Raw genomic sequence first — 57,671 nt, 5'->3', positions numbered from 1 at the left:
ACACGCACAAGGTGGACCTCGCCGGCTTTGTTTTTTCGTGCGTGTTCGGGGCGCTGTTTTGCTGGCTGATCACGCCGCCCGGATTCATCGCTGGTGTTTCGAGCTATTGGCAGACCCAGCTCGAGGATATCGCGCAGTATCTTTCGGGCTACAAGGCCTTCATGGCGGCGCCGTGGTCGCTGCCGCTTCTGTCCATTCCCTCGCTCAACTGGCCCCAGGGCACGACGCTGACCTTTGTGGATGCAATTCCGCTGTTCAGCCTGGGCATGAAGATGCTGGGAACGGTGTTGCCCATCCCGGACAATCCGCTGGGCCTGTGGGTGGCGCTGTGCTTCACCTTGCAGGGCGGGGCGGCCTGGATCCTCGGGCGGCACGTGGCGGGGCGCGATTACGGGCTGGTGCTGCTGGCGGTGGCGCTCTGCGTCATGATGCCATCGCTCAGTGCACGCATGGGCCATCTGAGCCTGCAGGCCCATTTCATCCTGCTGCTGGCGCTGACGCTTTATGTCCGCACGATCCGGCTCGACCGGCCATCCATCGGCTGGTGGACGCTGCTGATCCTCTTCAGCTTCTACACCAATTTCTATCTGACCGCGATGGCCCTGGCCGTCATGGCCGCGAGTGCAGGCGATCGCACGTTGCGCATGCGCAGGTGGATGCCATTGCTGGCCTATGCCATTCCGCTTGTCGCCCTCTTGCTCAGTGTACCGCTGATGCTGGGCACGGCCTTCGGGAGCGCCGTGCCCGACACCGGTTTTGGCCACTATTCCATGAATGTGCTCAGCCCGATCGGGTATGGCTGGTTCATTCGCCTGCCCTTCTTCGTCGCGGGAACCGAGGGCCAGTATGAGGGCTACAACTATCTGGGCCTGGGCCTGATCGTCCTTCTCGGGTTCGCTTTCTGGCATCGCCGGAAGAAGGGGCCGGATGGGCAGCTGCGCTTCGGCCCGTTCTTTATGACCGCTCTGGTGCTGTGTACGATCTATGCGCTGTCCAACGAGGTTTATCTGAGCGACATCCATCTTGTGCAATGGGATGTGCCCGGGTCCTTGATCCCGCTGTTTGAAGCGTTCCGTTCATCCGGACGCTTCTTCTGGGTCGTGACTTACGCAGCGATCGTTTTTGGGCTGCTCCGATTGTCTCACCTCGGGGTGAGGACGAGAACCATGATGATTGTCGCAGTGCTGGCCGTGCAGGTAGGCGATCTCGCGCCCACATATGCCAGCATCAAGCAAAGCCTTGATCGTGAGCCGAACATCCTGGCCGATCTCGGCGAGTGGAACGCCGCGCTCGAAGGTGTGACCACGATCCACGCCTTTCCCAAGTTCAAGTGCCCAGGGGGCTATGCTAGGGAGGTCCTGCCGTTGCAAATGGTGGCAGCCGAAGGGGGATATAATCTGACCACAGGTTTTATCTCCCGCTACGGTGCCGATTGCGACGCCGTCGAAAGGGAAATCGCTTCATCGGACCCTCTGACTTCGGTCTATGTCTTCGCTCATACCCACTACCTGGACGATCAAATTCAATCCTTTATGCCGGCCAATGCCCAATGCCAGAAACTCGAAATATGGACACTATGCCGGATACCGCAGTAACAGGGCAGCCCGAGCTTTCGGTGGTGGTGCCATGCTACAACGAGGAAGCAGGCATCGCGGCGTTTTGGGCCCGGCTCTGTCCTGTAATGGACGCCATTGGGCTCACATGGGAAGTGGTATTCGTGAATGACGGAAGCCGCGATGATACCGTTGGCCGCATATCCACGCTGACCCACCCCGGCGTATCCAAGCGCACTATCGACTTTAGCCGTAACTTCGGCAAAGAAGCCGCCATCACAGCCGGGCTGGACCATGCCCGGGGCAAGGCATCTGTTGTCATCGATTCAGACCTTCAGCACCCGCCGGAAACCATTCCGCTGATGGTCACGCTATGGCAGGCAGGCGCGGAAGTGGTTCTGGGAAAGAGACAGAGCCGTGAAACGGACTCGGCGCTGCGCACATGGTTCAGCAATCGGTTCTACAGTTTCGCCTCCAAGGTCTTCGAGGTCCCGATCCCCAAAGATGTCGGAGATTTCCGGCTGATGGACCATCAGGTGGTCAAAGCCTTGGGCAGTCTCCGTGAAAACCAGCGCTTCATGAAGGGCTTGTTCGCCTGGGTTGGGTTCCGCACCCAGATCGTCGAGTTCGAGGTTGCCCAGCGGGAACATGGAACATCGAGCTTCAATCTCTGGCGCCTGCTCAACTTCGCCGTCGACGGGATCACAAGCTTCACAACCGTGCCTTTGCGCCTGTGGTTTTACCTGGGGAGCCTCGTGTCGCTAGTGTCCCTGATCTACGGGACAATCATTGTCGTGGATGCACTGCTGTTCGGCAGCGAAGTGCCGGGCTATCCGTCGCTTGCTGCCCTGATGTGTTTTCTGGGCGGCATTCAACTGATCGGGATCGGCGTTCTGGGCGAATATATCGGACGCATCTACCGGGAAGTGAAATTCCGGCCGATCTATATCATCCGCGAGCTTCGGGACGAATGACCATGGTGGCGACCGTCCGGTGGCGCTTGCCCAGCAAGCAGTTTCTGACGTTTTGTGCCTTTGGCGTCGCCAACACGCTGCTCCATGCAGGGACTGTCGTATTGCTGGTGGAACTCTCGGGAGCAAACCAGGTACCGGCCAATGCGATGGCCTTTTTCGTTGCCAACGTTTTTTCATATGCGGTGAATGCCCGCTTCACCTTTCACCGCCCATTAAGCGTAACGGGTTATGTGAAGTTTCTCGGCACGTCCTTGGCTACCCTGCTCATGACGCTGTTGATCTCCAGCGCGGGTGAAGTGCTGGGACTTCACTACATGGTGACAACAGCAACGTTGATTGTGCTGACACCGCTCATAACCTTCACCATCTTAAAGAAATTTGCGTTCAAAACCTGACATGCGACAATCGCGGCACAGACCCAGCATGAAAACATCGCTTGTCGCTAAGTAGAAGAGCGCGCCGCATTTGAACCACAAAGTAACAGTTTGTGATGCCAATCTTGAGTCGGATTGGTATAAGACCCGGGGTAGAGCGTCCGTCTGACCGCGTCTGCCCTTCAGCCACTGCAACAACCGTGCGCTCTCATCGACGAAGGCCTAGTGTATAGCCAATGACCACCCAAAACCCGTTTAATTCGGCGCTCAAGACCTATCGCACGATCCTGGTGGCGACGATCACGTTTTCCGTGGCGATCAACCTTTTGATGTTCGTTTCACCCATCTACATGCTGCAGGTGTACGATCGCGTGCTTCATAGCCGCAGCGAAACCACGCTGATCATGATCACGCTGATCGCGCTTGCGCTGCTGGGCATCTACGCCATCCTTGAATGGGTGCGATCGCGGGTTCTGGTGCGGGCCGGTCTGCGCTTTGACGAGATGATCGCCAAGGCCCTCTTCAACCGTGTGGTGACCACAACCATCCGGCAGCCCAACGGCAAGTCGGAATTCATTCTCTCGGACGTAGACCGGCTGCGCGAGTTTTTGACCGGCGCAGGCCTTATCGCGCTCTGCGACGTGCCCTGGGTGCCGGTTTTCCTTTTCGTCTGCTTCATGTTCCATCCGCTCGTGGGCTATGTGGCGCTGGGTGGCGCTCTGGTGGCGCTGGCTTTGGCGCTGGCAAACGAGTTCATGACCAAGAAGACGCTCAACGAAGCTTCGGGCCTTGGCCAGACCGCACAGCATTTTGCCAATACGACGCTGCAGAATGTGGAAGCCATTCGCGCGCTGGGCATGGAAACGAGCCTGCGTGGCCGCTGGCATGACATGCATCGTGGCATGCTGGAAAAGCAGGCGCTGGCGAGCGACCGCGCCGGCGCCATCCAGTCCCTTTCCAAATTCGTCCGCATGGGCCTGCAGACTGCCATTCTCGGCGTCGGCGCCTATCTCGTGCTTGAAGGCGAAATCTCGCCCGGCTCGATGATCGCCTGTTCAATCCTGATGGGCCGCGCGCTCCAGCCGGTCGACCAGGTCGTAGGCCAGTGGAAGCAGTTTGTCGGCGCACGCCAGGCCTATGGGCGCCTCTCCCAGCTGTTCCGCCAGGTGCCCGAGGAAGAAGACAAGACCGCCCTGCCCAAGCCCACCGGCCAACTTTCGGTCAACGGCCTTGCCGTTGTGCCGCCGGGCTCGCGCAGCGCGCTTCTGCAGGGCGTCAGCTTTGAAGCCGTGCCTGGCGAAGCCGTGGCGCTCGTGGGGCCAAGCGGCGCAGGCAAATCGAGCCTGATGCGTGCTCTTGTCGGCATCTGGCCGCCAGCCGCAGGCAGCATCCGCCTTGATGGCGCCGAATTGCAGCACTGGGACCCAGACACGCTGGGCCAGCACATGGGCTATCTTCCCCAAACGGTGGAACTCTTCAACGGCACAGTGGCCGAGAACATTTCGCGCTTTGTCCCCGGCGCGCGCGACGAGGACGTGCTCGCCGCCGCCCAGCAGGCGCGTGTCCACCAGATGATCCAGAGCCTGCCCGATGGCTATAATACTCAAATCGGTGTTGGCGGGCGGTCGCTGTCCGGCGGCCAGCGCCAGCGCATCGGCTTTGCCCGCGCACTTTACGGCAATCCCTCGCTGATCATCCTGGACGAGCCCAACGCCAATCTCGACAGCGAGGGCGAAGAGGCTTTGTTCCAGACGATCAACGAGCTCAAGGCCAAGGGCAAGACCATTCTCTTTGTCAGCCATAAGATGAGCCTTGTCAGCCTTGCCGAAAAGGCGCTGATCCTGGCCGATGGGCGCATGCGCAGCTTCGGTCCGACCCAGGACGTGCTCAAGATCAAGCCCGCACTCAAGCCGGTTCAGTCCGCTGAAACGCGCAGCATTGCCTAAGGAAATCCGATGTCGCTAGTTTCCGCTTCGTCCGAAAATGCCGTTCTGCCTGCCGGCACAAAGCCCAAGGAAAAAGAGTTTTCTCCGCGCCCCTATATCCTGATGGGTTACGCGACGCTTGCCATGACTTTCGGCGTCTTTGGCGTCTGGGCTGCCACCGCGCCGCTCGCCAGCGGCGTTGTTGCCGGCGGTACGGTTTCGGTGGAATCGAGCCGCAAGACAGTTCAACATCTAGAGGGCGGGATCGTTTCGGAAATCCTCGGACGCGAAGGCGAGATTGTTGAGGCTGGGGCCATCGTGCTGCGTCTCGATCCCACCCAGGCCCAGGGCAACGCCACCTATCTTGCAGCGCGCCAGGCCATGCTCCGCGCCCAGGAGGCGCGGCTGATCGCGGAAAATTCCAACGCACCGGAAGTGTCCATTCCGCCAGAGTTGCTCGCGCATCAGGATGCCTCGGTGCAAAATGTCGTTGCGTTGCAACAGACCCTGTTTCACGACCGCAAGGCCAGCAAGGATGGGCAGGTCGCCATTTTCACATCGCGCATCGGCCAGCTCAACGAAGCCATCAATGGTCTGACGCTGCAGCAGGAAGCGGTGACCGGACAGATGTCCTCGCTTGGCGAAGAAATCGACCGGCTGACCCGCGGCCAGGCGACCGGCGTCATTGCAACCAACCAGCTCTCCTCGATCAACCGCCAGCGTCTCGAACTACAGGGCGAATTGGGCGCGATCACCTCGGAGATCGCCCGCTCGCGTCAGACCATTTCGGAAACCGAGCTGCAGATTATCCAGGTCAACCAGGAATTTGTCGAACGGGCCGGCACCGAACTGCGTGACGTGCGCGAACAGCTCAACGAGACCACCGAGCGCCTTTTCGTTGCGCGCGACGTGCTCGAGCGCACCGTGGTGCGCGCTCCGGTGCGCGGCATGCTGCAGAGCATTCGCGTGCACACGATCGGCGGCGTCATCCGCCCGGCCGAGCCGGTGATGGACATCATCCCGCTCGACGACGATCTCATCATCGCAGCCCAGATCCGCCCGATCGATATCGACAGCGTCTCGATCGGCCAGGAAGCCGAGATCCGCTTCCCCGCGTTCTCCTCCAAGACGACGCCGGCGATTTTCGGCACGATCTCGGTAGTGTCCCAGGACGTGATCCAGCCGGAAAACTCCAACCAGCCCCCCTATTACAGCGCCCGCATTCAGGTCGCCGACAGCCAGGTGCCCGCCGACATCCGCGAACGCCTGCTGCCCGGCATGCCCGTCGACGTCATCGTCTCGACCGGCGAACGCACCATGGCCGAATATTTCATCCGCCCCATGACCGACATGTTCTCCAAGGGCATGCTCGAGCGCTAGTTTTCGACATTCATTTGGCTCGGCGGACCAAGGCGGCTCCGCGCGATCATCAGGACCGGCCGGCGCGGCCGCTTTCTTGCATCCTAGCCAACACCCTCCTAAACCGCCGCTCGACATTTCAGGAGAGTCCGATGCAAGGCCTTTTACGCAGCCTCTGGGACTATCGCTTTTTCATTCTGTCCTCGATCAAGAATGATTTTCACTCAAGGTTCGTGCGCAGCAAGCTCGGCGGTTTCTGGGTCATCCTGCAACCGCTCTCGCAGGTCCTGATCTATGCCTTCATTCTCTCGAACCTGTTGTCGTCGCGCATTCAGGGGGTCGAAGGACCCTATGGCTACGCAATCTACCTGATGGCAGGCCTCCTCGCCTGGAACCTCTTCACCGAAGTTCTGGACCGCTGCATGAAGGTGTTCGTCTCGAACGCCAACACCATGAAGAAGGTGAAATTTCCGCGGATCGCCCTGCCGATCATCGCTATCGGCTCTTCGATCGTGAACAATGTCGTTCTGTTTGTGCTCATCAACGTCATATTCCTCGCTCTTGGACACGCGGTGACGCCGCTGATCGGCTTTTATTTTCTGCTCGTCCCCATCGTCGCCATCCTTGCGGCAGGAACCGGCATTGCCCTCGGAGTAATCAACGTCTTTGTTCGCGATATCGAGCAAGTCGTTCCGATCATCATCCAGGTTTTGTTCTGGTTCACCCCCATCGTCTATCCGGCTAATGTGGTGCCGGAAGCCTATACAAAGATACTCTCGCTCAGCCCGATCTATGTCCTGGTCGAATCCTATCATGCCATTTTCGTCTTCGGGACAGTGCCCAATCTTGCCCCGCTCGCTGCGGTGACGGCTTTGGGCCTGGCATTATGCGGGCTTGCTCTTTTCCTTTTCCGGCGCGCCAGCGCTGACATGGTGGATGTGCTATGAGCGCTATTCGCGTCGAAGCCATAAACAAGAGCTTTCTCACCTATCGCAGCGAGTGGCAGCGCATGCTGTCCTGGTTCGGCGTCAAGCCCAAAATCACTTCCCAGTCGGATATCCTCAAGGACATCACCTTTTCGGTGGGCAAGGGGGAAGCGGTCGGGCTGATCGGGCAAAATGGCGCGGGCAAGAGCACGCTTTTAAAGATCATCACCGGCACGATGCAGCCAACAAGTGGCTCTGTCGCAATCGATGGGCGGATCGCGGCCCTGCTCGAACTTGGCATGGGCTTCAATCCCGACATGACGGGCCGGGAGAACGTCTACAATTCTGCCGGTCTCATGGGCCTGACCCATCCGGAGATCAGCGGCGTGATCGGCGAGATCGAAGCCTTTGCCGAAATCGGCGCTTACTTCGAGCAACCCGTGCGCGTTTATTCAAGCGGCATGCAGGTGCGCCTTGCCTTTGCCGTTGCTACGGCCGTGCGCCCGGAGATCCTGATCGTCGACGAGGCCCTGTCGGTGGGCGACGCCTATTTCCAGCACAAGAGCTTTGCGCGCATCAGGGAGTTTCGCGAGGCTGGGACGACGCTTCTACTCGTTTCGCATGATCGCGCTTCAGTCATTTCGATCTGCAACCGCGCGATCCTGCTCAGTGAGGGCAAGGTGCGGATGGATGGCCCCCCCGAGCAGGTGCTTGACCTCTATAATGCCCTCGTCGCCGAAAAAGAGCATCAGGTCATCGAACAGTCCAAGACCAGCGACGGCCGGACCCGCACCCGCTCCGGGACGGGGGAAGCCTCGCTTGCCAGCGTCGTGCTGCGCGACGAGCAGGGCCGGGAAACCGATCTGATCCATGTCGGCCGGCCGACATCGCTCGAGATCGTGGCGCGCGCCAATACCGACATCACCGAACTCGTAGCGGGCTACATGATCAAGGATCGCCTGGGCCAAGTGGTCTATGGCACCAATACTCATCATCTGGGACAGAGCCTGACCGGGCTCAAGACCGGGGAAGAGGTACGTTTCACCTTTAGGTTTCCAGCCAATCTGGGCTATGGAAACTACTCGATCGCCGCGGCCCTTCATGGCGACGAAAACCACATCGATCGCAACTATGAATGGCAGGACCTGGCGGTCACCTTCAGTGTGGTCAATGCCGATCATCCCAAGTTCGTGGGCCTAGCCTGGGTTGAGCCCGAGCTCGAAGTGAGTAGATGACGCAGGACACCTTTTACCACGAATTCGAAGCCAATTTTCGCGGTAGCCGGGATGAAATCCGTGGGCGGCTGGATGCAGGCTATTCAAAGTTCCTCGCTCCGCTCACTCCCCTCATGAATGGCGCCAAGACATTGGACCTTGGCTGTGGTCGCGGTGAATGGCTTGAACTTGCCGCTTCCTTTGGCTTCAATGCCGAAGGCGTGGATCTTGACGACGGCATGCTGGCGGATTGCTTTGCCCTGGGTCTTGATGTGCATAAGGCCGACGCGATCGAATATCTGGCAAGCCTGCCCTCCGAGAGCCTTGCGATTGTTTCCGGGTTTCACATTGCCGAACACCTGCCGTTCGACGTGTTGCGCAAGCTCATCGGTGAAGCCATGCGGGCCTTGCGTCCGGGTGGTCTGTTGATCCTTGAAACACCTAATGCCGAGAACATTTCTGTAGGCACGCTCTGGTTTCACATGGACCCTACCCACGTGCGCCCCCTGCCCCCGGGTTTTCTGTCATTTCTGGCGCGCAATGCCGGATTTGCCCGTGTAGACGTTTTGCGGCTTCAGGAAGACAAAGCCTTGCGCGACAGCGCCGATGTCGGGCTGATCGACGTTCTGCGTGGCGCTAGCCCCGATTATTCGATCGTCGCCCAAAAGGCCGGGCCAGCCGAGATCATGGCCGCGCTCGATGGCGCGTTCGGGGTGACCGGCGGCTTGACGGTTGAGACGCTTTCAGAGCGTTTCGAGAAGCATCTCGAAGGTAAGGTATCAGGAACCCTTGAAGCACGTTTGCAGCATTGGCAAAACGAGATCGACCAGTGGCGACAGACGCTCGAGGAGCGGCAGGCCAACCAGGAAGCATTGATCGCGGACTATCAACGCCAGATCCTGGACCTGCGCTCGAGCACATCGTGGAAAATCACCCAGCCGCTAAGGGATGGGATGATCCTCGCCAAGAGTGCGTCACGAAAAATTAAAGCAACGACCCGCACCGCAGCGCTCCGCGTCCTCGCCAATCCGACACTGCGCAAGACGGCCAAGGCCGCGATCAAGCCATTTCCCAAACTGGAGGCGCTGGGAAAGCGCTTCCTGATCGGAGGCGCAGGCAATGCGCTGGCGCAGCCCATCGCGCTGCATCAGGACTTGTCGGCCCGCCATATTTCGCCGCGCGCCCAAAAGATCTACGAGCAGCTTTCCTCGCGCCGGAGCAAGTCATGACCAAGATTCTGATCGACTTGCAATCGTGCCAGAATGCCAGCCGGTTCCGCGGCCTGGGGCGCTATGCCAAGAACATGGCCCGCGAAATTGCAGCATTGGCGCCCGCTGGCTCGGTCCACATCCTTCTCAATTCGGCATTTCCGCATACCCTCCTCGCTATTCGACAGAATTTGGCAGATCTGGTGCCGGAGGAAAATATTCACGTCGTCAGCATGCTTGACCTGGCTGACGATATGCAACCGCGGCATCAGTGGCGCAAGCAGGCGAGTGCCCTTTTGCGCGAAGCTTATATCGACATGCTGGGGCCCGACGTCGTCTTCTGTCCAAGCTTCATCGAGGGCTATGGCGACAGCATGACGGTGTCGCTGCATCGGTTGGCCAAGGTGCCGACCATTGTCGCTATCCATGACCTCATCCCACTTGTGATGCGCGACCAGTATCTTCGCTCGGTTCCGGACTATGAGCGCTTCTACCTCGGGCGTATTGAAGAGCTGAAAACCGCTGACGGATTGATCGCGATTTCCAAGCACGCTTTCGGGGAAGCGACGAGCCTACTTGATTTCGATGCAGGCAAGATCGTTAACGCGCTTGAGGGCGCCGAGCCCGAATTCCGTGTGCTCGACCTGACCGATACGGAGCGCAGCGGCTTGCTGCGCAAATATGGCCTTGCAACCCGGTTTGTTTTTTATACGGGTGGCGCGGATCCGCGCAAAAACCTCGATCGCTTGATCACCGCCTTTGCTGCGCTATCGCCTCGGGCACGCGAAAACGTGCAATTGGTGCTTGCCGGCAGCATTTCGGAAAGCGAAGCGCAGTCCCTGCGCACGCGCGCGAGGGACAGCGGTCTCGATGAGCGCAGCATCAAACTGCTCGGGTTCGTTTCGGACGATCAGTTGGTCGAGCTCTATAATCTCTGCACGCTGTTTGTCTTTCCCTCGCTGCATGAAGGTTTTGGCCTGCCATGCCTTGAAGCCATGCAATGCGGCGCTGCCACGATCGGCTCAAATTGCTCTAGCGTGCCCGAAGTTCTGGGCAATCCGGACGCGCAATTCGATCCCAATTCGACCGCCGACATTTCCCGCATGATGGAAGAGCTGCTGACCAATGAAGTGGCGCGGCAGAATCTTATCGCCAAGGGCAAGCTGCAGGCTCAACGTTTTTCGTGGCGCGCAAGTGGGCAGAAGGCACTCGACTTCCTGGTTCACATGGCGCGCCCGAGCGAGAGCGTGGATGGGTGGCAGGCAGTCCGCGAGGGGCTGGAGCGGTCTGAGAGCCGCCTGCTCGAGGCTCTGGCAACTTTGCCCGCCATCGCAGGACACCCCAGCCCAAGCGATCTCGCCGAAGTCGCCCAAGCCATGGCTCTTAATCGACGCGCCGTCGAAAGCCGCCGCCGTCCCCTTGGCCTTGGCCAGACCTGGCGGATCGAGGGTCCCTTCGACACCAGCTACAGCCTTGCCCTGGTCAACCGGGAACTGGGCAAAGCACTCGACAAAACCGGCACGACTGTCAGCCTCTTTGCCTCGGAGGGGCCCGGGGACTACGAACCATCCAGCACGTTTCTGCGCGACACGCCTGACGTCGCTGCGCTTCATGACCGCAGCAAGAATGAGGACCACGGTGCACTCGATGTCGTGACGCGCAACATGTATCCGCCGCGTGTTCTCGACATGACGGCTCGCCTCAACGGATTGAACTGCTACGCCTGGGAAGAAACAGGGTTCCCCTTCACGTTCGCGGAAAGCTTCAACGAAAGCCTGCAGTTTATCACTGTCACCTCCGAGCATGTGAAGACGCTCCTGATCGATGCTGGCGTCGAGGTTCCGATCTCTGTGGTCGGCAATGGCGTGGACCACTGGAACGCCGTCGTCGCGGATCCGAACTACCGCATAGAGACGGCAGGACATACGTTTTTGCATGTTTCGTCCTGCTTCCCGCGCAAAGGCGCAGATGTCCTGCTCGAGAGTTATGGCAAGGCGTTTACAAAGGCCGACGATGTTATTCTGGTCATCAAGACCTTTGCCAACCCGCATAATACGATTGCCGATCAGCTCGAGACGCTGCGAAAAGCCAATCCCGATTATCCCAGGGTCACGCTTCTCTTCGACGATCTGACCTATCGGCAGATGAAGGCGCTCTACGAACAATGCGACACGCTCGTTGCGCCGAGCCGTGCCGAGGGGTTTGGCCTGCCGCTCGCAGAAGCGATGCTGAGCGGCCTTCAGGTGATCACGACGGGTTGGAGTGGGCAACTCGATTTCTGCACACCCGAAACCGCAGAGCTGATCGACTTTGATTTCGCCCAGGCCAGGACGCATCAGGATGGCAAGCCGCTCAGCGTCTGGGCGGAGCCGCGTGCTGACCATCTTGCGCAATTGTTGCAGGACGCAGCGGCGCGCGGCGTGGACAAGAACCAGGGCGACCGCGCTCGGGCCGTGCTCGAACACTTCACCTGGGATCGGGTTGCGCAGCGATCCGTCGCGGCGGCAGCTGGAGTGCAACTGCCTCACCTGATTGCCGAGCCGCGGCTCGGATGGATGAGCACATTCCGCAAGCGCTGCGGCATTGCCACTTATTCAGAGCATTTGCTCGACGTTCTCGGCATGCCTGCCGTCATTCTGGCCAATACGCAGGACGACACAGCCGGCGATGCGGAAGCCGGGATCGCCCGGTGCTGGAACGAAGGCAAGGTGGACGATCTGAGCGCTGTTGCCGAGGCAATCGAAGCCCAGCAACTCGACATGGTCGTCATTCAGTTCAATTACGGCTTCTATCACCTCCCGAGCCTCAATTCGCTGATCCATCGCCTTTGCGATAGGGGCCGGAAGGTGATCGTCACCCTTCATGCGACGGTCGACCCGGCTCACGATCAAACGAAGAAGCTGGCCGATCTGGCATCGGGACTGCGCCGGTGCTCGCGCATTCTGGTTCACTCCATTGGTGATCTGAACCGTCTCAAGGCCATGGGCCTCGTCGCCAATGTGGGACTTTTTCCCCATGGCGTCTTGGTTCCGGGGCTGGCAAAAAAGCCGATAAGCCTGGCGCGAGAGCCGTTCCGCATCGCCAGCTATGGCTTTTTCCTGCCCAATAAGGGGCTGCTCGAGTTGATCGAGGCGGTCAAGCTGCTCAAGGACCAGGGGTTCGGCATCAGGCTCGACCTGATCAATGCCGCCTTTCCGGCCGATATCTCGCATCGATTGATCGATGAAGCGCGTAATCGTATTCGCGCGCTGGGTCTGCTGGCTGACATTCGCCTCGTTACCGACTTCCTCACGGACAGCGAGAGCCTTGATCATCTCTCGCGCGCCGACCTTGTCATTTTCCCCTACCAGGAAACCGCTGAATCAGCGAGTGGCGCTGTTCGTTATGGCCTCGCGGCGGGCAAGCCGGTCGCGGTAACGCCGCTGCCCATTTTCGAGGACGTGGCGCAGAGCACGTTCAGCCTGCCCGGCACGACGCCAGCCGACATTGCCTCAGGCATTCGTCAAATCGCCGAAGACTTGCGAGCAAACAGTCAATCGGCTCAGGACACGATGGCACGGGCACAGAACTGGCAAGATAGCCACGCCTATCCAGTCCTGGGGCGTCGTCTTGCCGGGATGTTGCGCGGGCTGCATCGCGACGGGCTGGGATCGACAAACCCACAATGACTTTGGAAGGCACAAAGCCGCGCGTGCAGATCTATCATGACTATTTCGCCATTCGGGGCGGCGGGGAGCGGCTGGCTCTCGACCTGGCGCAGGCGCTATCGGCGGAGTTGATCTATGGCTATCGCACTGAGGAAAGCTACGAGGACAGCGCATTCCCGCCGCGGCACAAGGATTTGCGGATGGGTCAACTCAAGCGGATCGTCGGAGCGGCGTCAGTGGCCTTGGCGCCTGCATTCGCCGCCCAGCAAGGCTATGCGCTTGGGGCAGAGGCTCGTGTCTTCAGTGGAGTGGCCGCACCCTTTGCCGCTCCAGCGGCAGACAAGGCGGGCGTCAACATTTTCTATTGCCATACGCCACCCCGGTTTCTTTACGACCAGAAGGATTTTTTTCGCGAGCGCAGCCGGGGTGTGAAGCGCATCGGGCTTGACGTCGTCGGCCCGGTTTTTCGGCGAGCCTATGAGCATGCCGTAGGCCGCATGCACGTGATCGTCGCCAATTCAGAGAATATCCGCTCCCGGATCCGGCGCCATCTGAGACGCGATAGCGTGGTCGTATATCCCCCCGTCGACACTCATGGTTTTCGTTGGGAGCCAGCACAGGGGTACTATCTCTCGACCGCGCGGCTAACGCCGCTCAAGCGCATTGCCACCATCATCGACGCCTTTCGCGCCATGCCGGACCAGAAACTGGTCATCGCCTCGGGTGGCGATGATGAAACGAGGCTCAAGGCGCGTGCTGAGGGCGCCGGGAATATTACCTTTGTCGGCTGGACCAGCGACGACGAACTCCGGGCGTTGATCGCAGGAGCAATTGCCACGATCTATATCCCAATCGAGGAAGACTTCGGCATGTCCCCTGTCGAATCGATGGCCGCCGGCAAACCGGTTATCGGCGTAGCCGAAGGCGGCGTTCTCGAAACAGTCCAACCAGGGGAAACAGGATTGCTGCTGCCCGCTTCTCCCGGCGTATCCGACCTGATCAAGGCGGTGAAGGCGCTGCCTGCAGAGCGGGCACTGGGGATGCGCCAGGCATGCGAGGCAAGGGCGGCAGAATTCGGCGCCGCCAAATTCGCCGACAGCATGCGCGCGATCGTCAGCCAGGCCATCGAGGACCGCGCGCTACAGGTCTAACCGGCCCCTACCCCCGCTTCGGCGCGTTCCTGACTGGAATATCGTTCGAGTAGATGTTGTGGAGGCCGACGTTGAGGATGTCGCGTTCGCCGCATAGGGCCATGGTGGTGTCGAGTTCGCGGCGGATGATTTCGAGGACGCGGGTGACGCCGGCTTCGCCGCCGGCGCCTAGGCCATAGAGCATGGGGCGGCCGATGAAGGTGGATTTGGCGCCATAGGCGAGCGCCTTGATCACGTCCTGACCCGAACGGATGCCGCTGTCGAGATAGACTTCGGTGCGATGGCCGATGCGATCGACGATCTCAGGCAGGACGCGGATGGTCGAGGGGGCGCCATCGAGCTGGCGGCCGCCATGATTGGATACGACGACGGCATCGGCGCCATTGTCGACGGCAGCTTGGGCATCGTCGGCGTCAAGCACGCCCTTGACGATGACGGGACCCCCGAAGCGCTCCTTGATCCAGCGCACGTCGGCCCAGTTGAGGGTGGGGTCGAACTGGCTCGCAGTCCAGGCCGAAAGCGAGGCAAGGTCATGATCGCCCCCGACATGGCCCACGATATTGCGGAACGTGTGACGCTTGGTGCCCAGCATGCGCATGCACCAGAGCGGGTGCTGCATCATCTGCCAGACCGAATAGGGCGTGAACTTGGGCGGCGTGGACAGCCCGTTCTTGATGTCCTTGTGGCGCTGGCCGAGGATCTGCAGATCCATGGTCAGGACCAGGGCGGAACATTTGGCGGCCTTGGCACGGTCGATCAGGCGATTGATGAAATCACGGTCGCGCATGACATAGAGCTGGAACCAGAAGGGGGCGGTGGTGTTTTCGGCGATGTCCTCGATCGAGCACACGCTCATGGTCGAGAGCGAAAAGGGAATGCCGAACTTTTCGGCGGCGCGTGCCGCCTTGATCTCGCCGTCGGCGGTCTGCATGCCGCCGGTCGCTGCAGGCGCGATAGCCACGGGCATGGTGATTTCCTTGCCCAGCATGGTGGTCTTGAGATTGCGACCCTCAAGGTTCACGGCCACTTTCTGGTTGAGCAGGATCTTCTGGAAATCGCTCTCGTTGTCGCGATAGGTGCCTTCGGTGTAGGAGCCGCTATCAGCATATTCAAAGAACATCTTGGGCACACGCCGGTGGGCCACCCGCTTCATTTCGTCAACGGTGAGGATCTTGTCGATGGCGGGCATGGCCGGGCTCCAGAGCAATATGCTTTTGCCCTAGCAACTAACATGTTAGCCGTCAATGTGGCGTTGCGGCACTGGGCTATCCAAGCGGACCGGCACTGCGCCGGCCCACGACCAGCATGGAAAAGATGGCACAAAAGCCAAAGATGACCATGCCCAGGGCCAGCACATGTGCCTTCTCCCATTCGAGGCGTTCGACGAAGTCATAGATGGCAATCGAGAGCACCTTGGTCTGCCCCGGAATGTTGCCGCCGATCATCAGAACGACGCCGAATTCGCCCACCGTGTGGGCGAAAGCGAGAATGCCGCCCATGAGATAGCCGGGCCGTGCCAGCGGCAGCACGATGCGCCCGAACCGTTGGCCTGGCGACGCACCGAGCGTATCGGCGGCTTCCAGCACCTCCGGCTCGATGGCGGCAAAGGCGTTGCGCAGGGGCTGAACCATGAATGGCAGCGAAGCGACGACCCCGCCGATAACAAGACCGGCAAAGGAAAAGGCCAGGGTTCGCGCGCCCCAAAATCCGGCAAACCAGCCGCCCGGCCCATTGGGCCCCAGGGCGAGGAGCAGATAGAACCCAAGCACGGTCGGCGGCAGCACAAGCGGCAGGGTGACAAGGGCGCCGACGATCTCCCGTCCGGCCCAGCGTCCATGCGCCAGCCACCAGGCGAGTGGGGTTGCGACAAGCACAAGGATTGCCGTGACGCTGAGCGCAAGGAGGAGGGTGAGGCCGATGGGTGAGATGAGCGGGGTGAAGTCCATGACAAGCTTTGTCGGGTGAGCCCCTCCCCGGCCTATCCTGCAGGGGGGAGGCAGAGAGGGAGGCTTACGGCGTTGGCACCGAATAGCCGGCGGCCTCGATGACTGCGACGGCTTCTTCGGATTGGAGGAAATCGAGAAAGGCAAGGGCCGCCGGATTGGTCTCGCCCTCCTTGAGCAGAACCGCGCCCTGCGCGATAGGCTCGTGCAATTGCGCAGGGACGAGCCACTGATCGGGTTTGCCCAAAACTTGGCTCGCAGCGACCAAGCCCAATTCGGCGTTTCCGCTCTCGATGAACTGCAGCGTTTGGGAGATGTTTTCGCCCTGAACCAGTTTTGGCGTGAGAGCGTCGATGAGCCCCAGAGCGGTCAGCGTTTCCACCGCGGCCTTGCCGTAGGGGGCGGCCGCCGGATCGGCGATGGCAAGTTTGTTGAACTCGCCTGCGAGTGCTGCCTCGCCGTCGATCACGTCGCGGCCGGGAGCGTAGAGAACGAGGCGTCCCTCTGCATAAACAAAGAAGCTGCCATGTACGGCAAGGCCCTCCTCTATCGCCATTTGAGGACGATCCGTGTCTGCGGCAAGAAAGATGCCGAAGGGCGCAGCTTGGGTAATCTGTGTATAAAGCTGGCCCGTAGCGCCGAAACTGAGCTCCACCTTATGCTCACCCTTGGCCTCGAAGAGAGCAGCAAGGTCTTCGGCAACGGCGGTGAAATTGGCCGCGACAGCCACATTCACGGTTTCCGCAGCGGCCGGAAGCGCAGTGGCGGCGACGAGGGCAAGCGACAGCAGCAGACGGGACACGGAACGCTCCGATATGTTTTTCCGGCCATATCGATGACGGAAAGGGGCTAACATCGCAAGCGATATGTTCAACCGGACATATTTAGAATCTGGCTTCGAAGGGCGGCGACGTCATCTTCTATGGCTGCTTCCGTGGCAGCCTGCATGGCGCGATAGCGGGCGAGAACATCGGCGCCAAGAGGTGTCAGATGCGCCCCGCCCTGCCCGGCCCCACCGCGTGCAGTCTCGACCAGCGGTTGGCCGAAGCCTTCGTTTAGTGCCTGTACGAGGCTCCAGGCACGCTTGTAGCTCATGCCCATGGCTTTGCCTGCCGCGGCAATAGAGCCGGACTGGGCAATGCCCTCCAGGAGATCTGCCCGGCCGGGGCCAATATAGGCGGTATCGCTGAGAACGATGCGGAGGTGGCCAAGGGCGGAGGCTCGCGGCGTCTTCAACACGCCACCACATTGACTGCCAGCCCGCCCTGGCTCGTCTCCTTGTATTTCTCGCTCATATCGGAGCCTGTCTGGCGCATGGTTTCGACGCAAGCATCGAGCGGCACGGCATGGACACCGTCGCCCTTGAGTGCCAGCGAGGCCGCAGTGACGGCTTTGACCGCGCCGAAAGCATTACGCTCGATGCAGGGAATCTGCACGAGCCCGCCTACGGGATCGCAGGTCATGCCCAGATGATGCTCGAGCGCGATTTCGGCGGCGTTTTCCACCTGTTCGGGCGTGCCGCCCAGAACGGCGCAAAGCCCTGCTGCCGCCATGGCCGAGGCGGAGCCCACTTCGCCCTGGCAGCCGACTTCAGCCCCGGAAATCGAAGCATTGAACTTGATGATCCCGCCGATCGCCGCAGCGGTCAGCAGGAAGTCATGGACCTGCCGGCGACCGAAACCGGCGTGAAATTGCGCCCCATAGCGAAGCACCGCGGGGATGACGCCTGCCGCGCCATTGGTCGGGGCCGTCACCACGCGCCCGCCCGCCGCATTCTCTTCGTTGACGGCCATGGCAAAAAGGCTCAGCCAGTCATTGCCCATCAAAGGATCGATCTCGTTGCGCTGCCACTTCTCGACCAGCTGAGCATGGAGCGCTTTGGCGCGTCGGCGCACCTTGAGCCCGCCCGGCAGCTGGCCCTCCTGGGCGAGTCCCCGCTCGCTGCACCGGTCCATCGCGGTCCAGATGCGGTCGAGCCCGGCGTCCAGATTCCCTCGCGCAAGGCGCGCCTCTTCATTGGCCCGCTTCATGGACGCAATGGAAAGGCCCGAACGCTGCGCCATGTCGAGCATCTGTGCAGCGCTGGCAAAAGGCCAGGGCACGTCCTGCAGCTCGGGCCTGGTGCTCTTTTGCGCGGCCAGTTCCTCTTCGGAAACGACAAAGCCGCCGCCGACGGAAAAATAGACCCGCCGCAACAGCAGTTGCCCATCCGTGTCGAAAGCTTGAAAGCGCATCCCATTTGGATGGCCGGGCAGCGGCGTCGCCCGATCAAGCGTCAGGTCGACAGCGGGGCGGAAACGATAAGGAGGATGGCCCTGTGGGGCAACGCGCCCGGTGTCACGCACCCGCTCGACAATAGTGTCCATCATGTCCGGATCGACATCTTCGGGATTTTCGCCGGCAAGCCCCAGGATCACCGCCCGGTCGCTGCCATGGCCAATGCCGGTATAGGCCAGCGAACCGTGAAGGCTCGCTGTGATGGCGCTCGGCCTCGCCTGCCGCGCACGGGGCCAATTGCCATGCCTCAGATCATCGAGGAATCGTCCGGCAGCGGTCATCGGCCCCATCGTGTGGGAGCTCGATGGTCCGATGCCGATCTTGAAAACGTCGAAAACCGAAAGGAACATGCCCCATCTTAGCGCGCGGCCGGACTGTGGCAATCAGCCTCAAGCCATTGTTCTCTCTTTGGCAACAGAGCGTGGCGCAGACCCGGCGTTGCCAAGCCGCCGCCCTGCCCGATATCGGTTGAAACCAAAAGGGGAGACAGCTATGGCTTCATATCATTTCCGCGCCGAGGGCGCATCCCGGTCCGGGGCGCCGCTCCTGTTCCTGTTTCATGGCACCGGTGGCGACGAGAACCAGTTTTTCGATCTTGCCGGGGAACTTGCGCCCGGTGCCAACCGAGTTGCGCCGCGCGGCGATGTCAGCGAAGGGGGTGCCCTGCGCTATTTTCGCCGCACCGGCGAGGGCGTCTATGACATGGCCGATCTCGCCCAGCGCACCGGTGCCATGACCGCCTTCGTGCGCGAACAGGCGGCGGCCCATGGCGCAACCGAAATCTGGGGGCTCGGCTATTCCAACGGCGCCAATATCCTCGCCTCCATGCAATTTGCCGCGCCGGACCTGTTTGCCCGCAGCGTGCTCATGCACCCCCTGATCCCCTTCACGCCGCCGGAGACCGATTTTGCCGGGCGGCAGGTGTTGATTACCGCAGGCCGGCAGGATCCCATCGCTCCGGCTTCATCGAGCCAGGCGCTGGCCGATTACTTCCTTGCCCACGGCGCCAAGGCCGACCTCGTCTGGCATCCCGGCGGCCACGAACTCCGCCGCGAAGAACTGCTTGCCGCCCAGCAATTGCTGGCTCTCTAGCGCCTGCGTTTGCCTCGAAGGAGACCTCCCCTTCGCGGAGGGAGGTTTCCGCAATCCCCAGCAAACGCCGCGCGTGCCGCAAGAGCGCCTATTTCGTTAACGGAACCTATACGGTGTTTTCCTGATAGTGGAGGCGCGCAGCCGTTGCTGCATCCTCTATCCGGTCTCTTCCATGTCCCTGCTTCGCACCATCGGCAACAGCCTTCGCCTTCGCGTGCTGATTTCGGTGCTGCTCGGCTTCATGGCCTTGGCTGTGCCCGCCTTTTTTGGCTTCAACTGGGTCGTCAATTCGACCGTGGTGCAGCTGGGCACGCTCTTTGCCGAAAAGCAGGTGCTTTATGACCGGCATCGCGGTCTTGGCGCGTTAATCCGGGAAGTTTCGCTTGCGGAAACGTTGTCCGGCAGCCAGGCCATCCGCGACTGGGCGGCCGATGAGGACAATGCCGAGCGCAAGCGGCGCGGCATTGCCGAACTCGAGCATTACCGACGCTATTTTGCCGATCGCAGCTATTTCTTTATCGTTGCCGGCTCGGGCAATTACTATTTCAACAACAGCGCCAATTCCTTTGCCGGGGATCAGTTGCGCTATACGGTGAGCCGCGAGAACCCGGACGACGCGTGGTATTATTCCACCATAGAACTGGCGCAGGGCTGCCATCTCAACGTCAACAACGATGCCAATCTCGGGGTCACCAAGGTCTGGATGAACTGCGTGATCCGCGAAGGTGGGCGCGTTCTGGGAGTTTTGGGCACCGGCATTGACCTTACCGCCTTTATCCAGGAAGTGGTCAATGTGCCCCAGCGTGGCGTCACTGCCATGTTCGTCGACCGGCAGGGCATGATCCAGGCCCATCGCGACGAAACGCTGGTCAGCCTTGCCAATTTCGAGGATCGGATCGACAGCAAGCGCACTGTCTTCTCGCTCGCCTCCGGCGAGGGTGACACGGCCACGCTGCGCCATCTGATGGAGAGCGTAACGAGCAGCGACACCCTTGCCCAGTCCGATTTCATTACGGTCAACGGCAAGCGCACTCTCGTCGGCGTGGGCTATCTCGACAAGCTCGGCTGGTACAATGTCACCTTCATGGATATCGACACTGTCATAGACCGCCAGCTCTTTGTGCCCGTGGGCCTGCTGCTCGCCGTGATCATGGTGCTTGTGGCGGTGGTGCTGATGCTGGTGTTTAAGCGCCAGGTGCTCGATCGCATCGTGGGTCTCGAGCGGGTTGTGCATCAAGCGCGGAGCGGCGATTATCGCGCCGCTCTCGCCATCACACCGGGCGGCAGCGATGAGATCTGCCGCCTCACCGCCGCCCTGACGCAAATGGCCGCTAGCGTCGATGATCACACACGCGAGCTCGAGCGGCGCGTGCGCGAACGCACGCTTGATCTGGAACGCCTTGCCTATCGCGATGCCCAGACCGGCTTGCTCAACCGGCGCGGCTTTGCTGCCTTCCATGCCGAAGCGAGCGCCGAAGGACCTTTTGGCTTGATGCTGGTCGATATCGACGCCTTCAAGTCGGTCAACGACACCCATGGCCATGCGGCCGGCGACGCGGTGATCGCCGAAATCGCCGGGCGGGTCGAAGCGCTTTTGCCGCAAGGGGCGGCTGCAGCCCGCTGGGGCGGAGACGAATTCATCGTGCTGGTGCCCCGCTGCACCAGTGCCGGACTGCGCCAGCTCGCCCAGCAGGTGCAGCAGGCCGCCATAAGCCGCGCTATTTCCATCAGCTCTGATCGCTCAGTGTCCGTCAGTGTCAGCCTCGGGGCGGCGCTGGGCGAGCGCCACGACGCACTTGAAGTGGCCAATGACATGGCCGATGCAGCCCTCTATACGGCCAAACAGGCTGGCCGCGATCGGGTCGTCGTGTTCGACCGGGACATGCGTCCGGTACCCAGACGGCGTCAGTCTGTGGCCTGAACCAAGTTCCCACTTGACCGCGCGTGTTCCATGCCGCCCCATGCCCAAACCAAAACGGCAAGGGATTAGCCATGAAACTGCAGATCGTCTCGCTCGGTATTTCGCTATTGCTGCTGCTGCCGGCTGGGCAGGCGGGTGCAGCCAGTTTCGATTGCGGCAAGGCATCCAATCCCTTCGAAAGAGCCATTTGCGGGGATGAAGCACTTTCGAGCGCCGACGACCGCCTCGCGCGCACCTACGAAACCGCCATCGGCGGGTTGAGCACAGCAGCCTTGGGCGTTGTGCGGGCCGACCAGCGCCGGTGGCTGTCCTATGCCCAACGCGCCTGCACGCCCGATGCCCAGCCTCTTGCTGCGGGGGATTATGACGAAAGGGGGCTGCGCTGTCTTGCCGGCGTCTTCAACGATCGTAGTCGCGTGCTCGAGGCGAGCCGGATGATCGATGGACGACGTTTTTATCCCATTTCAAGAGAGGTCGTCCTGCCCAATCCTGACGAGGTGGACGATCCCCAGTCGAACTGGCCTGTTGCCCAGCATGAGCTGGCCTTGCTGCAGCTTGACGATGCAGCAGCCTATGCAGAGGATTTCAACGCGTTCGTCAAAAGCCAGGCAAGCGAGCTTTCTGATCTTGCCGGTGCACTCGATGGCACGGAACCCGATGCGCTCGATCCGGCCAGCGACACCAGTGTCCATGTGACGCTGCACGAGCCGGCAACAGAAAACCGCATTTCGCTCGAGGTCATCACCTATTGGTATGGACACGGTGCAGCCCATGGCCAAGGCCATATCAGCTATCTTCACTACCTCGTTGACGAAGCGCGTGCGCTTGAAGCGAACGATATCTTTACCGGCAAGCGCTGGGAAAACGCGGTGACGAAACTGGTAGCCGAGGCCCTGCGCGCCGAGCATGGCGACAACCTCTTTTTCGACAATGACGAAGATATCGCCGCCATCGTCACTGATCCCAGGAGCTGGGATCTGTCCAACGATTATCACCTGATCGTCCAGTTCAACCCCTATGAAGTGGCCGCCTACGCCTATGGCTATCCAGTAGCGCGCGTCAGCTGGAGCGATCTCGAGCCCTATCTCGCCGAAGGCGCCCAGGACGTCCGCTACGGCTTTTAAGCCGAGGGAGAGGATCAGCCCATGAACGACCTTATCCACCATATGGTCTCGGCCGGCCCCCGGCCGGTCGCGCCGTTCAGCCACGCGGTCGAAGCCGGCGGCTTTGTCTTCATCACCGGCCAGATGCCCACCGATCCGGCCAATCCCGATGCGCCGCTTCCCGAAGGGATCGAGGCGCAGACCCGGCGCGTCGTCGACAATCTGCAGATCGTCCTCGGCGGGGTCGGTCTCACGCTCGATCACGTCACCATGGCCCGCATTTACCTGACGCAGTTCGAGCGCGATTATGCCGCCCTAAACAGCCTCTGGCCGAGCTTTTTTCCGTCCGGAAAGCTGCCGGCGCGCACCACGGTTGGGGTGACGGCGCTAGCGGTCGGCGCACTCGTTGAAATCGATCTCGTCGCCCGCAAAGCCTGAGAGATTTCCCGTTCCCGCCCTTGCAGGAATGGGGGCGAGGGCCTAACCCTTGCGCCATAGTTCAGCTCCCCTTTTCTGGAAAGTGCCGCCATGCCGCAGGACGCAAACGCCATCCGCTCCATTCTTTCCCTGGCGCCGGTCGTGCCCGTCATCATCCTCGATGATGTCTCGCAGGCCCGCCCGCTGGCCGAAGCATTGGTAGCCGGTGGGCTGCCCATCCTCGAAGTCACACTGCGCACGCCCAATGCCCTCAAGGTCATGGAGGAAATGGCCAAAGTTTCGGGCGCGATTGTCGGTTCTGGCACAGTGCGCAACGCCGGGCACATGAAATCTTCGGTTGAGGCGGGCTGCCGCTTCATGGTTTCACCCGGCGCCTCGCCGCGCCTGCTCGATGCGGCCGAAGACGTCGCCATTCCGCTCCTGCCGGGCATCGGTACGCCCACCGAGGCCATGGCTGCTGCCGAGCGCGGCTATTCCTTCCTCAAATTCTTTCCCGCCGAGGCCTTGGGCGGCGCACCGGTGCTCAAGGCCTTCGCGTCCCCGCTTTCCGACATCACCTTCTGTCCCACCGGCGGTATCGACGCGGCAAAGGCCCCGACCTATCTGAGCCTTCCCAACGTCATCTGCGTCGGCGGCTCCTGGATCATGCCCAATGATGCACTCGCCAGCGGCGACTTCGCCCGCATAGAAGCTCTCGCCAAGGAAGCCAGCGCACTCCGGGGTTAATCTGCACGCCCTCTGCCGGGCCCTCCCCTATAAGGGGAGGTTTGGGCGCAACACAGCGACGTAACGTGTATTCCCCTGCCCGTCCGCACTCGGCAAGTCCGCGCCGGTGAAGGGGGCTTGAATGCAGAAGGACGGCAGAGGCTGCCAGATGGAGAGTCTGGCAGCCTCTGCTTCAGTTCCGGCCGAACTCGTCTTCGATGCGGATGATGTCGTCTTCGCCCAGATATGAGCCGGTTTGCACCTCGATCAGTTCAAGTTCGATCTTGCCCGGATTGGCGAGGCGATGGGTGCAGCCGAGAGGGAGGTAGATCGACTGGTTCTCGGTGAGCATGGTCACCTGGCCATCGACCGTGACCTCGGCCGTGCCGCGCACCACGATCCAGTGCTCGGAGCGGTGGTGGTGCTTTTGCAGGCTCAACTTCTTGCCCGGCTTGACGAAGAGCTTTTTGACCTGGAAACGGTCACCCATCAGGATCGAGGAATATCCGCCCCAAGGGCGGTAGGAAGTCTTGTGCGTCTCGGTCAGCGCGCGGGTCGAGGCGTCCGCCTTGAGCTGTTTGGCAAGGCTGCCGACATTCTGCGCCTGGCTCAGTCGCCCGACAAAGACCGCGTCTTCGGTGGCGATCACGGCAACATCGTCAAGACCATCGACGACCACATGTGCCGTTTCGCTGACGACGAGCGTATTGGTGGTGTTGGACAAAAGGGCTGGGCCGGTGACGGCATTGCCCGAGGCGTCGCGCTCCTGGCCTTTCCAGACAGCGTCCCACGCACCAAGATCGGACCAGACGAAGGAAACCGGCAGGACTGCAGCCTTGTCGGTGCGCTCGAAGATGGCGTAGTCGACCGAGATATTAGGGGAGGCGGAAAACTCGGCCTCATCGAGACGGATGAAATCGAGGTCGCGCTTGGCTCCGGCGACGCCGCCGCGGGCTGCGGCAAAGACTTCAGGCGCCAGCCTCTCGCATTCGGCAAGGAACAGTTTTGCCGGCAGCATGAACATGCCCGAATTCCAGACGAAGCCACCCTTGGTCAGCATGTCTTCGGCGCGTGGCAGATCGGGCTTCTCGATGAAGGCAGCAACCTTGTGTGCGCCATGCTTGAGCGCGTCGCCCACCGCGATATAGCCATAGCCGGTTTCGGCATGGGTCGGGGTGATCCCGAAGGTGACGAGCTGCCCCTCGCGCGCTGCGGCAGCGGCATTGTCGACGGCGCCGAAATAGTCGGCACTTGCCGGGATCAGGTGATCGGAGGCAAGCACGTGGATGACGGCATTTTCATCCTGGCTGATGGCGACCTGAGCGGCAGCGGCAATGGCGGCCGCCGTGTTGCGGGCGACCGGCTCGAGCAGAATAGCGCCAAGGGCAATGCCGCGCTCTTGGGCCTGTTCGGCGACAAGGAATCGATATTCGGCATTGGTGATGACGATGGGTGCAGCATAGCGCCCTGCGTCGCGCACGCGCTCAAGCGTCTGCTGGAACAGGCTCGACTCGCCCACCAGATCAATGAACTGCTTGGGACGCGCGGAGCGTGATTTTGGCCACAGGCGGGTACCCTGGCCCCCAGCGAGAATGACGGGAACGATGGATGACACGAGCTTGTCCTTGCACTACTTGGCGAGATTGGCAAAAGCACATAGCCCAGAGAACGCGACATTGCCACCGAGTTGACGGGATTCCGCTTGAGTGAGGGAAAAACACGTCACTGGGTGGGCCCGGTTGGCACAAGGAGACGAAAAACTTGCGCGTGCTGCACGTCTACAAAACCTATCCCCCCGACGACTTCACCGGCGTGCCGCGGGTTATCCATGCTCTGGCCGAAACCATGGCGCCGATGGGGGTGACCAGCACGGTAATGGCCTTGAGCCGGGTCCATGGCGGCACGGTGCAGCGGATCGACGGGCATGCGGTGCATTTTGCCCGCCAGGACATTAATCTGGCATCCGCTGGTTTGTCGCTGTCGGCTTTCGGCCTTTTTCGAAGGCTTGCCTGTGAGGCCGATGTGGTCAACTACCACTTTCCCTGGCCCATGGCGGACCTCCTGCAGCTCCTGGTGCGGCCCAAGACACCTGCTGTCGTGACCTATCATTCCGACATCGTCCGGCAGAAAAGCCTGCTCAAGCTCTATGCGCCGATACGAGACGTGTTTCTGGGTCAGGTAGATGCCATCGTTGCGACCTCGCCCAACTATGTCCAAACCAGCCCAGTGCTGGATCGGTTTCCCCAAAAGGTTTCGGTCGTTCCGATCGGCATTCCCGAGGTACCGCCAGCCGATGACGAAAGGCTCGCGCGCTGGCGCGCCGAGGTGGGAGAGGGCTTTTTTCTCTTTGTGGGAGCGCTGCGCTACTACAAGGGCCTGCAGTTTCTGATGCAGGCGGCGAGAGAGACGGGTCTGCCGGTTGTGGTCGCGGGCGCCGGCGACACGACGGAGTGGGCGGCAATGGGCGGGCCGAGCGTGCGCTTCGTGGGGCCGATCGATGACGCGGACAAGATCGCCTTGGTTGCGCTCTGCCGGGCCTTCGTTTTTCCCTCACATCTGCGCTCGGAAGCCTTCGGCGTGGCGCTCGCGGAGGCGACAAGAGCGGGACGCGCGATGATTTCGAGCGAAATCGGCACCGGAACGAGTTTTGTGAATATGTCGGGGGAAACGGGGATCGTCACGCCGCCGGAAGATGTCGGGGCGTTGGTGGCGGCGATGAGGGCGCTGGCGGAATCGCCGGAAAAGGCGGCGGCAATGGGGGAAGCGGCGCGAAGGCGGTATGAAGAGCTGTTCCGGGCCGAGGCGATGGCAGAGGAATATTTGCGACTCTATGGCAGGCTTTTGAGCCGCTAGATCTGGACAATGCCTCGAACCTGCCCCGCACCTCGCTCAACACCGCGTCGCGAATACATCCTTTCGCCCGGCGGACCGAGGCACTGTTGCCCCGTTTTCTGATCGACATCTGCATCCGCCTCCTGACGTAGACGAGGTAGATACGTTCTGCCGCCTGAGCGGGGTGTACCAGAGCCTTAAAAGGCAATCCCCGCTTTCACGGGGATCACGCTAGCTTCTCTAAGCCGCTTTCGTTGCCGCCTCTCGGCGCAGGCGCCGCCGTTCTTCGCGGCGTTCCATCTCGACTCGCGGGTCGGGCACGGGAACCGAGGCGATGAGGCGCTTGGTGTATTCGTGCTGGGGGTCCATGGTGACCTGTTCGCTGTCGCCGATTTCGACCACTTCGCCGAAATAGAGCACCATGATGCGCTGGGCGATGTGGCGGACGACGGCGATGTCGTGCGAGATGAAGAGGAGCGAAATCCCCAGCTCCTTCTGCAAATCCATGAGCAGGTTCACCACCTGGGCACGGATCGACACGTCTAGGGCGGACACTGCCTCGTCGCAGATAATCAGCTTTGGATTGGTGATCAGGGCCCGGGCGATGCCGATGCGCTGGCACTGGCCGCCCGAGAATTCGTGCGGATATTTGTTGATCATGGTGGGCAGGAGGCCGACCTTGGCCATCATCTCGGCGACGCGCTTGGTTCGATCGGCCTTGCTCAGTTCTGGCATGTGGATCTGGAGCGGTTCGGCGATGATGGCGCCACAGGTCATGCGCGGATTGAGGGAGGCCAGCGGATCCTGGAAGATCATCTGGATATCCTTGCGTAGACCCAACAGGTCCTTGGTATCCATCTTCTGGATGTCGCGCCCAAGCCAAACTGCCTCGCCGCCGCTTGCGGGCAGGAGACGGATGATGGCGCGCGACAGGGTCGACTTGCCGCAACCGCTTTCGCCAACGATCCCCAGCGTTTCGCCCTGATAAAGGTCGAACGACACGCCCTTGACTGCGCGCAGAATTTTCTTAGGGCCGAAAAGGCCTTCCTGACCGATGGTGAATTCGACGGCGAGGTCGCGAACTCTAAGGATGGGCTCTCGATTTCCAATCATGCTTCGCCCCTTGCTGCCATGAAGTCGTAGGAGACGGTCGACAAACGATCGACCTTCTTGTCGAGGCGCGGAATGGCGGCCAAGAGGCCCTTGGTATAGGGATGCTCGGCGCGCTCGAAGATGTCCGCGGTCTTGCCATGTTCCATCACCCGGCCATCGAACATCACGAGGGTTTCCTCGCAGGTGCCGGCGACGATCCCCAGATCATGGGTGATCAGGATAATCGAGGTGCCGAAATCTTCCTGGAGGTCGACAAGGAGATCGATGATCCCGGCTTGAACGGTCACGTCGAGGGCCGTCGTCGGCTCGTCGGCTATAAGAAGTTCGGGGCTGCAGAGGAGCGCCATGGCGATCATGACGCGCTGGCGCATGCCGCCGGAAAACTCGTGCGGATACATGTGGACACGGTTTTTCGCATCGGTGATGCGCACCGCGTCGAGCATGCGCACGCTTTCGGCCAGCGCCTCCTTGTGGCTCATGCCACGATGGAGTTCGAGCACTTCCGTCATCTGCCGCGAAATGCGCAGATAGGGATTGAGCGAGGTCATCGGATCCTGGAAGATGATGCCGATCCGCTCGGCGCGGTAGGCGTTCATCTGCTTGCGGGGGAGATTGAGGATCTCCTTGCCGTCGAAGATGACAGAACCACTTGCGCGACCGTTCTTGGGCAGGAGGCCAAGAAGCGCGAAAGCCCCTTGCGTCTTGCCCGAACCGCTCTCGCCCACGATGGCCAGCGTCTTGCCCTTTTCGAGCGTGTAGTTGAGGTCCTTGACCGCATGGACGGTGCCGTCTGCGGTTTTGAAATCGACCTTGAGGTTCTTGACTTCAAGCAAAGCCATGTCGGTCTCCTTACCGGTCCTTGGGGTCGAGCGCATCGCGCAGACCATCGCCGATATAGGTGAGGCACAAAAGAAGCGTGATGAGCACGGCCGCTGGTCCCAGAAGCATCCACGGCAGCACTTCCGCCACGGGCGCACCTGCGGAAATCAGCGTGCCGAGCGAGGTCTGCGGCTCCTGCACGCCAAGCCCGAGATAGGAGAGGAAGCTCTCTGCAATGATGATCTCGGGAATGGTAAGGGTTGCGTAGATCACAACCGGCCCGGTCAGGTTCGGCACGATGTGACGCATGATGATGGTGAAGGGCTTGGCCCCACTGGCGCGCGCCGCTTCGATGAATTCCTTCTCCTTGATGGAGAGAGTCTGGCCACGCACGATGCGCGCCATGGTCAGCCATTCGATACACCCGATACCGACAAACAGCAGGACCGGGTTGCGGCCGAACATCACCATCAGGATGATGACGAAGAGGATGTAAGGCAGCGCGTACATGACGTCGACGATGCGCATCATGATGGCGTCGACACGGCCACCAAAATAGCCGGCAACGGCGCCGTAGATGACGCCGATGGTCACAGAAACAAAAGACGCCACGACAGCCACGATCACGCTCATCTGCGTGCCTTGCAGCACGCGAGCCGCCATGTCGCGGCCATTCTGGTCGGTACCGAGGAAATGGCCGTTGTCGAAGTTGGGCGGCTTGCGGATGTTGGACCAATCGACCTGAGAATAGCCCCAGGGCAGGAGATATGGACCGATAAAGGCGACAAGCACAATCAGCAGCACGATGGCGATGGAAGCCACGGCAGCCTTGTTCTTGGCCAGGCGCCGCAAGGCATCCTGGGTCAGGGAACGGCCCTTGGGCGCATCAAGCGTTGCCAGCTTGTTTGCGTAGTCGGTGAGGACCTGATCTTTTCCAGTTAATCCGGGCATCAGTTGTACCTCACCTTGGGGTCGAGCCAGGCATAGACGAGGTCAACAAGCAGATTGAGCGCAAGAATGATGAACATGTAGAGAATCGTCGTGCCGAGCACGATGCCATAGTCGCGGTTGAGTGCGGCCTGAACGAAGTATTTGCCTATACCGGGCAGGCCGAAGATCTGCTCGACGGCGAGCGAGCCGGTCAGAAGATAGCTGAGGCCCGGTCCGAGATAGGACACAACCGGCAAAAGCGCGGGCTTGATGGCGTGCCGGGCCAGAACCAGCCGTTCACCGAGACCCTTGGCGCGCGCGGTGCGCACATAGTTGGAGCCAAGAACCTCGATCATCGAGCCGCGCATGAGCCGGCTGATACGCGCTGCATGCGGCCAAGCCAAGACGGTGATGGGCAGAACCAGATGCGCGATCGATCCCGAAACCCACCCGCCTGCAGGCAGCCAGCGCAGATGCACGCCAAAACCGAGCTGCAAGAGCGCGGCGCTCAGGAAGTTGGGAACGACCACACCGATCATCACCACCAACACCAGCACGTAGTCGGGCCACTTGTTCTGGTTCACTGCCGCGATGATACCGGCAACGATGCCGATGGCGGTGGCAATCACGAAAGCATAAAGCGCCAAGGTGAGGGTAAAGGGAAAGCCGATGCGGATGAGATCGGCGACGTTGAAGCCGTCAATGACCATGGAGGGCCCGAGATCGCCCTGCAGCAACCGCCCTACATAGATGAAATACTGCATGATCAGAGGCTGATCGAGATTGTAGTGCGCGCGCAGATTGGCGAGGACCGTTGGCGGCAGCGCTCGTTCGCCATCGAAGGGGCCACCGGGGGCCAGGCGAAGAATGAAAAAACAGACTGTAACGGCGATCAATGCAATCGGAATGGCCGAGAGCACGCGCCGGAAGGCATAGCCCAACATGTTTTAGAAACTCCTAGGCCGGAGCGCCGGGAACGGAAAGGCCGTGGGGCGCCGGGCGGCAAAAGAACCGTGGGGGCCGCATGGCCCCCACGATATCGTTTCTTCCGATTATTCTGACTTGGAGAGCCAGCGGGTGCGGAAGATATTCTTGGCGTTTTCCTCGAAGCCCGAGATCCGCGGCGACACGACGTCCTTGGACACGTACCAGTAGATCGGGATCGCGGCGAACTCGTCCATGGCGATCTTTTCGGCCTGGGCAAGCAGCTCGGCGCGAGCATCGAGATCAAGTTCGGTTGAAGCCTGAACCATGAGCGCGTCGAACTCTTCGTTCGAATAGCGGCCATAGTTATTGCCCCAGTTCATCGTGCCGTCCTGGCTGATGCCGGTCTTGAGCAGATCAAGCGTGTTGGACGGATCCGAATAATCGAGCAGCCAGCCGGCACGGCCAACCTGGAAGTCGCCGGCGCGCAGCGCGTCATAGTGCACGGCGGTTTCGGCATTGAAGAGCTCGACGCGGACACCGAGCGGCTCCCACATAGCGGCGATCGCCACGGCGATGCGCTGGTGGTTGTCATTGGTGTTGTAGCGCAACTGCAGGGTCAGCGGATTGCTTGGGCCGTAGCCGGCTTCGGTCATCAGCTCGACAGCACGCTCGACACGCTCCTCATAAGGCGTTTCGGCCCATTCGGGCATATAGGCATCGGCTTCGTCGACATAGTTATTGGTGCCCGGGGGCACCCAGCCATAGGCCGGCAATTCGCCGGTGCCCAGAATATCGGGGCCGATCACGTCGCGCACGATCGTGGTGGAAAGCGCTTCGCGGATGCGCACGTCGGAGAGGACGTTACCCTCTTCCTGGTTCATGACGTAATAGTATACGCCCAGGAATGGCACCACATGGGCTTCGCCCGGCAGGTTGTCCTGCAGCCACTGGTACTGGTCGGCGGGGAAATCGGTCAGGATGTCGAACTCACCGGCGCGATAGCGGTTGAGCGCAGCGGCCTGATCTTCGAGCACATGGTAGAAGACTTCGTCGATCTGCACATTGGCAGCATCGTAGTAGTCGGCGTTCTTTTCGGAGCGGACATAGGAGCCGGGCAGCCATTCCTTGATCAGGTAGGGGCCGTTGCCAACGATGTTTTCGACGCGCGTCCAGTTGTCACCGAACTCTTCGACCAGATGCTGCGGCACCGGGTAGGCGGTGTAGTGGGTCAGCGCATCGAGGAAGAAGGGGGTCGGCGCTTCGAGGGTGATCTCAAGCGTCTTGTCGTCAATGGCCTTGACGCCGAGTTCGTCCAGATCGGTGATTTCGCCGGCATTGATGGCGGCAGAATTGAGGATCGGGAACTGGAGATAGGCGTAGTCGGCGGCAGTGGCCGGATTGAACAGGCGCTGGAAGGCAAACACGAAATCGCCGGCGGTCACCGGGGTGCCGTCGGACCACTGGATGCCGTCACGCAGGGTGAAGGTGTAAACGGTGCCGTCTTCCGAGATCTCCCAGCTCTCGGCCTGGCCCGGAATGGCCTCCGCCTTGGCATTCTCGGTGAGAAGACCTTCGATGTAATCGCCGATGACACGGTTTTCCCAGTCGCCGGAGGCCTTATGGGGATCCAGAGTGCCCGGATCGCCACCATTGTGCAGCTGCAGGGTCACGGCGGAAGCCGCGGTCGACATCATCAGCGCCATAGCACCAGCGGTGGTCACCGCCTTGAAGGCTGTGGTGAACGTCATTCTCGTCCCATCTCCTTGTGGAATTCTTGACTTGGTTGACCGCGTGTTTGCCCACACGGCTCTACCCCTCGCGCAAGAGATTTGACCTCTTGATCAAGATTGCTGGACGGTATCGCGCGAAAGCGTCTACTGACAAGCAAAAGATTGACCTAAGCGTAAAGCTGCGACCTTTTGTTAACATCCACTTCATCATGGCAAGACTTTCCTGTGACACCAAGATCACAAGAAGGTCATTGCTCAGGAATGGCGAAATTGAGAATGAGGCTGGGCTCAGCGGTGCTTGTCACGGCCTAAGCCTGTTCGGCAAAATCAGCCCAGGCGCGGCAGCTTAACCGAAAATGCCCGCTTGGCCGGCAAGATAGATTGCCACTGCCGCCGCAAGGATGCAGGCGAAGGGCACCCAATCGGGCATCGGGCCGCGGGGGCGCTTGGGCTGGGGTGGCTCGGGTGGCTTCTCCGGCCTGCGGAATTTTATGACATTGTCGCTCATTGAGCGCTTTCTAGCAGCGCCGCGACGCCCATGCCACCCGCCGTGCACACCGAAATCAGGGCGCGCTTGTTGGCTTGTTCGGCAAGAAGCTTGGCCGTGACGCCGAGTATACGGGCGCCGGTCGCGGCAAAGGGATGGCCGTAGGCTAGGCTCGAGCCCTTGACGTTGATCTTGGCGGGATCGATTTCGCCCAGAACGGTGTCGCGACCCAGCACATCCTTGCAATAGGCGGGATCTTTCCAGGCCTTGAGCGTACACAGCACCTGGGCGGCAAAAGCCTCGTGCAGTTCGAAATAGTCGATGTTGTCGAAGGAAAGCCCCGCCCGTTCCAGCATTTCGGATACGGCGATGGTGGGGGCCATCAGCAAGCCTTCGCCGTGGGCGAAGTCATTGCCGGCAACGCGCCCGACCGTGAGATAGGCAAGGATCGGCAGGCCACGCGCCCGCGCCCATTCTTCACTGGCAAGAAGCACGCCTGCGGCACCATCGGTCAGGGGGGTCGAATTGCCTGCAGTCAGCGTGCCGTGACCAGAGGTCTTGTCGAAGGCTGGTTTAAGCGTCGAAAGCTTGTCGAGATTCGTATCGGCCCGGACATTGTTGTCGCGCACGAGCCCGGCACACTGAACAAGAAGATCATCGTGAAAGCCGTCCTCATAGGCGCGGGCTGCATTCTGGTGGCTGGCGGCGGCGAGTTCGTCCTGGGCCCGGCGGGAAATGCCCCATTCGCGGGCCATCAATTCGCAATGCTGGCCCATCGACATGCCGGTGCGCGGCTCGTTGACCGAGGGCGCGACCGGGGTCAGTTCGCCAAAGGAAAAGCCGGATGTAAACGCCTTGACCTTGTCGCCCGTTGTCTTGGCGGCATTGGCGTTGAGCAGGCGATGCTGGAATTTGGGGCCGAAGACGATCGGGCTGTCGGACACCGAGTCCGAACCCGCGGCAATGCCGCTGTCGATCTGGCCCGAGGCGATCTTGCCGGCAAGAACGAGGGCCGCCTGGAGGCTGGTGCCACAGGCGATCTGCATGGTGGTGCCCGGCGTGCGCGGGGAAAGCCCGGCATCGAGAAGGGCCTCGCGGGCGATGTTGAAATCGCGCGAGTGATTGATCACTGCCCCCGCGATTACCTCGTCGACCTTTTCACCCCTGAGGCCGAACTTGTCGGCGAGGCCGCCCAAAGTGGTCGCGAGCATGGACAGATTGGTTTCGTCGGCATAGGCCGTGCCGCCACGGGCAAAGGGGATACGGGCCGAACCGAGAATGGCAACACGCTTTGTTTCAGTCATTGATTGGCTCCAAAGTCGGGGCGGGCTCGATTTCCACCTCGTCCCTGAGGGGAGAGGTCGGCGCGACGCGCCGGGTAAGGGGGTCAACTCTGCGGCTCCTGCCGAGGGGTCTGCACCCCTCACCCAAGCTCTGCCAGGTCGCCAATGCTACCGGCGCCGCTACCCTCTCCCCTAAGGGGCGAGGGGCCGCAGGCCTATGCGCCGCGTTTCCCATCACGCCCTGCCATCCGCGCGGGCGCGCAGCGGGCCGCCGAGGAAGGGCGCAAAACCTGTGCCCATGATGACGCCGATATCGGCAAGGTCGGCGTTTGCAACGACGCCTTCGCCGACAACCACTTCGGTTGTGTCGACCAGGGGCTTTACCAGCTCCCGGCCAAGGGCGAGCAGATCAGGATGCGACGGGGTCGAGCCCCTGATGGCCTTGCCCTTTTCCCACTTGTAGAAACCTTCGCCGGACTTTCGGCCAAGCTTTCCTTCGGCAATGAGCCGGGCAAACTTGCTGGTTTCGGGTACGGCATGGCCGAGCTCGGTGGCAACGGATTTGCCAACGTCGAGCCCAACTGTGTCCATCAACTCGATAGGGCCCATCGGCATGCCGAAGGCGACGGCGGCTGCGTCGAGCAGTTCCTTGCTTTCGCCGCGTTCGACCCTTTCGACGGCGCCGAGCATATAGGGCATCAAGACGCGATTGACGAGGAACCCAGGCGCCGACTTGACCACCACGGGAGACTTGCCGATGGCGAGCGCAAAGCTCGCGCCCTTGCCGATCGCTTCGTCGGAATTGAACTTTGACTTGATAACTTCGACCAGCGGCAACTGGGCCACGGGGTTGAAGAAGTGGAGCCCGATCAGCCGGTCGGGCGCCTTAAGCGCCTCGGCGATGCGCTCGAGTTCGATCGAGGAGGTGTTGGTCGCAAGAATGGCGCCAGGCTTGATCTTGTCTTCCAGCCCCGAAAAGATCGATTGCTTGACCTGAAGCTTTTCGACCACCGCCTCTATGATGACATCGGCGCGCGAGACGCCATTGCCCTGCGGATCGGAGGTGAGACGCAGCATGGCGGCGTCGACCTCGCGTTTCTTTTTGTAGCGCTTCTGGAACAGTTTTTTGGCGCGATCGAGCGCAGGCTGAATGCGCGCCATGTCGAGATCCTGCAGCGTCACGATCATGCCGCGATAGGCGCACCAGGCGGCAATATCGCCACCCATTACCCCGGCCCCGATAATGTGGACGCGGGAAAACTTTGCCCCTTTGACTCCCTGCTTCTTGAGCCCCTCCGAGAGGAAGAAAACACGCCGCAGATTGGTGGCCGTGGGCGAGCCCATGAGCGGCACGAAGGCATCGACCTCATGGCGGATCATGGCCTGCCAGTCATTGCCGTGCTGTTCGAAGAGTTCGATCAGCGCATAGGGTGCGGGGAAATTGACGCGGTTGGCTTTCTTGCCGACTTCTTCGCGCATCTTGTTGGCGACATAGTCGCGAAGCAAGGGCCCTGCCATCATGCGCTTGGCAAAGGGAGCGGGCGTTGACTTGCGGTTCTGGAGCACCGCCTTGCGGCCTTCCCAACGGAGCATGTCGCGGTGGCGCACGAGCTTATCGACGAGATTCATCCCGCGTGCGGCTCCCGGACGCAGCATCTTGCCGGTCAACATGATCTGCATGGCATCGACGGGACCCGCCTGGCGGATCGAGCGCCCGGTGCCGCCAAAGCCTGGAAAGATGCCGAGATTGACTTCGGGAAAGCCGATGCGGGTTTTCTCGTCATTGACCGCGATGCGATAGTGGCAGGCCAGCGCCAGTTCGAGCCCGCCCCCGAGGCAGAAGCCGTGAATGCCGGCAACAAAGGGTATCCGAAGATTTTCGATGCGCGAGAAAAGCGCATGAGTGCGCCGGAGCGCTTCGGGCAGGACCGAGAAATCGCTCATGGCGTCGAATTCGGACACGTCGGCCCCGGCGATGAAGCCGCTATCCTTGCTCGAAAGCAGCACGACGCCCACAAGTTCCCGGCTATTGGCTAGGTCCTCGAAGCGCGCGACCAGCGTTTCGAGCTCCATGATCGCTTCGCGGCTCAGCGTATTCACCGAAGCGCCGGGCGTATTGATGGTGAGCCAGCCGATGTTCTCGATATCGGTATGGAAGCTCCAGTGCTTGGTCTCGGTTGCCTGTGGGGCGATCATGCTTGCTCCATCCTCTTTGTGCCCGCCCTCGTGGTTCGAGGGTCGCTGCGCTCCCCCCTCACGTGAGGGCTCCGGGAGCACGGCTTTTCCTGAGCCTCATGCCGAAGTGCCTTGCCTGAGCAAAGCCTCGAAACATGGGGCGATGCGCGCCTACTCCGCCGCCAACCTTGGCGCAGTTTGCTTCAACACGTCAGTATCGAAGTCGTCGACATGCACGGCGCGGTTGGTGGCCTCGTCGGCCGCGCGCATGATGCCCGCTTCATTGTCGTTTATGACCCCGGCCTTGACCGCATCGGCAATGGCATCGCGGTCGTGGCGGCGATCAAAAACACCGCGGCGCGAGGCCTTGACGAACCTGGCTTCGATTTCCTCGGCCTCGGTGACCTTGAGCAGTGCATCCTCGAGCACGCCCGTGACGTCATCGGGATCGGTGGTCACATAGATGCCGGTGGTGAGACGATCACGGAAGGCGCCGGGGCGCAGCACGGCGCGTACGACGCGGTAATTAACCCGGTCGCTGGCCCGTTTGGCATGACGCCCTAGCGGGAAGCAGAGAAAGCGCATGGCCGTGGCAAAGAAGGGATTGGGGAAATTGTCGAAGACCTCGCCAAAGGTCTTTTCCATCGAAGCGATGCGATCTTCCATGATGGCGTCGACAAGGTCACGATCCTCTGTGATCCGGCCTTCTTCTTCGAAGCGCTTGAGCGTTGCCGACATCAGATAAAGGTCGCCCAGAAGATCGGCCATGCGCCCCGACAGCTTCTGCTTGCGCTTAAGCGCACCACCGAGAACGACCGTGGTCCAATCGGCAACAAGCGCGAAATTTTGGGCATAGCGATGAAGCTTGCGATACCAGCCGGCCATCGGCCCATCGTTGGGCGAAGAGGCAAAGGCGCCGTTGGTGACACCGTGGACAAAGCTTGCCACGACATTGCGCAGCATGAAGGCGGTGTGACCACCAAAGGCCTGGTCGAAGGCATCGAGCCCAGCCTGCCGGTCGCGGTTCTGCGCCGCCTGAATTTCCTTAAGGAGATAAGGATGGGCTCGCAGAACGCCCTGCGCAAAGGTCATCAGCGTACGCGTCAGGATATTGGCGCCTTCCACAGTGATGGCGACAGGAAGGGCCTGATAGGCGCCGAACAGATAATTGCTCGGACCATCCTGAATCGCGCGGCCGCCCTGGATATCGAACGCGTCGTCCATGCTGTCGCGCATGGCTTCGGTGGTGGTGTATTTGAGGAGACCCGCGATCACGGCCGGCCGCTGGCCTTCGTCCACCATGGAAGCGGTCAGGCGCCGGGCCGCCTCGAAACTATAGGCGCGCTTGACCATTTCACCCAGCGGCTCGGCAACGCCCTCCATGGTACCCACCGGAATGCCGAACTGGCGACGCACGCGGGCATAGGCGGAGGTGGCACGCAGCGTCGACTTGATCGAGGTGGAGCCAATTGCGGGCAGCGAAATTGCGCGCCCGGTGGACAGGCATTCCATGAGCATGCGCCAGCCCTGCCCCGCATAATCGGTGCCGCCGATCAGATAATCGATGGGCACGAACATGTTGGTTCCGCGCACCGGACCGTTCATGAAGGCCTGCCGGGCCGGGTAGTGGCGCCGTCCGATATCGAGGCCCGGGTGATCATGGGGAATAAGCGCCAGCGTGATGCCGACGTCTTCGCCGCGACCAAGAAGATTGTCCGGATCCTTGAGAATGAAGGCGAGACCCACAAGGGTCGCAATGGGGGCAAGCGTGATGTAGCGCTTGTCAAAGGTCAGGTTGACGCCCAGCGTTTCCTGCCCGTTCCACACTCCCTTGGTGACGACGCCGATATCGCGCATGCCGCCCGCATCGGAGCCCGAGTGTACCCCGGTCAGAGCAAAGCAGGGTATGTCCTGGCCTGTGGCGAGGCGATGGAGATACTTCTCCTTTTGCGCCGGCGTGCCGTATTTTTCGAGCAGTTCGCCCGGCCCGAGCGAATTGGGGACCATGACCGTGATCCCCGCCGCCACCGAGCGGCTGGCGATCTTGGAAACGATCATCGACTGCGCTTGGGCCGAAAAGCCGAGCCCGCCATGTTCCTTGCCGATGAGCATGCCCAGAAAGCCGTTCTCGCGCAGGAATTGCCAGAGTTCGGGGGAAAGATCGGCACGATTGTGGCGGATATCCCAGTCGTCAATCATCCGGCAGGCGGTCTCGGTGGGACCATCAAGGAAAGCCTGCTCGTCCGCCGTCAGCGTCAGGGGCCGGATGGTTGTCAGCTTGTCCCAATCAGGGCGCCCCGAAAACAGCTCCGCGTCCCACCCAACCGTGCCTGCATCCAGCGCCTCCTGTTCAGTGCGGCTGACTTTGGGGAGAATGGATTTGACCGCGCCGAAGACCGGCGCAATCACCAGCGCCATCCGGATAGGCTTTAGGCTGAGGGCAAGCAGCACGAGGCCGATCGCGATAAGGAGCCAACTGCCGAACCCCAGCTCGTATTCAGGATGAACCAAACCGAAGCTGACCCCGGAAACAAAACCAACGGCAAGGGTAGCAACGCCCCAGTACCAAAGCGGACTTTCGTTTACCGCCAGGACCGCAAATACAACAAGAGCGATCACGAAAAGCAACAGGGTCACTGCACAGTCCTCCGCGGACGGCGCGACGCCAAATGGGTGGGGCGTCGCCCGCCATACCAAACCAGGGAGCCGAGCGGCTCCACCATGTTTGCCGTCATCCTAGTTGAAGACAAGGCACATGTTGATGTCAGTCTATCAGTGTTTACGTAAACGTCAACTCAACGCCGTATACGTCTACATACATGCATTGTCCTAAGGATGAACCAACGGCCATCGCGACCGTCGACATTTTCTGATCGTAAAGGAAATCCGTTTGCGCACCGCATCCTCGAGCGGCAGCAGATGACCCCATCCTTGGGGAAAGGCAACGGGCGGAATTGGGTTCCATCGATATGCGCCTGGAACGGCACCACGCCCCTTTCGTCCAAACTCTTCTCGAGAAAGCTGGCGATCCCTGGGCAGTTGTTTGACGCTAACGTAAAGCCGTGAAATAATTCCTCGTAAGTGCCGGCGGAAGAGCCTTTGGGGCATCGGAACATACCGCGCCGCCGGGCATTGCCGAGGAGGAAACGAGGTATGACGACCCAAGTCGAGGCGCCTGACCATATCCGTCCCTGGATTGCCAGCTATCCTGAGGGGATCAACTGGCAGGACGAGATCGATACGACGCCGGTGCACGAACAGGTGTTGGCAGCCTGTGCCCGCAACCCTTCGGCTGTAGCACTCGATTTCCTTGGCGGCACAACGAGCTTCGGCGAACTCGCCAAAAAGATTGTCGCCTTTGCCGGTGCTCTGCAGAGCCAATATGGCGTCAAAAAGGGCAGCCGGGTGGCGCTGATGCTGCCCAATACCCCGTTTTATCCCATCGCCTATTATGGGGTCCTGCGCGCCGGCGGAACCGTGGTCAACTGCAACCCGCTTTATACCGTGTCGGAGTTGAGCCACATCACCGCCAATGCCGGCGCCGATATCATGGTGACGCTCGATCTTAAGCAGATCTACGACAAGGGCGAAGCCCTGCTCGAGGCAGGCCACGTCAAATCCCTGGTCGTGTGCCATTTCCCCGATGCCCTGCCGCTGGCCAAGAAGGTCCTGTTCTCGCTGTTCAAGCGCAAGGACCTGACCAACCCGTTCCAGTCTCCGCATGCAGGCAAGATCCGCGCGTTCAACGATCTGATCCACGCCAATGCGACGCCAAGTGCCGTGGTGATCGACTCCAAGACCGATATCGCGGTCCAGCAATATACCGGTGGCACGACGGGCCTCCCCAAGGGTGCGCTGCTGACCCATGCCAATATCGCAGCCAATATGAGCCAGATCGACAAGTGGGGGTGCGGGCTATTTTACCCACCTTCCAAGGTCGTGGCAGTACTGCCGTTCTTTCATATCTTCGCAATGACCGTTTGCATGAACGTGCCGCTCTGCAACGGCACGCCGGTGATCATGCTGCCGCGCTTCGAACTCAAGGCGCTGCTCGATCTCTTGACCCGCACCAAGGCCAATGTGCTGCCCGCCGTGCCCACGCTTTTGAGCGCCATTGCCCGAGCCGACACGGCTAAAGCCGAGCAATTGGCGAGCCTTGAAGTTGCGATTTCGGGCGGGGCCGCCCTGCCCGACGAGGTGCGCAACGCCTTTGCCAAGAAATCAAAGGCGCTCCTTGCCGAAGGCTATGGCTTGACCGAGGCCTCGCCCGTCGTGTGCTGTGCTGCTCTGCGCGTTCCATCCAAGCCCATGTCCATCGGCATGCCGCTGCCGGGCACCGATATCCGCTTTGTCGATGTGGACACCCAACGGGAAGTCGGCATTGGCGAAAATGGCGAACTGCAGGTCAAGGGGCCGCAGGTGATGAGCGGCTATCACGAGGATCGGGAAGCCAGCGCCGGCGCCTTCCACGATGGTTGGCTGCGCACGGGCGATGTCGGCCATATCGACGAGGATGGCTATGTGTTTCTGGTCGATCGCATCAAGGACCTGATCATCTGCTCGGGCTTCAACGTTTATCCGCGCACCATTGAGGAGGCGCTGATGACCCATGAGGCGGTGGAGGAAACCAATGTCATCGGGGTCAAGGACGAATATCGCGGCGAGGCCCCGGTTGCCTTCGTCAAGCTCAAGGAGGGCAAGAGCGTCAGCGAGACCGAACTCAAGCATTTCCTCGCCGAAAAGCTCAACAAGATCGAGACGCCCAAGGAAATCGTCTTCAAGGACGCTCTGCCTAAAACCCTGATCGGCAAATTGAGCAAGAAAGAGCTGCGCGAGGAATATGCACAGCGCAAGGCTGGCAAAGCGTGACCTCCGCCGACCCCGAAAGCGCCGATCTCTACTCGATCGCGGACCTCGCGCGCGAGTTCGGCATCTCGACGCGCGCCATCCGGTTTTATGAAAGCAAGGGACTGATCTCGCCCGAGCGCCTTGGCGCCACGCGCGTCTTCCGCCGCCGCGACCGGGCCCGGTTGATCCTGATCCTGCGCGGCAAGCGCCTCGGCTTCTCGCTGCGAGATATTTCGGACTATCTTGCGCTCTATGACGCTGATCGTTCCCAACAGGTAAATTTGCTCGCCGAAAAAGTGGACGAGCGTTTACAATTGCTTGAACAACAATTGGCTGACCTTCAAACCACGATTGCCGAGCTGCGAGAAATCCGCAACCTTGCGCGGGAACGAGTCATATCCCCGAGCTAGGCCATGTCTGACCTTTTTGCACCCCTGACCGACGGCACCGGTCATCCCAACCGCTGGCCAGCTGCCATGTTGGTGTGCAGCCAGACCGAGGCGCGGCGCTATGGGGCGGAGTGGGCCCCTAGCCACATCATTTCCATTTATGGCCCGGAAAGCCGCTATCTGGGTCTCGCGGATTTCGACAAATCCCGGCAGCTCCATGCCCGGTTCGAGGACGTCACCGACCCGGCAGCGCCCGGTGCCCCGACGTCGGTCCACATCGACCAGATCATGGAATTCGTCGACGCCCTGCCAGGGGACGCAAGGCTGATGATCCATTGCCTCCAAGGCAACACCCGTGGCGCTGCCACGGCCCTTGGCATTCTCGCGCGCTATTTGCCCGCGGACAAAGCCGGCCAGGCAATCTACAAATCCGTCTCCGGCGCCACTCCCAGCCCGCTTCTTGTGGCGCTGTGGGACAAGATGCTGGGCATGAACGGTAAGCTGGTCAAGGCAGGAAGGAAGTTTCCGACAGCTGGGTTGCGCCGCGCAGTGGCTTGAGGGTTACCCCCACCTATCCTCCCCCTCCAGAAGGGGGAGGGGCGGATCGAGTTTGCTGGGAGACATGTGAGCCACCGGCAGATCCCTCCCCCTTCTGGAGGGGGAGGCTAGGTGGGGGTGCGGGAACCCGGTTATCCCACAAACGCGTCCATATCCTCCAGCCGCGCCGCCTCCTGGGCCGGCTTGTCCCAGCGGATACGGTTGATGCGGGGGAAGCGCAGGGCGACGCCGGATTTGTGGCGGCCGCTTTTTTGAGCGCTGTCGAAAGCAACTTCGAACACCAGCTCCTTCTTGACCTCTCGCACCGGGCCGAAGCTGGCCGTGGTATGGGCGCGAATCCACTTGTCGAGCTGTTTCAGTTCCTCGTCGGTGAACCCGAAATAGGCCTTGCCGATGGGCACGATCTCGTTGCCCTTCCAGACGCCGAACGTGTAGTCCGAATAGTAGGAGCTGCGCTTGCCGTGGCCGCGCTGGGCATACATCAACACCGCGTCGACCACATTGGGATCGCGCTTCCACTTGTACCAGTTGCCCTTGGGGCGCCCCGGCACATATGGCGCGGTTCGGAGCTTGATCATCACCCCTTCATGCCCGTGCTCGTCTGCGCCTTGCCGGCGCAGTTTGCCCAGATCGTCCCATGAGGAGAAGGGCAAGACCTCTGAGAGATCAAGGCGGGTCTGGGGGTTTTCGGCAAACCACGCTTCGAGCCGTGCGCGGCGCGCTTCCCAACCGAGAGCGCGCACATCTTCGTCGCCGTCGAAAAGGATATCATAGACCCGCACGAAGGCCGGCAGTTCCTGCATCTGCTTGCCCTGGGCAACCTTGCGATTCAGCCGCTGCTGCAGATCATTGAAGCTGCGCGCATCAAAATCGTGCCCGACCAGCAATTCCCCATCGAGCACGGCCTGACCCAGAGCGCTTTCGACGACATCGGGGAACGAAGCGCTGATCTCGTCGCCCGTGCGCGAAAACATGGACACGCCTTGCGATCCCATGACGAGCTGCACACGAATCCCGTCCCACTTCCATTCGGCCGAGAAATCGCGGGGGTCGAGCTTTTCGAAATCCCGGTCCTCGATCGGATTGGACAGCATCAGGGGATGAAAGCGCGCCGTGTGGTCGATGTCGGGACGGTCCGCCTTGCCTTCGAGCCAGGCAAAAAGGTTGGCGTAGGGCGGCTTCAGCCCGTGCCACACCTCTTCGATCTCCTGGAGGTCAATCCCGCTCATCTCGGCGAGCGCGGTCTTGGCAAGGCGTGCCGAAACCCCGATGCGCAGCGACCCGGTTGCCAGCTTGACCAGCGCCCAACGCTCATGGATCGCCGCCTGGCTCAGGAGGCCGCCGATGACCCTGGGCAAGTCGGCCTTGCTCGTGTGATTGAGAAGATCGACGAGCTCGGCAAGACCGGGAAGCTCACCCTCGGCCTTGTGCGGCCAGATCAGGGCGATGGTCTCTCCCAGATCCCCGACATAGTCGTATGAGAGCGCAAAAAGCGTCTGATCGACCTCGGCCAGAACCGTGTCGCGCAGCAGGGCCGGCTTGACGTTGCGCACGTCGAGTTCGCCGGTCAGGACCGCGAGGGCAATGCCCCGATCAGGATCGGGCACTTCGGAAAAGTAGCGGCGCAGGGCTTCGAGCTTCCTCAGGCGCGAGGGTGTGAGGGCGAGGAGTTCGAGGAGATCGGCGAAGCGCTTCATTCTCCGCCCTCCCCGCCATCGTCATCGAGGCCCGGCAAGGCCAGCGGCTCGGCATCGAGCCCCTGCTGACGGCACCAATAAACCAGCGCATCTTCACGGCCATGGGTGACCCAGACCGTTTCGGCCGTGCTTTCGAGGATGGAGGTATTAAGCTCGCCCCAATCGCAATGATCGGAAATGACGAGCGGCAGTTCGACCAGCGCCTGCCGGGCACGCTGCTTGACGCTCATCCAGCCCGAGGCCTGGCAAACGACAGGATCAGGAAAGCGCCGGCTCCAGCGATCGCGAATGGCCGAAGGCGGCGCAATGACGATCTGGCCTGCCATGGCCGGCTTGGGCATGCCGGTCGCCGGAATGAGTTCACCGAGGTCGACGCCGAGGGATTGGTAGAGTTCGCAAAGCCTGATCATCGCCCCATGGAGATAGATCGGCTTGTCCCACCCGGCATCACGCAGAAGCGCGATGACGCGCTGCGCTTTTCCAAGCGCATAGCAACCGACGAGGTGACTTCGCTCGGGCTGTGCCACAACGGACTTGAGAAGGCGGGCAATCTCGTCGCGGGGATCGGGATGCTGAAAGACCGGCAGGCCAAACGTGGCTTCCGTCACGAGAAGATCGCAGGAAACCGGCTCGAAAGGCTGGGCCGTGCGATCGGGGAGGCGCTTGTAGTCGCCGGTCACCACGACGCGCTGGCCCTTGGCCTCGATCAGCACCTGGGCCGAACCGAGAATATGCCCCGCTGGAAAGAAGGTGACTTCGGTCCCATCGATGTCGAGCGGCTTGCCGAATTCGAGCTTCTGGAACTCGCCCGCGCAATCCTCACCATAGCGCACCTTCATAATCTCTACCGTGTCGGGCGTCGCAAGGACTGCGCCATGGCCTGAGCGCGCATGATCGGCATGGCCATGGGTGATAATGGCGCGCGGCCGCGGATCGGGCGGATCGATCCACGCGTCGATAGCAGGAATATAAAGGTCGCGATCGATGAGAAAGCCCATGATCGCTCCAACGCAGGAGAAACCAAACCGGTTCAACAGTTGCCAATAGGCTCGCGGTGCGCCACATCACGCCAGCAGAGGAAACAGGAGCAAGCCCATGCGCCGTACGACCCACACCCCCGGCACCGTTCATCGCCTCACCGTCGAGAGCAAGGCGCTTGCCGGCAATCTGCTCGGCGACCCCACTGCGCGCATCGTCGATGTCTATGTGCCTGCCGGCCACACCGGAGAAGGCCTGCCCTTGCTGGTGGATCTCGTGGGCTATACCGCGGGCGGCCCCGCCCATACAGCCTGGAAGAATTTTGGCGAAAACGTCCCCGAGCGGCTCGATCGGCTGATCGGCGAGGGCAAGATGGCGCCGGTCGTGGTGGCCTTTCCCGACTGCTTTTCGCGTCTTGGCGGCAATCAGTATGTGAATAGTCCGGTTCTGGGGAATTACGAGGATTTTCTCATTGGCGAGATGGCGCCGGCCGTCGAACAGAAATTCAACTGTGGTGGATCGGGGAAACGAGGCGTTTTCGGAAAATCCTCAGGCGGTTTCGGCGCCCATGTTCACGCCATGCGCCACGCCGATTTCTGGTCGGCCGCGGCGAGCCATTCTGGCGACGCCGGCTTTGAAAACCTCTATCTGCCGGAGTTTCCCAATACGCTGCGGGCGCTCGCCAAATTCGACAATTCGATCGAAAAGTGGATGAATGCCTTCGAGAGCAAGCAGAAATTCGACGGCAAGGATACATTGACCCTGATGATCCTGGCGCAAGCGGCCAGCTTCGACCCCGACCTCTCCGCGTTTCTCGGGCTGCGCTTGCCTGTGACGCTCGACACCTGCGAGTTGATTGCCGAGCGCTGGGACAATTGGCTTGGCTGGGATCCAGCCCGAACGGTGGAAGCCCATTACGCCGAGATCGGCAAGCTCAAGGGCTTTTACTTCGACTGCGGCACGGAGGATCAGTACAATATCCTCTATGGCTCGCGGCGCATCCACCGGACGCTCGAAAAGAACGGCATAGCCCACCGCTACGAGGAATTCGCCGATAATCACTCGGGTGTCGACTATCGCATGGATGTCAGCTTGCCGTTTTTGGCTGAGGTACTGAGCTGAGGGCGGGCGTGTCTTCCTTCCCCCTGAGGGAAGAGGTGGCCCGAAAGGCAGGATGAGGGGTTTAGGATCAAGGCCCAACTGAGAGGCTTTCACCCCTCACCCTAACCCTCTCCCCTGTAGGGGCGAGGGAATGGATCGCGTTTGGGGCGATGGCTTTTCAAGAGCACCGGCTATGTCCCCTCGCCCCTCTGGGGAGAGGGTTAGGGTGAGGGGTTGCGCTGAACAACCAGCAGACCTTACATGACCTTGTTCACCTCCAGCAAACCCGGCCGCTCGTCGTTGGCAGCCGTGATTGCAGCTTCGCCGCCAAGCACCACCACATGCCCCTTTTGGGCCACCGCTTCGATGGCGTCGGCAAGGGCGAGGAAGTCATCATTGCTGGCGGCAAGAATTTCGTCCCGCCGCTGCTGGCGGACGGCGTCGGTGGTGCCGGTCAGCTTGCGCCACATGGCCGAATAGCCCTTGGCATCGACGAATTCGGGACGATCGGCGTCGCCGATCACGCCGATGATCGAACGCGTGAGATCGGTCTCTCCGATCCCTGCCCGCAGGGCCCTCGCCGCGCCGTCATAGACATCGAGCGTCTTGAGAAGGTTCGGGTCACGATAGGAGAGGAACGAGAAATTGCCTGAGGAGAGATCGAAGCGGCTCGATCCGCCATAGGCGCCACCCTGCACGCGCACTTTGTCCCAGAGGTAAGTCGTGTTGAGATAGCGCAGGACGACGGCGGACGCCGCACTCGTTCGGAACCCCAGAGCCTTGAGATTGGCGCCCTTGCCGACATAGTTCACCTGCGCCGGGATTACGAGCCCTTCCGATTTCGCGACGCCCGCAAAACCCCAGTCCGAGAGCTGGACGTCCTTGCTTGGCAGGGTTTCGACAAAACCCTCGAGCGCCGTGCGTGCCTCGGCAAGCAGGCTTGCCTCGGCCGTCAAATTGACCACCATGCGGGGGCGATTGAACAGCGTGTCGCGGATCTGGCGGAATTTTGCTTCGACGCCGGCCCAGTCTGTGTCGATGCGTTTGACGAGATCGCGGAGGAAGGTCAGGTAGCTCACCCCGCCCAATTGCTCGGCGACCCAACTGGCTTCGGTCAGGCCGGCCTTGAGGCGCGTATCGACAATGGAATTGCCGGCCGGGATCATGCGGGCCTCGAAGCCTGCCTTTTCCTCGAGCGCCATCTGGCGGATGCGCTCTCGATTCTCAAGGCGCGCATCGAGCAGCACGTCGCCCATGATGTCGAGCATCTCGCCGAACCTTGGCGCGACGGACTTGCCCGAGAGAAAGAACCATGCTGCCGTTTCGCCATCGTCCAGCCGCGTTGCAAGGCTGCGATGCTGGGCGATGCCACCGGTCGAACGGCCGATACGCTGGGTGAGGCTGACAAAGTCCTGCTTGCTTGTGCCGGTCTGCAGCAGCGCACGACCGAAAAGCGGAAGATAGGGCAGAAGCTCCGGATCGAGAACCCGCAGATCGAAGCCGAGATCGAGATAGAGAATGCCAAGGGTGGGCAGGTCATGATGCATGAACCGCACGCCCGCAAGTACGCTCTCATCGGTCGCGACGGTGCGGATGGAGCGGTCGAGATCGGTCAGCGTCAGGGTCGGGATTTTCGCCAGATCCTCGGGACAATCCACCTCCTCCTGGAGAGCTCGAAGTTTTTCCGTCTCGGCAATCGTCGCCTTGAGGGCTTCTTCATCCATTCCGGCGCGCACCGCGGCCAGCTTGTCCTCCTCACGCTTCGCCTCCCGTGCGCCCTGTTCCGGATCGGCTTCGATCCGGGAGGTGACGCGATGGGGATTATCCAGGAAGAGCCGGCGGATTTCCTTCTCAAAATGCCCGGTAGCTGCCTTGGCCTTGATGGCATCGAGCGACTTCTCGAAGGTCAGTGGCTCGAGCGGATCCCCGCCATGGAGCCATTGGCCGAGCGCTGTGAACATGTAGCTCATGCCACGGGGTTGGCCGCCTGAATTCTGCTCGCGCAGGTGAAACTCGAACGTGTTGAGCGCCGCTTCGCGCTGCTCTTCGGAAAAGCCAGTGGCCGCAATCTCCTCAAGCGTGTCGAGGATAAGCTTCTCGACCCTTTCCGCGTCGGAAGGGTCTATCCCCTTGAGCCCAAAACCGGCCATGGGCTGGCGCAGCCAGGTGGAGATTCCGCCTCCGATCATCCCCTCGCCGATCCCGCTCTCGGTCAGTTTCTTGCGCAGCGGCGCAGCGGAATTGCCGGCAAGCAGATAGCTCAGGATGCCATGGCTCATGGTCTCGTCACGGCTCGAAGGCGGATCGAGCATCCAGTTGACGCTAACCATGCCATCGCGCCGCTTTTCGGGATCGATGGTGCCGGCATAGGTGCCGCTCACCTGCCGCGGCGCATTCCAGCGAGGCTGTAGCTTGACCTCGGCATCGACGGGCGCTGCCTCAAACTGGCTGAACACCTCATCGAGGATCGCAAGGCGCTTTTCCGGCTCGTCGTCGCCAGCAAAGACCACGCGGGCATTGGAGGGATGGTAGAACGTCTGGTGGAAGCGCTTGAACTGCTCATAGGTCAGCGCGGGAATGTCCCTGGGGTCGCCACCCGAGGAAAAGCCGTAGGTGGTATCGGGATAAAGCGCGCGCTGGGTCTGGTCGTGCATCACCGAGTCGGGTGAAGAGAACACGCCCTTCATTTCGTTGAAAACAACGCCCTTATAGACGAGCGGCGCATCAAGGCTCTCGAGTTCGTAGTGCCAGCCTTCCTGCTCGAAGGTTTCTTCGGTCAGGAGCGGAAAGAACACCGCATCGAGATAGACATCGACGAGGTTATAGAAATCCTTGAGATTGGCGCTTGCCACCGGATAGGCGGTCTTGTCCGGAAAGGTCATGGCGTTGAGGAAAGTGTGCATGGAGCCTTTGAGCAGCTCCACAAAGGGCTTCTTGACCGGATATTTTCGCGAGCCGCACAGCACCGAGTGCTCGAGAATATGGGCAATACCCGTGGAATCCTCGGGTGGGGTCTTGAAGGTAATGCCGAAGACCTTGTTCTCGTCCTCATTGGCCAGACTGAGCACCTCCGCCCCGGTCTTCCGATGCCGGTAGAGCCGCGCCTGCGAATTGATCTCGCTGACAGTCTCGTCACGCAAAAGCTCGAAGGCAGAATGGGTCATAAGTGAGCTCGTCTTGTTTGTGGTGTGAAGCTAACCTAGGTGCGTGGACGCGGTTCCGCTAGTGGTCCGCGTCCTGGCCAAGCGAAGGGAGGGGTTACACGCCGCCGCGGATTTCCGGCTTCACCGCGGTTTCATACCACTCGCCAAGCTGGGTCATCAGGGCCGGGAACAGGTTGCGGGCCTCGCTTGCCGCGACATTGTCGGCAATCTGCTCGGGCTTGGAGACGCCGGCGATGATGGTCGAGACCTGAGGATGGTCGAGAATCCAGCGCAGGGCGAACTGGCTCATCGGCATGCTTTCTGGTGCAAGCCCCTTGAGCTCCTGAACCAATTCGACGCCGCGCTCGAAGGGAATGCCCGAAAAGGTCTCGCCAACGGAAAAGGCCTGCCCGTCGCGATTGTAGTTGCGATGGTCGGCGGCATCGAAGCTGGTATTCTTGTCATATTTGCCGCTGAGAAGACCGCTTGCCAGCGGCAATCGCACGATGATGCCGACATCACGCTCGGCCGCGAGCGGCAGAAGTTTTTCCCCAGCATCCTGACGGAAGAGATTGAAGATGATCTGCAAGGTCGCGCAGCCGGGCTGATCGAGGCAGATCAAGCCTTCCTCGATCGTTTCCACGCTTGCGCCCCAGTGCCGCACCAGCCCTTCGGACTGGAATTCGTCCATCCAGCCGAAAATCTCCCCGTACTGCAGAACGGTGGTCGGCACACAGTGAAGCTGGGCTAGGTCGAGTGTGTCGACGCCGAGCCGCTGTGCCGAACCCACGAGGCTCTCGCGGACCGCATCCCGCGTGTAACCGTTAGGATAGAGCGTGCCCGATCGCCCAAGCTTGGTGGCCACCTTCACCCCTGCCGCCTTGGCGTGGCTGCCGATGCGCCGCTCGGAAAGACCATTGCCATAAACATCGGCCGTGTCCCAGAAGCTGATCCCCGCTTCGTTGGCGGCATCGAGGATCGCACTGGCGGCATCGTCTTCCACGGGGCCGAAATCGCCACCCAATTGCCAACAGCCCAGACCGATCTCGCTGACCTCGTACCCCGTCTTGCCCAGTCGCCGCGTTTTCATGTCTTGCTCTCCGCAGTGGTATTGGCCGGATTGGTGTCCAGCGTAATGATCTGATCGTCCGGGCCGATGACGCTGCGGCGATGGGTGATTGCCAAGATGGTGACGGCACCGAGTGCTCGCAATTCACCCATGATCTGACGCTCCGTGTCTTCGTCTAGGGCCGAACTGGCTTCGTCCAGAAACAGCACTTTCGGATCGGCGTAAAGCGCCCGCGCGATGGAGACGCGCTGCCGCTCACCGCCCGATAGCTTCAAGCCTCTTTCCCCCACGCTGGTTTCAAATCCATCAGGAAGATTTTCGATGAACTGGAGAATGGAGGCACGCGTAGCGGCCCGGCGCAGGCGATCGGGCTCGAGAGGACGGCCAAGCGTGATATTGACCGCCAGGGTCTCGTTGAGCAGCATGACGTCCTGCGGCACGACGCCGACATGGGCATACCAGCTTTCGCGCGCGATTTCGTTGAGCGCGATCCCATCGACGGAAATCTGACCCTCGGTGGGTTCAAGCGACTTGAGCGCCAGCCGGAACAGCGTCGTCTTGCCCGTACCTGTTGGCCCGGTGATGAAGGTCAGTCGCCCCGGCTCGGCGCTGAAGCTGACGTCCCGCAGCGTTTGCCGCTCGCCGTAGCGGAACCCGACAGCCTCGAAGCGGATATGGCCTGAGATATCGCCGAGAAACGAGCCGCCATCTGCTGCAGCATCATCCGGCTCCTGCCACATGCGGGCAAAGGGCAGGAAGCGCGAGATGCTGCGCATGATGTCGTCGATGGCGGTGCCGATCATCTCGAAGGGTCGGGTGAGCTGAACCAGAATGACATTGATCAGCACCATGTCGCCCACACTGATTTCGCCCGCCGCAAAGCGCGGCAGCATCAGCACATAGGTGACGGCAAGCTGGGCGGCGAGCGCGATGCTAAAAATGCCTGAAAGGGCGATGCGACGCCACGCCCATCCCACCCACGAGGCGCGCACCTGCTCCGCCTTGTCGGCAAAAAGGCGGCTGATCCAGCGGTCGCCATTGAAATAACGGACGGTTTCCATGGCGTTGACGGCATTGCCCACAAAGGTCGCGTTTTCCTGATAGGCCTCGATGGCCTGATCGAGCAGCGGCCTTGTCCAGCGATTGGCGAAATAAGTGAGGGTGATAAAGCCGACGCCGTAAACAAAGACGATCAGCACAAGCTCGAGGCTGATCGTTGCCCCAAGTAGAGCAATAGACAGCGCGATCTGGGCAGTGCCGGGGATAAAGATGATCAGACCCAATTGGGCGATCATCTGCACGGCGCTTTCTCCTTGCGAGCGCGCCGTCTGAATGGCGACGGGATTGTGCTCGATAAAGAAGGTACCCGGCTTACGCAGCAGTTTGGCGAAGAATTCGGTCGCGGTGATGAAACTCAGATTCTCCGCCATCATCAGCGACAAGTAGTTGGTCGCATAGCCAAAAAGGGTTTCAAAGCCCCGCATGACGGCATAAGCGACAAAACCCGCCACGAGCCCTGCAGCAAGGTTACCGGCTGCCAGTTCGTCGACCAGACGCGAAAAGATGTATGGGGTCGCAACGCCGATCAGCGCGCCCACAAGGATGACCAGCGTCGTGCCGATCAACATCCAGCGGGCGCCACCGAGGAAGTGGCGATAGATAGCCCTGACCGGGGGCCAGATCGTCGTCCAGTCCTGTCGCGTCATGGCCATCCGCTCGCTTTTCGCTGGGCAAAGGATGTGCAGCGTGACCAGAGCAGGCCTTGCGGTCAACTGGGAATTCCCTTGACGCTCAACAAGAAAAGAAGCGGCCAGACAGCCTATTCGAAAAAGTCCGGGAAATCCTCGATGGTCTGGGTCAGCAAGGTTTCTGCCCGCGCCAGATGCGCCCGCATGGCGATCTCGGCCAATTCCGGGTCAGCTTTGGCGACAGCTTCAGCGATCTGCTTGTGCTCGGCGATGGCGCGTTGGCTTGAGGATACCCCGAGCGTCAGATAGCGCACGCGATCGAGCTGGATCTTGTGATCATCAATCAGCTGCCAGGCATATTCCACGCCAGCCAGCCGCGCGAGCGTGCGATGGAAAAGCTCATCGAGTGCATGGAAGCGCCGGCTGTCATTGGCGGAGGAGGCCTGTTCCTGCTCCGCGATCAGGTCGCCCAGTACCTGAGCCGCATCGCTCCCCGGCTGCCCGGCAACCCGGCGAATAATCTCGACCTCGATACTTTCTCGGATGAAGCGGGACTGACGCACGCCGGTGGGCGAAATCTTCTTGACCACGGTCGCCCGTTTGGGCCGGATCAACAAGAGGCCCTGCTGGGCCAGCCGGATGAAAGCCTCGCGCACCGGCTGTCGCGAAACGCCGTACCGGGCGGCGATATCGCTTTCCGAAATCACGTCACCAGGTTTGAGCGCCATGGACACGATCTCGTCGCGCAAGGCGCCGACCACCCGCATGGCGATGGTTTCAGCTCCGCTTTCCAGCGTTTCATTTGCCATGACAGTGATTCTCCATTGCCTGACCATGTGCCGGACCCGCGCTGATGACAGCATTCCCCGCGCGCGATCCACAGTTTTCACCGCAGATCTTCCATACAAGAATTGTAGCCGCAACCTCTCAATCCGCAGTTTGCCCTGATATCGCTCCCGCCGTCATCCGTTTGTACCGACAATGAGGTAAACTGCTTCATGAATTGGAGCGCATGATCATGGCAGCACGTTCGGCTTTCTGGGATCGGCTGGCCGATCGATACGCGGCACAACCTGTGGCTGATCAGGCGGCATATGACACCAAGCTTGTAGCAACCCGCCGCCTGCTGCGGCCAGAAATGTCCGTGTTCGAGTTCGGTTGTGGCACAGGCTCGACTGCCATTTCCCACGCTCCATTTGTGCGCCACATCCGCGCCATCGACTTTTCTCCCCGCATGATCGAGATCGCCACCCAAAAAGCCATGGCGGCGCAAATCCACAACGTCGAGTTCGGGATTGGCAGCATCGAGACCGTTCAACTCGCCCCCGAGTGCTACGATGTGGTGATGGGCCACTCCATCCTGCACCTGCTTAAGGACAAACAGGATGCCATCGGCAAAAGCTTTGCAGCACTCAAGCCGGGTGGCGCATTTGTTTCCAGCACGTCTTGCCTGGGGGAGATGATGCCATTCAGCCGTTTCCTCGCACCAATCAGCAATCGTATCGGATTGCTTCCCCACTTTGATGTGATGACGCCTGATCAGCTGCGGAGCGCTATGGTGAAAGCCGGTTTTTCCGTTGAACACGAATGGCAACCGAGCAAGAAGGCCGCGCTATTCATGGTCGCGAGAAAGCCCGGCCGTGGCGAGAGCCCTGGACCCCCGCCTACTTTTTGACGCTCCTTCGCCATTCGACTGCGCCGATCGGCAAAGCAAGCTGAGCCCTCGTTACTCTGGCCTACAACACTCCCCTGTGAAAAAGAACCCTGTTTTGCCCAATCGCGAACAGAGCGTGTTACAAAGGCGCGTGCGTGTGCTGGAGTTGTGATGCAGGTTGCGATCGACATGGGCGAGAGCCGGGGGGCCGGTGCGGCCCACATGGACCTCGAGGAATTGTTGGCCACACGACTTTTGGTGCAGGGCAATTCCGGCTCCGGCAAGTCCCACCTGCTGCGTCGCCTGCTCGAGCAATCGGCGCCCTGGGTGCAGCAATGCGTCATCGATCCCGAGGGAGACTTCGTCACCCTTGCCGATAAATTCGGTCACCTCGTGGTCGATGCGACCCGCAGCGAAGCGGAACTGACGCGCATTGCCAATCGCGTGCGCCAGCACCGCGTATCGGTGGTGGTCAATCTCGAAGGGCTCGATGCCGAGCAGCAGATGCGCGCCGCTGCCGCCTTTCTCGGCGGCATGTTCGATGCCGATCGCGACTATTGGTACCCTGTGCTCGTCGTTGTCGACGAAGCCCAACTCTTCGCCCCCGCTGCCGCCGGCGAAGTCTCCGACGAAGCGCGGAAAGTTTCGCTCGGCGCCATGACCAATCTCATGTGCCGCGGCCGCAAACGCGGCCTTGCCGGCGTCATTGCCACCCAGCGCCTGGCCAAACTCGCCAAAAACGTTGCCGCCGAAGCCAGCAATTTCCTGATGGGCCGAACGTTCCTCGATATCGACATGGCGCGTGCGGCCGATCTGCTCGGCATGGACCGGCGACAGGCCGAACAGTTCCGTGATCTGGCGCGCGGTCATTTCGTGGCTCTTGGCCCCGCCGTGTCGCGCCGGCCGCTGCCCATCGTCATTGGACCGGTGGAAACCTCGGCGCGCTCGACCAGTCCCAAGCTCACCCCCCTGCCCGAAGCCCCTGCCGATGCCGCGGACCTGATCTTCACCATGGATCCGGAGGAGCTGGCACGGCCCGTCGTGCGCCGTCCACCGCCCCCGCCGCCACCTTCGACCACGGAACTCCTGGCGCAGGTGACGCGCGCCCGCGCCGAGCGTGAAGCGGAAACACCGGTCTCGCTCTTTCCCGAAATCGACGAAGCCGAGCGCGAGGAAACGATCAAGACGGTGATGACCGAATTGATGAGCGATCCCGATGCCGGTTTCCGCAACACCGCGCAGCTCTACCAGGATTTTCTGGTGCGCTGCCGCATCCGGCGAGTTCCCGGCGAGCCCCCGCCTCTTCCCGCTTTCAAGCGCCTTCTGGCGGTCGCCCGTGTCGCGCCCGACGAAGAAACTGTGGCCTCCGATGGCTGGCAGCAAGCCATGACGCTTTCGGAAACGCTGACGGACGATGTGCAGGGCGTGTTTCTTGTTGTGGCACAGGCGGCTCTAACAGATGCACCCTGTCCCTCCGACGCCACCATCGCGCGGCTTTATGGCACCCATTCAACGAGCCGCGCACGACGGCTGCTGACCTGGTTCGAAGAGCGGGGCCTGATCGTCATCCGCACCGATTTTCGCAATCAGCGCATCGCCGCCTTCCCCGATCTCGGGGTCGAAACAGCGCCGGGCGATCCCAACGGACCCGATATGCTGGATGATCAGCGTGGGGCTGCGGAATAGCCCTATCGGACCGGAGAAAGAAGAACGTGGAGGCGGTCAACCCTTCAGTTCTGCCCTGAAACTGTAACGCGCCACCGCTCCGGGGCCCAGCAACACCGCATAGGGACGGGCCTCGAGCGCGTCCGTGCCGCCCACCTCTGCGGCCGTGCCGTGCCAGGGTTCAAGACAGATGAACCTTGCACCGGGCTTGCTCCAGAGCGCGAAGTTGGGAAGGTTTTCCCAGGTAAACCGCACCGAAGGCCCGGTTTGGCTGCCATAGGTGAGGCCCGCCCCGGCGCCCTCGGGAAAGATCATCGCATCCTGCGCGAAATCGGCATGATCGAGCCCGAGCGTGCCCGAGGCAAACGGCGAGGGCTGCGGCGCGGGATCGACGAGGCCGCCTGAAAGGCGGAAAAGATCGGGCGTTCCGCCATTGTCGAGCCGCACGGAATGCGCCTGTCCCTCCCCGCCCGGCAATGGCCAGGCAAAGGCGGGATGAAAGCCGATGCCGAAGGGCATCACCGCAGTGTCGAGATTGGTGACCTCCGCGGAGACGATCACGGCGCGCCCTTCGAGCCGGTGCTGCACATCGAGCCGGAACTGGAACGGAAACATGGCAAGTGTTGATTCCGAGGATTCGAGCCGATAGGTGCAATGCTCCCGCCACTCATCGACCAGCGTAAAGGCGCTGCGCCGGGCAAAGCCGTGCTGGCCCATCTGATAGCGCTTGTCGCCCACACTGACGACATCCATGGGCGCGCGTCCGACCATGGGAAATAGGATTGGCGAACGGCCGGTCCAATAGGTCGCGTCCCCGCTCCAGAGCCAGTTGCGCCCGTCCCGGGTCGAGAGCATCTGCATCTCGGCGCCCAGAGCCGCGACATCGACGGTCAACTCGCTATTGCTGATACGCGTGAGTTGCATGCGTCCTCCGGGCAAGCTCTTTGGGGTAAGCGGGGTCCTCTCCCCACGGGCGCAGCCTAACCAGACAGCGCCATCGCTTGAGTGAATAGCAGTGGGCGGGTAAGCACCGGGTAAAGGAATTCAAGAGATGGTTTTTCCGACCCTACCCATCGACGCTGCCCTCCCCGGCCTGCTCCATGCGCTTGCGATGGGCACAAGCGCCGTCCTTGTCGCGCAGCCAGGCGCCGGCAAGACCACGCGCGTGCCGCTGGCGCTGCTCGATGCAAGCTGGTGCAGTGATGGCAAGATCATCGTTCTTGAGCCAAGGCGCCTCGCTGCGCGCGCCGCCGCCAGGCAAATGGCGAAACTGTTGGGCGAAGAAGTCGGCCAAACCGTGGGCTATCGCGTGCGCATGGATCAGCGCATATCGGGAAAAACGCGCATCGAGGTCGTCACTGAAGGCGTTTTCACACGCATGCTGCAGGACGATCCCGAACTTGCCGGCGTTGCAGCCGTGCTCTTCGACGAGTTTCACGAGCGCAGCATGGACGCCGATCTTGGCCTCGCGCTGGCGCTCGATGCGCGGGCGCTGCGGCCCGACCTGCGCCTTCTCGTCATGTCTGCCACCATCGATGGCGCCCGCGTCGCAGCCTTGCTCGACGAGGCTCCCGTAATCGACAGCCCCGGCCGCACCTTTCCGGTGGAGACGGTTTATGCCGAACCCGACCCGCTCGACCGGCTCGAAGACCAGGTGACAAAGGCCGTGCTGCGCGCGCTGCGCGAGCATGAGGGATCGGCTCTCGTTTTCCTGGCCGGCCAAGGGGAAATCCAGCGCGTTGCCGAGCGGCTGGCCGGGAGGCTGCCTGCTGATACCGATCTTGCCCCGCTTTATGGACAACTGACCCCAGCCGAGCAAGATGCGGCCATCCAGCCCGCGCCGGCGGGCCGCCGCAAGGTCGTGCTGGCGACCTCGATTGCCGAGACCTCGCTGACCATCGAGGGCGTGCGCATCGTCGTCGATTCCGGGTTTCGTCGCGTGCCGGTCTATGAGCCGTCCACTGGCTTGACGACGCTTGCCACCACCCGCGTCTCCCGCGCCGGCGCCGATCAGCGCCGCGGCCGCGCCGGCCGCACCGCACCAGGCACTGCCATTCGCCTCTGGAACGAAGGACAAACTTCGGCTTTCGACGCTTTCGATACGCCGGAAATACTGGCGGCCGATCTATCGGGCCTCATGCTTGACCTTGCCGCATGGGGCGTCAGCGATCCCGCGGCTCTGCGATTCCTCGACCAGCCACCAGCTCCGGCCTGGGCCGAAGCACGGGCCCTGCTGCTGCGGCTTGACGCCATCGATGAGACCGGGCGCCTGACTGAAACCGGCAGGAGCCTTGCAAAACTTCCGCTCCACCCCCGCCTTGCACATATGGTGATGGCGAGCGCGCATGATGGCGATGCGGCAACCGCCGCAGAATTGGCCGTGCTGATCGGCGAGCGGGGTCTTGGAGGAGACGACATCGACCTCGGGCGCCGGCTTGAGCGCTTCCGCCTCGATCGCTCCCGGCGTGCCGAAGACGCTCGTGCCATGGCGCGGCGCTGGACCAGCCTTGCCGGCGGCAAAAGAGAGGATCGGAGAGAGCCTGGCCACCACCTGGCGCGCGCCTTTCCCGACCGGGTCGCCCAACCCGCCGGGGCGCGCGGACGTTTCCGGCTTGCCAACGGGCGGCAGGCCCAGATCGAGGAAACTCATGCTCTTGCCGCTGCGCCTTTTCTGGTCGTGGCGGACCTGACCGGCAGCGCCACACAGGGCCGCATCCGCGCCGCGACCGCACTTGATCCCGTGGATCTCGAAACTCTTTTCAGCCACCATATCAT

At 61.3% G+C, this 57,671-nt stretch carries 45 protein-coding genes (2 of these 45 only partly in view); 23 read left to right on the top strand and 22 right to left on the bottom strand.

All coding sequences use genetic code 11. The annotated features are described in order from the left end of the window. The 10 genes from BM364_RS00490 to BM364_RS00445 all read left to right on the top strand — a co-directional run. Nucleotides 1–1,595, top strand: the 3' portion of a protein-coding gene (locus BM364_RS00490; protein WP_092419443.1) for a DUF6311 domain-containing protein. It extends 28 nt beyond the left edge of the window; the window shows 1,595 of its 1,623 coding nt (coding positions 29–1,623); its start codon lies off the left edge, out of view; the stop codon is at nt 1,593–1,595. Next, nucleotides 1,568–2,527, top strand: coding sequence for a glycosyltransferase family 2 protein (locus BM364_RS00485; protein WP_244542725.1), 960 nt, complete (start codon nt 1,568–1,570; stop codon nt 2,525–2,527). Before BM364_RS00490 ends, BM364_RS00485 begins: the two co-directional genes overlap by 28 nt. 2 nt (nt 2,528–2,529) lie before the next feature. After that, complete coding sequence (locus BM364_RS00480) at nt 2,530–2,922, top strand: GtrA family protein (RefSeq protein WP_175528404.1); 393 nt, start codon at nt 2,530–2,532, stop codon at nt 2,920–2,922. A 215-nt stretch (nt 2,923–3,137) separates the two neighbouring features. Further along, nucleotides 3,138–4,847, top strand: coding sequence for a type I secretion system permease/ATPase (locus BM364_RS00475; protein WP_092419435.1), 1,710 nt, complete (start codon nt 3,138–3,140; stop codon nt 4,845–4,847). A 9-nt stretch (nt 4,848–4,856) separates the two neighbouring features. After that, nucleotides 4,857–6,206: an HlyD family type I secretion periplasmic adaptor subunit gene (locus tag BM364_RS00470; protein WP_092419432.1), complete on the top strand. Its 1,350-nt coding sequence runs from the start codon at nt 4,857–4,859 to the stop codon at nt 6,204–6,206. Nucleotides 6,207–6,337: 131 nt separating this feature from the next. After that, nucleotides 6,338–7,132: an ABC transporter permease gene (locus tag BM364_RS00465; protein ID WP_092419429.1), complete on the top strand. Its 795-nt coding sequence runs from the start codon at nt 6,338–6,340 to the stop codon at nt 7,130–7,132. Continuing rightward, the gene (locus tag BM364_RS00460; protein WP_092419425.1) at nt 7,129–8,346 is read left to right on the top strand and encodes an ABC transporter ATP-binding protein; all 1,218 of its coding nucleotides are present in this window, start codon (nt 7,129–7,131) and stop codon (nt 8,344–8,346) included. The genes BM364_RS00465 and BM364_RS00460 overlap by 4 nt, the downstream gene beginning before the upstream one ends. After that, nucleotides 8,343–9,554: a class I SAM-dependent methyltransferase gene (locus BM364_RS00455; RefSeq protein WP_092419424.1), complete on the top strand. Its 1,212-nt coding sequence runs from the start codon at nt 8,343–8,345 to the stop codon at nt 9,552–9,554. Before BM364_RS00460 ends, BM364_RS00455 begins: the two co-directional genes overlap by 4 nt. Next, nucleotides 9,551–13,201 (top strand): glycosyltransferase, encoded by a 3,651-nt coding sequence (locus tag BM364_RS00450; RefSeq protein WP_092419421.1) that lies wholly within the window; start codon nt 9,551–9,553, stop codon nt 13,199–13,201. The genes BM364_RS00455 and BM364_RS00450 overlap by 4 nt, the downstream gene beginning before the upstream one ends. Continuing rightward, nucleotides 13,198–14,331 (top strand): glycosyltransferase, encoded by a 1,134-nt coding sequence (locus BM364_RS00445; RefSeq protein WP_092419418.1) that lies wholly within the window; start codon nt 13,198–13,200, stop codon nt 14,329–14,331. Before BM364_RS00450 ends, BM364_RS00445 begins: the two co-directional genes overlap by 4 nt. Before the next feature lie 7 nt (nt 14,332–14,338). Here the strand turns inward: BM364_RS00445 and BM364_RS00440 are convergent, their stop codons facing one another. From BM364_RS00440 to BM364_RS00420, 5 genes are all read right to left on the bottom strand, one after another. Further along, on the bottom strand, nt 14,339–15,520 hold the full coding sequence (locus BM364_RS00440; protein WP_210186366.1) for an alpha-hydroxy acid oxidase: 1,182 nt from the start codon (nt 15,518–15,520) through the stop codon (nt 14,339–14,341). 76 nt (nt 15,521–15,596) lie between these two features. Next, on the bottom strand, nt 15,597–16,277 hold the full coding sequence (modB, locus tag BM364_RS00435) for a molybdate ABC transporter permease subunit (RefSeq protein WP_092419415.1): 681 nt from the start codon (nt 16,275–16,277) through the stop codon (nt 15,597–15,599). A gap of 64 nt (nt 16,278–16,341) precedes the next feature. Further along, nucleotides 16,342–17,076 carry a molybdate ABC transporter substrate-binding protein gene (modA, locus tag BM364_RS00430; RefSeq protein WP_244542724.1) on the bottom strand — a complete coding sequence of 245 codons (735 nt, stop codon included), beginning with the start codon at nt 17,074–17,076 and terminating at the stop codon, nt 16,342–16,344. A 68-nt stretch (nt 17,077–17,144) separates the two neighbouring features. Next, nucleotides 17,145–17,510 (bottom strand): winged helix-turn-helix domain-containing protein, encoded by a 366-nt coding sequence (locus BM364_RS00425; RefSeq protein WP_092419409.1) that lies wholly within the window; start codon nt 17,508–17,510, stop codon nt 17,145–17,147. Next, nucleotides 17,507–18,901: an L-serine ammonia-lyase gene (locus BM364_RS00420; protein ID WP_092419406.1), complete on the bottom strand. Its 1,395-nt coding sequence runs from the start codon at nt 18,899–18,901 to the stop codon at nt 17,507–17,509. The genes BM364_RS00425 and BM364_RS00420 overlap by 4 nt, the downstream gene beginning before the upstream one ends. Before the next feature lie 142 nt (nt 18,902–19,043). Between BM364_RS00420 and BM364_RS00415 the strand changes: the two genes are divergently transcribed. The 5 genes from BM364_RS00415 to eda all read left to right on the top strand — a co-directional run bounded on the left by BM364_RS00415 (nt 19,044) and on the right by eda (nt 23,831). Next, entirely contained in the window at nt 19,044–19,643 is a 600-nt protein-coding gene (locus BM364_RS00415) for an alpha/beta hydrolase (protein WP_092419403.1), read from the top strand. 172 nt (nt 19,644–19,815) lie between these two features. Continuing rightward, nucleotides 19,816–21,564 carry a sensor domain-containing diguanylate cyclase gene (locus tag BM364_RS00410; RefSeq protein ID WP_092419400.1) on the top strand — a complete coding sequence of 583 codons (1,749 nt, stop codon included), beginning with the start codon at nt 19,816–19,818 and terminating at the stop codon, nt 21,562–21,564. A 71-nt stretch (nt 21,565–21,635) separates the two neighbouring features. Then, nucleotides 21,636–22,688 carry a DUF3298 domain-containing protein gene (locus BM364_RS00405; RefSeq protein ID WP_092419397.1) on the top strand — a complete coding sequence of 351 codons (1,053 nt, stop codon included), beginning with the start codon at nt 21,636–21,638 and terminating at the stop codon, nt 22,686–22,688. A gap of 42 nt (nt 22,689–22,730) precedes the next feature. After that, nucleotides 22,731–23,105 carry a RidA family protein gene (locus BM364_RS00400; protein WP_092423693.1) on the top strand — a complete coding sequence of 125 codons (375 nt, stop codon included), beginning with the start codon at nt 22,731–22,733 and terminating at the stop codon, nt 23,103–23,105. A gap of 90 nt (nt 23,106–23,195) precedes the next feature. Next, nucleotides 23,196–23,831, top strand: coding sequence for a bifunctional 4-hydroxy-2-oxoglutarate aldolase/2-dehydro-3-deoxy-phosphogluconate aldolase (gene eda, locus BM364_RS00395; protein WP_092419394.1), 636 nt, complete (start codon nt 23,196–23,198; stop codon nt 23,829–23,831). A gap of 172 nt (nt 23,832–24,003) precedes the next feature. On the opposite strand, the gene BM364_RS00390 is transcribed toward eda, so the two are convergent. After that, on the bottom strand, nt 24,004–25,425 hold the full coding sequence (locus BM364_RS00390) for a mannose-1-phosphate guanylyltransferase/mannose-6-phosphate isomerase (RefSeq protein WP_092419391.1): 1,422 nt from the start codon (nt 25,423–25,425) through the stop codon (nt 24,004–24,006). Between the two features lie 146 nt (nt 25,426–25,571). Here BM364_RS00390 and BM364_RS00385 point away from each other — a divergent pair, with 146 nt between their 5' ends. Next, nucleotides 25,572–26,663, top strand: coding sequence for a glycosyltransferase (locus tag BM364_RS00385; protein WP_092419388.1), 1,092 nt, complete (start codon nt 25,572–25,574; stop codon nt 26,661–26,663). A 219-nt stretch (nt 26,664–26,882) separates the two neighbouring features. Here BM364_RS00385 and BM364_RS00380 read toward each other — a convergent pair whose 3' ends face one another. The 9 genes from BM364_RS00380 to BM364_RS00340 all read right to left on the bottom strand — a co-directional run bounded on the left by BM364_RS00380 (nt 26,883) and on the right by BM364_RS00340 (nt 38,743). Next, a complete protein-coding gene (locus BM364_RS00380; RefSeq protein ID WP_092419386.1) occupies nt 26,883–27,755 on the bottom strand; it encodes an ATP-binding cassette domain-containing protein in 873 nt (290 codons plus the stop codon). Continuing rightward, entirely contained in the window at nt 27,752–28,594 is an 843-nt protein-coding gene (locus BM364_RS00375) for an ATP-binding cassette domain-containing protein (RefSeq protein WP_092423691.1), read from the bottom strand. The genes BM364_RS00380 and BM364_RS00375 overlap by 4 nt, the downstream gene beginning before the upstream one ends. Nucleotides 28,595–28,604: 10 nt before the next feature. Beyond that, entirely contained in the window at nt 28,605–29,525 is a 921-nt protein-coding gene (locus tag BM364_RS00370) for an ABC transporter permease (protein WP_092419383.1), read from the bottom strand. Beyond that, the gene (locus tag BM364_RS00365) at nt 29,525–30,448 is read right to left on the bottom strand and encodes an ABC transporter permease (RefSeq protein ID WP_092419380.1); all 924 of its coding nucleotides are present in this window, start codon (nt 30,446–30,448) and stop codon (nt 29,525–29,527) included. The genes BM364_RS00370 and BM364_RS00365 overlap by 1 nt, the downstream gene beginning before the upstream one ends. A gap of 108 nt (nt 30,449–30,556) precedes the next feature. Then, nucleotides 30,557–32,179, bottom strand: coding sequence for a peptide ABC transporter substrate-binding protein (locus BM364_RS00360; protein WP_092419377.1), 1,623 nt, complete (start codon nt 32,177–32,179; stop codon nt 30,557–30,559). A 328-nt stretch (nt 32,180–32,507) separates the two neighbouring features. Next, nucleotides 32,508–32,669 (bottom strand): hypothetical protein, encoded by a 162-nt coding sequence (locus BM364_RS18285; protein ID WP_175528403.1) that lies wholly within the window; start codon nt 32,667–32,669, stop codon nt 32,508–32,510. Next, nucleotides 32,666–33,952 (bottom strand): acetyl-CoA C-acetyltransferase, encoded by a 1,287-nt coding sequence (locus BM364_RS00350; protein ID WP_092419371.1) that lies wholly within the window; start codon nt 33,950–33,952, stop codon nt 32,666–32,668. Before BM364_RS00350 ends, BM364_RS18285 begins: the two co-directional genes overlap by 4 nt. Nucleotides 33,953–34,165: 213 nt before the next feature. Next, nucleotides 34,166–36,127 (bottom strand): 3-hydroxyacyl-CoA dehydrogenase NAD-binding domain-containing protein, encoded by a 1,962-nt coding sequence (locus BM364_RS00345; RefSeq protein WP_092419368.1) that lies wholly within the window; start codon nt 36,125–36,127, stop codon nt 34,166–34,168. Nucleotides 36,128–36,277: 150 nt separating this feature from the next. Then, nucleotides 36,278–38,743: an acyl-CoA dehydrogenase gene (locus BM364_RS00340; RefSeq protein ID WP_092419365.1), complete on the bottom strand. Its 2,466-nt coding sequence runs from the start codon at nt 38,741–38,743 to the stop codon at nt 36,278–36,280. A gap of 516 nt (nt 38,744–39,259) precedes the next feature. Here BM364_RS00340 and BM364_RS00335 point away from each other — a divergent pair. From BM364_RS00335 to BM364_RS00325, 3 genes are read left to right on the top strand one after another with little or no spacing between them, the layout of a single operon-like run. Further along, entirely contained in the window at nt 39,260–40,975 is a 1,716-nt protein-coding gene (locus BM364_RS00335) for a long-chain-fatty-acid--CoA ligase (protein ID WP_092419362.1), read from the top strand. After that, a complete protein-coding gene (locus tag BM364_RS00330) occupies nt 40,972–41,364 on the top strand; it encodes a MerR family transcriptional regulator (RefSeq protein ID WP_092419359.1) in 393 nt (130 codons plus the stop codon). Before BM364_RS00335 ends, BM364_RS00330 begins: the two co-directional genes overlap by 4 nt. Before the next feature lie 3 nt (nt 41,365–41,367). Beyond that, nucleotides 41,368–41,901, top strand: coding sequence for a hypothetical protein (locus BM364_RS00325; RefSeq protein ID WP_092419356.1), 534 nt, complete (start codon nt 41,368–41,370; stop codon nt 41,899–41,901). 131 nt (nt 41,902–42,032) lie between these two features. Here BM364_RS00325 and BM364_RS00320 read toward each other — a convergent pair whose 3' ends face one another. Further along, nucleotides 42,033–43,598 (bottom strand): cisplatin damage response ATP-dependent DNA ligase, encoded by a 1,566-nt coding sequence (locus BM364_RS00320; protein WP_092419353.1) that lies wholly within the window; start codon nt 43,596–43,598, stop codon nt 42,033–42,035. Continuing rightward, nucleotides 43,595–44,596, bottom strand: coding sequence for a ligase-associated DNA damage response exonuclease (locus BM364_RS00315; protein ID WP_092419350.1), 1,002 nt, complete (start codon nt 44,594–44,596; stop codon nt 43,595–43,597). The genes BM364_RS00320 and BM364_RS00315 overlap by 4 nt, the downstream gene beginning before the upstream one ends. A gap of 97 nt (nt 44,597–44,693) precedes the next feature. Between BM364_RS00315 and BM364_RS00310 the strand changes: the two genes are divergently transcribed. Further along, nucleotides 44,694–45,698 carry an alpha/beta hydrolase gene (locus BM364_RS00310; RefSeq protein WP_092419348.1) on the top strand — a complete coding sequence of 335 codons (1,005 nt, stop codon included), beginning with the start codon at nt 44,694–44,696 and terminating at the stop codon, nt 45,696–45,698. A 236-nt stretch (nt 45,699–45,934) separates the two neighbouring features. On the opposite strand, the gene BM364_RS00305 is transcribed toward BM364_RS00310, so the two are convergent. The 4 genes from BM364_RS00305 to BM364_RS00290 form a co-directional block, all read right to left on the bottom strand. Further along, entirely contained in the window at nt 45,935–48,841 is a 2,907-nt protein-coding gene (locus tag BM364_RS00305; RefSeq protein WP_092419345.1) for an insulinase family protein, read from the bottom strand. A 94-nt stretch (nt 48,842–48,935) separates the two neighbouring features. Next, complete coding sequence (locus BM364_RS00300) at nt 48,936–49,910, bottom strand: aldo/keto reductase (RefSeq protein WP_092419342.1); 975 nt, start codon at nt 49,908–49,910, stop codon at nt 48,936–48,938. Beyond that, entirely contained in the window at nt 49,907–51,595 is a 1,689-nt protein-coding gene (locus tag BM364_RS00295; RefSeq protein ID WP_175528402.1) for an ABC transporter ATP-binding protein, read from the bottom strand. Before BM364_RS00295 ends, BM364_RS00300 begins: the two co-directional genes overlap by 4 nt. Before the next feature lie 113 nt (nt 51,596–51,708). Beyond that, nucleotides 51,709–52,386 carry a GntR family transcriptional regulator gene (locus BM364_RS00290; RefSeq protein ID WP_175528401.1) on the bottom strand — a complete coding sequence of 226 codons (678 nt, stop codon included), beginning with the start codon at nt 52,384–52,386 and terminating at the stop codon, nt 51,709–51,711. Between the two features lie 209 nt (nt 52,387–52,595). On the opposite strand from BM364_RS00290, the gene BM364_RS00285 reads away from it, so the two are divergent. Continuing rightward, nucleotides 52,596–53,252: a class I SAM-dependent methyltransferase gene (locus BM364_RS00285; RefSeq protein ID WP_092423689.1), complete on the top strand. Its 657-nt coding sequence runs from the start codon at nt 52,596–52,598 to the stop codon at nt 53,250–53,252. Between the two features lie 150 nt (nt 53,253–53,402). Further along, complete coding sequence (locus BM364_RS00280; RefSeq protein ID WP_092419333.1) at nt 53,403–54,917, top strand: helicase HerA domain-containing protein; 1,515 nt, start codon at nt 53,403–53,405, stop codon at nt 54,915–54,917. Nucleotides 54,918–54,953: 36 nt separating this feature from the next. On the opposite strand, the gene BM364_RS00275 is transcribed toward BM364_RS00280, so the two are convergent. After that, the gene (locus BM364_RS00275; protein ID WP_092419330.1) at nt 54,954–55,820 is read right to left on the bottom strand and encodes an aldose 1-epimerase family protein; all 867 of its coding nucleotides are present in this window, start codon (nt 55,818–55,820) and stop codon (nt 54,954–54,956) included. A gap of 127 nt (nt 55,821–55,947) precedes the next feature. Here BM364_RS00275 and hrpB point away from each other — a divergent pair, with 127 nt between their 5' ends. Further along, nucleotides 55,948–57,671, top strand: partial view of an ATP-dependent helicase HrpB gene (hrpB, locus tag BM364_RS00270; protein WP_092419327.1) — the 5' portion only. The gene runs 721 nt beyond the window's last position; 1,724 of the gene's 2,445 nt are visible here — the first part of the coding sequence; the start codon lies at nt 55,948–55,950; the stop codon falls past the right edge of the window.

It is taken from the genome of Devosia crocina, from assembly GCF_900116545.1.
GTDB lineage: Bacteria > Pseudomonadota > Alphaproteobacteria > Rhizobiales > Devosiaceae > Devosia > Devosia crocina.
Note: the sequence above shows the minus strand (reverse complement) of the source record. Positions and strands in the feature narration are given on the sequence as shown.

Bases quoted from the DNA above. Each gene is read 5' to 3' on its own strand.
- BM364_RS00485 (WP_244542725.1), top strand. From the start codon at position 1,568: ATGGACACTATGCCGGATACCGCAGTAACAGGGCAGCCCGAGCTTTCG.
- BM364_RS00480 (WP_175528404.1), top strand. From the start codon at position 2,530: ATGGTGGCGACCGTCCGGTGGCGCTTGCCCAGCAAGCAGTTTCTGACG.
- BM364_RS00475 (WP_092419435.1), top strand. From the start codon at position 3,138: ATGACCACCCAAAACCCGTTTAATTCGGCGCTCAAGACCTATCGCACG.
- BM364_RS00470 (WP_092419432.1), top strand. From the start codon at position 4,857: ATGTCGCTAGTTTCCGCTTCGTCCGAAAATGCCGTTCTGCCTGCCGGC.
- BM364_RS00465 (WP_092419429.1), top strand. From the start codon at position 6,338: ATGCAAGGCCTTTTACGCAGCCTCTGGGACTATCGCTTTTTCATTCTG.
- BM364_RS00460 (WP_092419425.1), top strand. From the start codon at position 7,129: ATGAGCGCTATTCGCGTCGAAGCCATAAACAAGAGCTTTCTCACCTAT.
- BM364_RS00455 (WP_092419424.1), top strand. From the start codon at position 8,343: ATGACGCAGGACACCTTTTACCACGAATTCGAAGCCAATTTTCGCGGT.
- BM364_RS00450 (WP_092419421.1), top strand. From the start codon at position 9,551: ATGACCAAGATTCTGATCGACTTGCAATCGTGCCAGAATGCCAGCCGG.
- BM364_RS00445 (WP_092419418.1), top strand. From the start codon at position 13,198: ATGACTTTGGAAGGCACAAAGCCGCGCGTGCAGATCTATCATGACTAT.
- BM364_RS00440 (WP_210186366.1), bottom strand. From the start codon at position 15,520: ATGCCCGCCATCGACAAGATCCTCACCGTTGACGAAATGAAGCGGGTG.
- modB (WP_092419415.1), bottom strand. From the start codon at position 16,277: ATGGACTTCACCCCGCTCATCTCACCCATCGGCCTCACCCTCCTCCTT.
- BM364_RS00420 (WP_092419406.1), bottom strand. From the start codon at position 18,901: ATGTTCCTTTCGGTTTTCGACGTTTTCAAGATCGGCATCGGACCATCG.
- BM364_RS00415 (WP_092419403.1), top strand. From the start codon at position 19,044: ATGGCTTCATATCATTTCCGCGCCGAGGGCGCATCCCGGTCCGGGGCG.
- BM364_RS00410 (WP_092419400.1), top strand. From the start codon at position 19,816: ATGTCCCTGCTTCGCACCATCGGCAACAGCCTTCGCCTTCGCGTGCTG.
- BM364_RS00405 (WP_092419397.1), top strand. From the start codon at position 21,636: ATGAAACTGCAGATCGTCTCGCTCGGTATTTCGCTATTGCTGCTGCTG.
- BM364_RS00400 (WP_092423693.1), top strand. From the start codon at position 22,731: ATGGTCTCGGCCGGCCCCCGGCCGGTCGCGCCGTTCAGCCACGCGGTC.
- eda (WP_092419394.1), top strand. From the start codon at position 23,196: ATGCCGCAGGACGCAAACGCCATCCGCTCCATTCTTTCCCTGGCGCCG.
- BM364_RS00380 (WP_092419386.1), bottom strand. From the start codon at position 27,755: ATGATTGGAAATCGAGAGCCCATCCTTAGAGTTCGCGACCTCGCCGTC.
- BM364_RS00375 (WP_092423691.1), bottom strand. From the start codon at position 28,594: ATGGCTTTGCTTGAAGTCAAGAACCTCAAGGTCGATTTCAAAACCGCA.
- BM364_RS00370 (WP_092419383.1), bottom strand. From the start codon at position 29,525: ATGCCCGGATTAACTGGAAAAGATCAGGTCCTCACCGACTACGCAAAC.
- BM364_RS00365 (WP_092419380.1), bottom strand. From the start codon at position 30,448: ATGTTGGGCTATGCCTTCCGGCGCGTGCTCTCGGCCATTCCGATTGCA.
- BM364_RS00360 (WP_092419377.1), bottom strand. From the start codon at position 32,179: ATGACGTTCACCACAGCCTTCAAGGCGGTGACCACCGCTGGTGCTATG.
- BM364_RS18285 (WP_175528403.1), bottom strand. From the start codon at position 32,669: ATGAGCGACAATGTCATAAAATTCCGCAGGCCGGAGAAGCCACCCGAG.
- BM364_RS00350 (WP_092419371.1), bottom strand. From the start codon at position 33,952: ATGACTGAAACAAAGCGTGTTGCCATTCTCGGTTCGGCCCGTATCCCC.
- BM364_RS00345 (WP_092419368.1), bottom strand. From the start codon at position 36,127: ATGATCGCCCCACAGGCAACCGAGACCAAGCACTGGAGCTTCCATACC.
- BM364_RS00335 (WP_092419362.1), top strand. From the start codon at position 39,260: ATGACGACCCAAGTCGAGGCGCCTGACCATATCCGTCCCTGGATTGCC.
- BM364_RS00325 (WP_092419356.1), top strand. From the start codon at position 41,368: ATGTCTGACCTTTTTGCACCCCTGACCGACGGCACCGGTCATCCCAAC.
- BM364_RS00320 (WP_092419353.1), bottom strand. From the start codon at position 43,598: ATGAAGCGCTTCGCCGATCTCCTCGAACTCCTCGCCCTCACACCCTCG.
- BM364_RS00315 (WP_092419350.1), bottom strand. From the start codon at position 44,596: ATGGGCTTTCTCATCGATCGCGACCTTTATATTCCTGCTATCGACGCG.
- BM364_RS00310 (WP_092419348.1), top strand. From the start codon at position 44,694: ATGCGCCGTACGACCCACACCCCCGGCACCGTTCATCGCCTCACCGTC.
- BM364_RS00305 (WP_092419345.1), bottom strand. From the start codon at position 48,841: ATGACCCATTCTGCCTTCGAGCTTTTGCGTGACGAGACTGTCAGCGAG.
- BM364_RS00300 (WP_092419342.1), bottom strand. From the start codon at position 49,910: ATGAAAACGCGGCGACTGGGCAAGACGGGGTACGAGGTCAGCGAGATC.
- BM364_RS00295 (WP_175528402.1), bottom strand. From the start codon at position 51,595: ATGACGCGACAGGACTGGACGACGATCTGGCCCCCGGTCAGGGCTATC.
- BM364_RS00290 (WP_175528401.1), bottom strand. From the start codon at position 52,386: ATGGCAAATGAAACGCTGGAAAGCGGAGCTGAAACCATCGCCATGCGG.
- BM364_RS00285 (WP_092423689.1), top strand. From the start codon at position 52,596: ATGGCAGCACGTTCGGCTTTCTGGGATCGGCTGGCCGATCGATACGCG.
- BM364_RS00280 (WP_092419333.1), top strand. From the start codon at position 53,403: ATGCAGGTTGCGATCGACATGGGCGAGAGCCGGGGGGCCGGTGCGGCC.
- BM364_RS00275 (WP_092419330.1), bottom strand. From the start codon at position 55,820: ATGCAACTCACGCGTATCAGCAATAGCGAGTTGACCGTCGATGTCGCG.